Genomic DNA, 57,671 nt, shown 5'->3' on the forward strand with positions numbered 1-57,671 from the left:
CATCGCCCAGTTCGCCGCCCTCGGCGTCGACGTGCAGATCACCGAGCTCGACATCGGCGGCTCCGGCTCCGGCCAGGCCGACTCCTACCGCCGCGTCACCCAGGCCTGCATGGCCGTCCCCCGCTGCACCGGCATCACCGTCTGGGGTATCACCGACAAGTACTCCTGGCGCAGCGGTGACACACCCCTGCTGTTCGACGGCAACTTCAACAAGAAGGCCGCCTACACCGCCGTCCTTGACGCGCTCAACGCCGGCGGCCCGGGTCCCACCACCTCTCCCACCACCTCTCCCTCCCCCTCTCCCTCTCCTTCGGGCACGGGCGCGTTCCGGGGTGCGGGCTCGGGCAGATGCCTGGAGGTCGCCGGTGCCTCGCAGGCCAACGGGGCGCAGGCGCAGATCTGGGACTGCAACGGGCAGAGCAACCAGCAGTGGACGCCGACCAGCTCGAGTGAGCTGCGGGTGTACGGCGGCAAGTGCCTGGACGTCAACGGCGCGGGCACGGCCGACGGCACCTCGGTGATCATCTGGGACTGCAACGGCCAGAACAACCAGAAGTGGCGCCTCAACTCCGACGGCACCATCACCGCCGTCGGCGCGAACAAGTGCCTGGACGTGCCGAACAACGCCACCGCCAACGGCACCAAACTCGCCATCTGGTCCTGCAACGGCGGCGCCAACCAGCGCTGGACCCGCACCTGACCTTTCGAGATCACCCGACCCTGCTCGTCACCTCGTCCCCGGGGGCGCCGGCCTCCGGGACGAGGTGACGAGGTGTCCCACGACCTGGTGACCGCCGAGGGGGACGGTCAGCCTCGGACGGGATGAGCGACCCCGTCGTCCGACTGCGCGGGTCCGCAACCAAGAGAGGAGCGCGGGCGGCGCTGCACGGCCGGACCGTGATCGGTCACCGCCAGCAGCCGCCGGCCGGCCTGCTCCGGCCGGACGTTCGGGCTGTCGGCCGTCAGGCTGCTCGACCGGCGGGTGAACCCCGTGATCGTGTCCTCGCGGATCGTGAGGCCGAGACCGGGCGCGTCACCGAGGACGAACGCGCCGTCCTCGACGTACAGGTCGAGGGACACCCCGAGCGGCGGTTGCAGATCCTGCAGCTCGCTGACTATGTGGTTGGGCACCGACGTCGCGGCGTGCAGCAGGGCGACCGAGGTGTTGCCGATCGGGCTGACCGGTACGTCGTGGGCGTGGGCCAGGGCGGATACCCGGAGGAAATGGGTGACGCCCCAGACCGCCGCCGCCTGGACGATGTCGGCGGCCCCGGCGGCCAGCAGCGGGCGGTACTGCTCGAGCCCGGTGAGGTTCTCCCCGGTGGCGACCGACGCGCGGATCCCCCTGCCGACGACGGCGTGGCCTTCGGCGTCCCATCGCCGGACGGGCTCCTCGATCCAGGTGAGGTCCAGGGTGCGTTCGAGCTCGCAGACGTGCCGGACCGCCTGCTTGCGGGACCAGGCCTCGTTGACGTCGAGCATCAGGCCCGGCCGCGCTCCGTGCCCCGCCTCGGTGAGGACCTCCCGCACCAGGGTCAGGCGGTGCCGGTCTCGTTCGATGTCGAGGCCGCCCTTGAGCTTGGCCGCCCGCAGGCCGTACTGGGCGTAGACCTGGTAGACCGAGACGAGTTCGTCGTCGGTCAGGCCGATGTCCAGGCCCGAGGCGTACGCGGGCACCCGCCGGTCACGCCCGCCCAGCAGCCGCCAGAGGGGTTCACCGGCCGCTTTCGCCTTGATGTCCCAGAGCGCGGTGTCGAGTGCGCCGATGGTCCCGAACACGGCCCCCGCGTGGCCGGCCTTGAAGGTCTGGCGCAGCATGCGGTCGTACAGCGCGGTCACGCCGCGCGGATCCTCGCCCTCGATCGCGGCGAAGACGGTGTCGAGACCACCGTGGGGCCCGAAGCCGACGCCGGTGATCCCCTCGTCGGTGTCGACCATGACGATCGGCACCGTGACCACGCCGTCGGCGAACACGCCGTTGGCGTCACCGACCGGGCGGCCCCATTCCTGAACCGTCGTCAACGTGCGATACCCCGTGATACGCATGTCAGCCCTTCGTGGAACCGGCGGTGACACCGTCGGCGATCTGGCGCTGGAGAAAGAGATAGACCATGAGGACGGGTACGGCGGCGATCAGGACCCCCGAGGCGAAGGTGGGGATGTCGTCGGAATACTGCCCACGCAGCGAGGTGACCCCGACCATGAGGGTGCGGTGGTCGGCCGACGGCATCATCAACAGGGAGATGAGCACGTCGTTCCAGCAGAACAAGGTATCGAGGATGCCCACGGAGAGCAGCGCGGGGGTCCCCATCGGCAGCATGATCCGCCGGTACACGCCGTACACGGTGTTCCCGTCGATCCTGGCCGCGTCGACGATCTCGCGCGGGACGGTCTTGTAGTAGCTGGTCATCAGGAAGACGGTGAACGGGAGGAACTGCGCGACGTAGGCCAGGACCAGCCCGGGGTAGGTGTCGATCAGACCGCTGTCGGCCATGACCCGGGCGAACGGCACCATGATCACTTGGAACGGGATGAACAGCGCCGCCAGACACCCGAGGAAGAGCGCCTTGGAGCCGCGGAACGGGAGCTGACTCAGCGCGAAGCCCGCCATCGACCCCAGCAGCAGCAGTAGGACCACCGACGCCGTCACCACGCCGAGCGAGTTGACGAAGTACCGCGCCATGCCGACGCTGGTCCATGCCGTGACGAGGTTGTCCCAGTTCAGGGAGCCGGTCAGGGAGAACCGGTCGAGAATGTAGTCCCGCCGCGTCTTCATGGCGACGTTGGCGGTGAACACCAGGGGATAGATCGTCGCGAGCGCGAGGACCCCCATCGGAACGGCGATCACCCACCTGCTCAAGCGCCTGCCGGGCATCAGTCCGCCCTCCCCGCGCGCCGGAGCACGCTCATCTGCGCGAGTCCCACCACCAGCATGATGAAGAACAGAACCGTCGAGGCCGCCGAGGCGAGCGCGGGGCGGTTCATCTGTCCCTGCTGGTGCCAGATGTAGTACTCCGGCAGGTAGGTGGACCCTTCCGGGCCACCCGCGGTCATGACGTACAGCAGGCCGAACATGGACGTCAGCATGCCGATCATCGTGGTCACGAAGACGAACTGAATGGTGCGGGACAGCCCGGGGATGACGACGTGCCAGATGACCTGCGGCAGCGTGGCGCCGTCCACCCTGGCGGCGTCCAGGAGCGAGGAGTTCAGGGTGGCGAAGCCCGCGAGGAACACCACCAGGGCCATCCCGAACGTCGCCCAGACGTGCACGCCGACGACCGCGAACATGGCGACGCCCGGATCGCCGAGCCAGTCGACCGGGCCGAGGCCGGCCGTCCCGAGGAGGGCGTTCACCGGGCCCTCGAAGGCGAGCAGCAGGTTGTAGATCGCACCGACGATCACCGGTGACAGCACGGCGGGGAAGAAGTAGACGCTGCGGAACAACCGGTGGCCCGGCACGCGTAGGTAGATGAACGTCGCGAGAAGGCCGGGGATGGCCACCGCGACCGGCAGCAGCAGCACCAGCAACCCGACGTTGCGCAGCGCGCCCTGGAACAACGGATCCTGGAACAGCTCCGCGTAGTTGGCGAGCCCGACCGCCGTCCCGTTGCTCGCACCGTCGCCGGTGAAGGAGAAGTTGATGCCCAGCAGCAGCGGCCACAACCGCAGGATGACGATGATCAGTACGGCTGGGGCCACCAGGACGAACGGCGCGAGGCGCTCGGAACGCTGCATGCGGGGGGCGCGGCGTGAACCGGTACGGGTGACGCCGCCTCGTGCCTGCGACGCGGTTTCCGCACCTCTGGCCCGCCCGGCGGAGTCCGGGCGGACCAGGGGCGACGAACCTCCGACGGGCACGTGATCAACTCGCCTTGTCGGAAGCGGCCAGCTGCTCCACCACCTTGTCGACGGTCGCCGATCCGCTCAGTAACTGCTGGGACAGTCTCCCCATCAGATCGATGGTCTTGGAGGACAGCGCGACGTGCAGCGCGGGCTTGCCCTCCTTGAGGGTGGCCACGATCGCGCCGACGGCGGGGGCGCCCTGCGGCACCTCGATCGTGGTGTCGGACGCGATCGCGCCGGCGTCGGAGGAGAAGGAGGCGAGGGCACCGGTCGAGGTGAGCGACCGCACCAGGTCGGCGGCCAGCGCCGGCTCCTTGGTCCACTTGGCGACCGCGTAGCCGATACCACCGTCGTAGGGCATGTTCGGGCCGGAGCCGGAGGTGACGACCGGGGGCGGCATCACACCGACGTTGTCGGCCCCCAGGAACTCGCCGAAGTCCTTCCAGTGCCCCACATCGGACATCAGCCCGATGATGTGGGCGGCCTTGCCGGCATCGAAGATCGCGAAGGAGTCGTTGAACATCGCGGTCGAGTTGGCGCCGTCGTTGTTCAGACCCGAGTCGCCGGCGTCCTTCCACAACTCGAAGATCTTCTTCACATGGGGCGACTTCCAGTCGCGCTTCCCGGCGATCCAGTCGTCGTATTCCTGGGGGGTCAGGATTCCCGAGCCCAGGCCCGACATCCAGAACTGGATGCCGATGCCTTCCTTGTTGCCGAGCGCGAAGCACTTGGCCCCGGTCGCCTTCTTGATGGCCGCGCAGTCGCTGACCAACTCGTCCCACGTCTTGGGCGGGCTCGCCGGGTCAAGCCCGGCCTTCGTGTACAGCGACTTGTTGTAGTAGATCGGATGGCCCTGCAACGTGACCGGCGCCCCGTAGACCTTGCCGTCCTTGCTGAACGCGTCCCAGCCCGCCAGCCGCTCCTTGTCCCCGGCCACGTACTGGTCCAGCGGAAGCAGCGCGTTCACGCGGTCGCGGATCTGGCCGCCCCCGTTGAACATCATGACATCCGGCCCCGTACTGGACTGGATGGCCGAGCCCAGGAGGGTGTAGTACTGGTCGAACGGCTGGGCCACGAATTCGACGGTGACCCCGGGATGCTTCGCGGCGAAGTCGGCCTTCGCCTTCGCGATGTAGTTCGCCGAGGTCTTCTCGCCGGCCTTCCAGTCCCAGACCACGAGTTTCGCGGCCTTGCTGGATTCGGTCGAGGTGGGCTCGGTTCGTGTGGCGCTACCGCAGCCGGCCAGGGTCAGCCCCGCGAACAGGACGACCGGCCAAATTATTCGTTGCCCCATTGACGTGTTCACTTTCCGGAGGGCGGCCGGCTCGCCCGGCCATCTAGGCCGAAACGTAACTCGTATGACGTCTGACGTCAACACGTATGACATATACTGCGATGAAGATCGGTGACGGCCTGGCAGGCCGGAGGGAACATGACGGCATCGCAGGAATCGCCCGGGAGTGTCGCGCTACCCCCGGCATGGGTGCGGCGGCCGGCCAACCTCGCCAGGGCGGTGACGGCGGAGCTGGTGGAGCGCGTCGTCCGCGGGGTCTATCCGCCGGGCACCCCGCTGCCCCCCGAGCCCGCGCTGTGCGAGGCCTTCTCGGTGAGCCGGACCGTCGTCCGCGAGGCCGTGAAGATCCTCCAGGAGAAGGGCCTCGTGCAGGTCCGCCAGGGCGCCGGGACCATGGTCACCGCGCCGGCGATGTGGAACATGCTCGACGAGCTCGTCCTCGCGGCGACCATCGCGGTGGACGAGAGCCTGGCGATCCTCGACGACCTCGTCGTCACACGGCGTGTGCTGGAGTCCGACATGGCGAACGTCGCCGCTCGCCAGGCCGGTGAGGACACCGTCGATCGGCTGCGTGCTTTCGTGGACCGGATGGACGGGCTCGTGGACGACCAGGTCGCGTACCACGACACCGACCGCGCCTTCCACGACGCGATCATGCAGGCGTCCGGGAACCGCATCGCCCGTGGCGTCGTCCGTTCGCTGGAGAGCCAGGTCGTCAACACGGCGAGGTACATGGGCCGGACCGAACGGGCCCTGTGCGTGGCGTCGAACCTCGGCCATCGCCGCATCTACGAGCGCATCGCCGCCCACGACCCCGGCGGCGCCGCCGAGGCGATGTTCGATCACATCACCGAGGCCTGGCTCGTCCGCCGCACCGGGCCCGGCGCCCCCGTGCGCCTGCGACGCTAGCAAGGGGCCGCGCGGGCGGGCACCGGCGCTGTACAAAGAGATCATGAGGATCGGCGGTGGGCAGCCGCGGCTCGGGGCGGTGGTGCTCGACGGTTTGACGCTGCAGAGCGCGTTGCGGCTGCTCGGGGAGGCCGGCGGCGCCGAGGGGCTCGTGGTCGCGCCGCGCAGGAGCGAGTTCAACTCCGACAAGTGGGACTACGACCTCAATCACGCGCTGCGGGTGGCGATCGACGTCGAGTGCCTGGCGCAGCTCGTGCATGCGATCGTGATGCACGACGAGATCGGGATCAGTCCGGGGTTCGTGCACCGGGACGGGGATCAGGCGGTCTTACGGAACGGGTACGGGGGGTTCGTGCCCGCGGGGGTGGGGCTGGGGGAGGTGGTGACGCCGCTCGCCTATTCGGAGCGCCTGCATCGGCGGATGTTGCTGAGGGCGGGGCAGCGGGCCGTCGAGATATCTCGGACGCCGGAGTTCCGGGGGCATCTGGGGGCGCTGGCGGCGGGGGGGATGACGGGGGTGATCCTCGACATCAGCAACGGGTATTTCGAGACGGGGTACTCCGATCCGTCCTTGCTCGCCTCGTTCGAGCTGGAGGAGGAGAACGAGCGGGAGGCGATCTACGTCGATCTCGCGCTGGACGAGATGAGGCGGGTGGTGCGCAGGCCTGTCGCGGCGCGGGAGCACATGGAGGCGAGCAGGGCGTTCATGGAGCTCGCCGAGGCCATGCGGTCGATCGATCGGGGGGATCACGCCCTCGTCGAGGCGCCGATTCCGTCCGGCTACGGGTACGACAAGATGAGCGCCGCCTATGACGTGGTGCGGAACACCGCCGCGGGGCTGTACTACCAGTACGTGGCGGAGCTGGCCGAGGCTCCTTACCTGCCGCATGCCATCCGGACGCCGCTGGTGGCGTTCGATCCCGGTGGGCCTTTCGCCGCCGACGTCGAAGGGCGCGTGGTCGGGGAGGTGTCGGCGGCGCGCAGGCGGCGGGCCGATGCGGTCGCGGCGGTGGTCGGCGATCCGGGGTTCGACCTGGAGGTGCCGTTGGTGCTGGCACGGGTGTTGCGGGACGCGCGCACGCCCGCCGAGGTGATCCCGCGCGCGCTCGAACTGCGGGAGACGTCCGAGGCGCGGAGGCTGCGTGCGTGGTTCCGCGACCTTCACGGGTGGCTTCGCACGGATCTGCGGTCGGCGGAGCGGGAGCTGGAGGGTCTCCGGCCGCTGATCGCCGGCTGGACGGGGGCGCCCGCGGGTGGTGGCGAGCCGGGGATCACGGTCGGCGTCAATCTGGGTGTGGTGACGGTGGAGGGCCCGGTGCCGATCCGCATGGGCAGGGGGCGTCGCCGCAGGCGGCGGCTGCGGTTCCTGTACGACCTCGCGCGTGCCGGGGACGCGACGCCGCGGCTCGCCCCGGTGCTGGCGAACTCCCTCGGGGAGCCGATCGCCGAGGCGTGGCGGCAGGCGCAGGAGACGGTCAGGCGCTTCACCCGTGAGCGAGGACCCGCCGGTGGCCGGGACAGCCTCCTCGACCTGCGGGGACACCACGAACGGTCCACGAGCTGAACCTCACGCGATCCGGCCCGGGAGACCGGCTGCCGGCCCGGCGCCGAGGGCCAGGACGGTGGCCACGCCGCGGCCGGTCGGCGATCCCGCCGGCCGCCGGCACCGGCACCGGGGCCGCGAGGTCCGCCACCACCGGCACGAACGGCAACGTGGACCGGCCGCGCCGCGCGCCGTGCCCGCCGCTCTCGGACCCCTGCGCCACGATGACGTCGGCGCCCACGTCCACCGCCCGCCTGGCCTCCTCCAGATCGGTGACCTGGACGATCAGCGCCGCGCCCGCCCGGCGGACGCGCGCCGCGAACGGGCCCGGATCCCCGAAGGACAACATCACCGCCCGGGGGCCGTGCTCCAGCGCGCGCTCCACCGCCTCGTCGCCGATCGCCCAGGTCAGGAAACCGACACCCCACGGCTCACCGGCGCCGGCGGCGATCGGCAGCTCGCGGGCCAGCCAGTCCGGATCCCCGGCGCCGCCGCCGACCAGGCCGAGCCCGCCGCCGCGCGAGACGGCCGCCGCCAGCGCGCCGCCGGCGGACCCGCCCATCGGCGCCAGGGCGATGGGGTGCCGCACACCGAGAAGCTTCGTGAACGCCGTCGACAACGCCATGGCCCGCAATCATCCTCGCCGTGGCGGCAGGGGCGTCAGGCAGGGGGCTCCAGGGTGACCAGGCTGAGGACGCTGTCTCCTTCCTTGAGCAGGAGGTCGCGGGCGGTGAGTTCGGCCAGGATCGCGTCCACCCGTCCGGCCGGGAGGCCGAGGTCGGCGGCGAGCCTGTCCGGGCGTACCGGAGAGGCCAGCCGGTGCAGGAGCTTCTCGGTGTCGGGGGTGACCGGGGTCCACCGGGTGATGCCGGACCGGGTGTCGAGGACGGCCGGGTTCCCCTGGTCGTCCACGGTGAGGGCCAGCCGGGGCGGGGTGCCGCCGGTCCAGGCGTCGCGCCAGGCGTCGGTCAGGGACTTCAGCTTGGCCAGCCACTCGATGGACTGGACCTGGTACGCGGCGAGGTTCTCGTCGGCGAAGAAGTAGGCGAGGTCGAAGATCTGCTCCTCGGGCACCACCGGGTAGATGAGCCGGTAGAAGTCCAGGGGGCGCAGATCGAGGCCGTACTCGTGGCGCTTGGTGAAGTAGGGGCTGTACCTGTCGAAGCGCACCAGGAACGTGTCCTCGGGGGGCGGCAGGTGGACCAGGTTGGGGAGGTCCGCCGCGTACTTCTCGTAGACGCTCGCCTCCTCGCCGGGGAAGCCGAGCAGCAGGTTCCACAACGGCTCGATGCCGTACTTCAGGCACTTCTGGAGGAACTGCAGGTTGAGGAAGACCGTGGTGCCCTTGGCCATGAGCTGGAGGGTCGAGGTCGCCAGGGCCTCGATGCCGGGCTGCACCACGGTCACCCCGGCCTCCGCCATCGTCCGCATGTCGCGGTCGGAGATCGGCACCTTGACCTCGTAGAACAGTGAGGCCCCGGCGGGCGGGCTCAGCTTGGGGAAGACGTCGCGCAGGTATTCGCGCGGCATGATGTTGTCGGTTCCGTGGAACGTGCGGCACCACGGCGCGAAGCTGAAAAGCCACTCGAACTGCTCCAGCGCCTTGTCCGGGGACATCGCGCGGTATCCCATGCCGAGGCCGTTGAGCCCGCAGAACGTGCAGTGCGAGCGCTCTCCCCACCAGCATCCGCGTGAGGTCTCGAAATAGAGGATCGGCTCGGCCTCTCCGGCGTCGGCGCGCAGGGCGTCCTGGCACTCGGTGAACTTGCCGACGAAGCTCTCGTAGTCGGGGTGGATGTAGTCGTCGAGATCCCGGTCCTTCCCGATGGCGCGGCGGAAGCGCGGGATCCGCACGTTCCGCTTCGACATGACGCCCGGGATCTCGTCGGCCAGCTCGGGCCTGCCGTCCATCACGCAGCGGACGAAGTCGGGGAACGTGTGCAGCGACGGCCCGGAGAAGACGTAGTCCAGGGCCGCGACGTTCTCGGCCAGCACCGCGCCCATGGGGGCCTCGCAGTTCGCGCCGCCGATGACGGTGACGACGTCCGGGTTGCGCTCCTTGACCAGCCGCGCCAGCGCGACGCTCGGGAGGGTCTGCGCGAACATCGAGGTGAAGCCGACGATGTCGCACTCGGCCAGCCGGTACCTGTCGACGAGCTCGCCGCAGAAATCCTCCAGCCGGTCCCGGACGCGCAGCATGCGCGCCCGGAAACCGGCCGCCCCCTCGTCGCAGAAGTAACGCCGGAAATACTCCTCGGTGTTGTCCGGGCTCTCGGGGAAGGCCATCCGCCGGAACAGCCATTCACCGACACCCGTGGTCAGGTACTCCGAGTTGCTCGCGAACCGCCCGTATTGCTCGGTCCCGATGAGAAGCGCGAAGTCCAGGTTGGCGTACACCACCTCGACGTCGACGGACTCGCCGAACTCCCGCTTCGTATGCGCCGCGAGCTGGCTCAACGCCACCGACGGCCGATCCCAGTCCGCGAACGGCACATTGACGAGGACGACTCGCATCGCACTCCCTTTCTCCACGAGAGGCCTGTTGACGATCAACACGGAAAAGCGGTCAGACGGCCGTGCCGGGGCCGGCGTCCTCGCCGATCACCCCGCACGGGCAGGCGTGGATGGCGTGCCGGACGGCGTCGTGCAGCGCGGGCGGCGGGCTGGCGTCCAGCAGCACCACCCGGCCGTCGGCTGTGTCCTGGTCGAAGACGTCCGGGGCGACCAGCGCGCACATGCCGGAACCGCAACAGCTCTCCTGGTCCACGCGCAGGCGCATCGGCTACGCCTCGTCCCAGGTGACGGGCAGCCGCTGCGCGCTGTAGACGGCGCTGACGTGCACGGGCACCTCGTCGGGGTCGACCGCCAGCCGCAGCGTGGGGAACCTGCTCAGCAGCTCGCGGAACGCGACGCGCATCTCGACGCGGGCCAGCTGCTGGCCGAGGCACTGGTGGATGCCGTGGCCGAAGGTCACGTGCCCGACGGCGCGGCGGCCGAGGTCCAGGGTGTCGGGGTCGGGGAACCGCTCCGGGTCGCGGTTGGCGGCGTGCAGCGAGATGGTGACCGTGTCGCCCGCCTCGATGAGATGGCCGTCCAGCTCGACGTCCTCGAGCGCGGTCTTGGCGTTGGTGTGGACGACGGTCAGGTAGCGCAGCAGTTCCTCGACGGCGCCGTCGACGAGGCCCGGGTCGTCGCGCAGCGCGGCGAGCTGGGCGGGATGGCGCAGCAGGGCGAAGACGCCGATCGCCAGCATGTTCGCGGTGGTGTCGAGGCCCGCGCCCAGCAGGACGGTGCCGATGCCCGCCAGCTCCTCGTCGCTGAGGTCGGTCTTGGTCAGGTCGCTGAGCAGGTCGTCGGTGGGGTCGGCGCGCTTGGCCACCACCAGCTCGCGCACGTACTTGTCCATGGCGACGTACGCCGCGTAGACCTCCTCGGGGGCGACGTCCAGCGCGTTCATCATGCGGGCCTCGTGCTGGAACTTCTCGTGGTCCTCGGCGGGCACGCCGAGCAGCTCGCAGATGGTGAGCGCGGGGATGGAGTACGCGAAGGCCTGGACGAGATCGGCCGGGGGGCCCTGCTTGGCGATGGCGTCGAGGATCTCCCCGGTGAACCGCTCGATCTGGGCGGTGAGCATCCCCATCCGGCGGACGGTGAACCTGCCGGTCAGCATCTGCCGGTAGCGGGTGTGCTCGGGCGGGTCCATCGCGTGCAGGTGCCCGGGCGGGGCGGGGGGCAGCTTCTCGCCGAGCCCGCCGGGGTAGGGGATGTGCAGCAGCTCGCTGCGCGAGCTGAACCGCGGGTCGGCCAGCACCCGCCGGGCGAGCGCGTGGCTCGTCACCAGCCAGCCCACGTGGCCGTCGGGGTACAGGAGCCGGCTGAGGGGGTGACCCTCGCGTGTCTTCGCCAGTTCCGGCGGAGGGTCGAACGGGCGGTCCGCGGGACGCGTCATCGGCAGGGGCGTCGCCTCGGGGAGTGTCTCGGCCATGTCGGGTCCTTTCTGTCGGCGCTTCGAGGGGCCTCAGCCGGTGCGGACCGCGACCGACTTCACTCCGGTGAAGTCCGGCGAGTCGAAGTAGACGGGCGGGACCTCCGGGTCGACGCGCAGCACCGGGAAGCGGTCCATCAGGAGGTCGAACACCACGCGCGTCTCCACCTTGATCATCTGCGCGCCGATGCAGTGGTGGGCGCCGCGGCCGAACCCGAGGTGGGGGTTGGGGCTGCGGGAGACGTCGAAGGAGTCCGGGTCGCGGAACGCGCGCGGATCTCGGTTGGCCGAACCGAGCTCGACGCGGATCATCTGGTCCTTGGGGATCTTCTGGCCCGCGACCTCCACGTCCGCGAGGGTGGCGCGGTAGGTGGCGTTGCCGGGGCTCAGGAAGCGCATGGTCTCGTCGAGCATGGTCGGGACCAGGGAGCGGTCCGCGCGCACGCGCTCGTACTGCTCGGGGAACGACTCCAGGCACAGCATCGTGTTGCCGATGAGCAGCGGGGTCGCGAGGTGCCCGGCGCCAAGGATGCCGATGACGAAGTTGATGATCTGGTCCCGGGTCATCGAGCTGCCGTCGAGCTTCTTCACCCGGCACAGCAGGCTGATCAGGTCCTCGCGGGGGTTGTCCGCGCGGTCGTCGATGTGCCGGCCGAGCATGTCGCGCAGCGGCTGCAACGGCACGGTGAGCTTCTGGAAGTAGTCCTCGCCCTCGACGGTCGTCATCATGGCCGCCTGGTCCATGTTGACGTCCACCATGCGGAACATCGTGCGGTCGTCGGCGGGGATGCCGAGCAACTCGGCGAAGACGATGCCCGACAGGTCGTCCACGAAGTCGGTCAGCAGGTTGAACCTCGTGCGCCCGCCGAGACGGCCGATCAGCTCGTCGCAGAGTTCGACGATGCGCCGCTCCAGGTCGTCCATGAACTTCGGGTTGAACACCCTGATGACCTGCTTGCGCAGGTGGACGTGCTCCGGGCCGTTCATCTGCGCCAGGTCGCCCTCGAAGTACTTCGCCGTCTCCTCGTCGACCTCGAACAGCTTGGTCCCGTCCGGCGTGAAGTTCTCGGTGTCCATCAGGACCTCGGCCGACTCCGGGTGGCCGTAGAGGTGCCAGACGCCGTTCTCCTCGTCGAACGCGACGGCCTCCTTCTTGCGTTCACCGCGCAGCCAGAACTTGTCCGGGCCGAAGCCCCACCGGTCAGCGAAGTCCTGCATCGGATCTCCTTCTTGGTCGGAAAAGCGCGGTGGTCACCGCGTCCGGTCGCCATGGACGGTCAGGGGGGCCCGGCGCCCGGGTGTCATCGCGCGTCCTCGGCGTCGCGGCCGCGGGTTCCGCGCAGGGACGGGCGGTCGTCCCGGACGGGTGTCCGGACGTTGCCCGAGATCTTCGCGACGGTGGTGTGCTCGAAGAGCGTGCGGATGGTCGCCTCCAGCCCGAGCGTCCGCCGGATCCGGCCGGCGATCCTCGTCGCCTTCAGCGAGTCGCCGCCGAGCGCGAAGAAGTCGTCGTCGATGCCCACCCGCTCGACGCCCAGGACGTCCGCGAAGATCGCGCAGAGGGCCTCCTCCTGGGGCGTGCGCGGTTCCCGTGAGGCGCCCGCGACCACCGGTAAGGCGGTCGGCGCGGCTCCGGTGCGGCGGGCCAGGCCGCCGACGTCCCCGAGGGTCTCCTCGAAGGCGCCGAGGGGCCGGTGGGCGTCCTCGATCAGCCATCGCACGGCCGAGCGGAACCCCGTCAGGACGGCCTCGGCTTCCGGGCGGGCGAACGCGTGCTCGTCGTGCTGGAGCACGAGGCGGTCTCCCTCGGCGAGCAGGCTGAGCGGGTAGCTCCCGGTGCCGATCGAGTCGACCCCGGTGAGCCGGACGGCCCCCGGCGCGGGTGCGCCGGTGGGGTAGGACTGGAAGACCGTCAGGGTGTCGAACAACGCGGGCAGACCCATCGCCCGGTGGAGCTCCGCGAGGCCGTGGTGCTCGTGCTCGATGAGCGCGGTCCGCTCCTTCTGCACGGTGGTGAGCAGGTCCGCGGCGGTGTCGCCGGGGGCCCAGCGGATCCGGACCGGGACGGTGTTGATGAACAGGCCCACCGCGGTCTCCACCTCGTCGAGCGGGGCGGAGCGGCCCGACACGGTGGCGCCGAAGACGACGTCGCGGCGGCCGGTCAGCGCGGACACCAGCAGGCCCCAGGCGCACTGCGTCAGGGTGTTCGGGGTCACGCCCAGCGCGGCGCAGGTCTTGGCCTGACGCTCGGACTCCTCCGGCGGCAGCGCGTGGACGATCTCGGCGACGACGCCCGCGGAGGTCCTCGGGCGGGTGGCCGGCGCCAGCAGGGTGGGCTCGGTCACGCCGGCCAGGTGATCGGCCCAGGCCCGCGCGCTCCGGTCCGCGTCCCGCCGCCGCGACCAGGCCAGGAAGTCCCGGAACCCGTGCGACGGCGCGGGCGCGGCGCCGTGGTAGAGGTCGAGCAGGTCGGCCCCCAGCACCTGCTGCGACCAGCCGTCGAGGAGGGCGTGGTGGCAGCTGAGCACCAGCCTGGCGTGCCCGTCGCCGAACCGCGCCAGGGTCATCCGCAGCAGCGGCGGCGCCGCCAGGTCGAACCGCGCGGCCCGGTCCCCGGCCAGGAACCGCCGCCACCGTCGTTCCCGCTCGTCCGGCGCGAGGTGGCCGAGGTCGAGCTCCCGCCAGGGCGGCTCCAGCCGGTCGGGTACGACCTGCCGCGTGGTCCCGTCCGCGCCGGTGACGAATCCGGCGCGCAGCGCGCCGTGCCTGTCCAGCAGGGCCCGCCCCGCCGCACGGAGCCGGGCCGGTTCCACCGGGCCGGACAGGTGATAGACCGTCTGCAGGTGGTAAGGATCGGCCCCGCCGTCGCCGAGCGCCGACTCGAACACCATCCCGGCCTGCAGCGGAGTCAGCGGCCACACCTCGGCCTCATGCGGGTGGTGCCGCCACGGCCGCGGATCCTCGGACGCGCCCTCGGGTTGTCCCGCGGCGGCGCTCCCGGCCGGGGCCGCCTCGCCGTCATCCGCCGTGTCCACCGGGGTTTCCCCGGTCACGCCGGCCGCCGCGCGGGCCAGCTCGGCGGCGGTCCGCTGTTCCAGGACCTGCCACGAGGTGACGGCGATGCCCCGGGTGCGGGCGCGGGTCATCACCTGGATGGCGCGGACGCTGTCCCCGCCGAGCGCCAGGAAGTCGTCGTCGGCGCCGACGCGGTCACGCCCGAGGACGTCGGCGTAGATCTCGGTGAGCGCGCGCTCCAGGTCCGAGCGGGGCGCCCGGTAGGCGGGGCCGGTGGCGGGTGCCGGGAGGGCGCGGCGGTCCAGCTTGCCGTTCGGCGAGAGCGGCAGCCGGTCCAGCGACACGAACTCCGCGGGCACCATGTAGCCGGGCAGCCTGCTCGCGGCGAGGTCGCGCAGCTCCCGGTGGCCGGCGCCGGGCGCGACGTACGCCACCAGTCGCCCGTCCCGCGCGACGACGGCCGCCTCGCGCACCGCCGGGTGGGAGCGCAGGACCGCCTCGATCTCCCCGGGCTCCACCCGCAGGCCGTTGATCTTGAGCTGGAAGTCCGCGCGGCCGAGCAGCTCGATCAGGCCGTCCGGGCGGAAGCGGGCCAGGTCGCCCGTGCGGTAGACGCGCTCGCCGGTCACCTCGCCGCACGACCAGTCGAAGAAGCGCTCGGCGGTCTGCTCGGGCCGGTCCAGATACCCCCGGGCCAGGCCGATCCCGGCCAGGTACAGTTCCCCCGCCACCTCCGGCGGGACGGGCTGGAGCGCGTCGTCGAGGATGTACACCCGCTGGTTGGCCATCGGGCGTCCGTAGGGGATGCTCGTCCACCCCGGGTCGACCGTCCCCACCTCGTAGATCGTCGAGTGGATGGACGCCTCCGTGGCGCCGCCCATGACGACGAGACGCAGGTCCGGCATGAACCGGCGGATCCGGTCCGGCAGCGTCACCGGCACCCAGTCCCCGCCGAGCAGCGCCAGCCGTACGCCGGGCAGCGCGGGGCCTCCCGCCTGCTCCAGGTGGTCGGCAAGCAGGCCGAGCAGCGCCGGAGCGGAGTTCCACACGGTGACGCCCATGGCCGCGATCAGCTCGGCCCAGTGCGCGGGGTCGCCGGCGCGGGCGGGGTCGGGGACGACCACGGTGCCGCCGGCGGCGGTGACGCCGAGGAACTCGTACACGGACATGTCGAAGCTCGGCGACGACAGGGCGAGGACGGCGTCGCCGGGGCCGACCGCGAAGCGGTCGTTGAGGTCGGCGATGTTGTTCATGACCCCGCGATGGCGCAGCGCGATCGGCTTCGGCTCCCCGGTGGAGCCGGAGGTGTGGATGACGTAGCAGAGGTCGTCCGGGCCCGCGACGAGGCCGTCCTCGGGCGGGTCGGCGGGCACGTCCTCCTCGCTGTCGAGGAGCAGCAGGCGCTCGGCGGGGAGGTTCCCGGCCAGAGCCTGGCGGGAGATCACCAGCGCGCACGAGGAGCCCTCGGCCATGGCGGCCAGCCGCCGGGTGGGGTAGCCCGGGTCCAGCGGGACGTACCCGCCACCGGCCTTGAGCACGCCGAGCACCGCGACGAGCAGGAGCGGCGACCGGTCCAGGCAGACCCCGGCCCGCGTGCCGGGGCCGACGCCGGCCGAGCGCAGGCGCCGGGCCAGCCGGTCGGCCGCCGCGTCGATCCGGCGGTACGTCCACCGCTCGCCGGCCCCGGGCCCGGCCTGGACGACCGCCGTCGCCTCGGGATCCCGGGCCGCCGCCGCCTCGAACGCCTCGTGCAGGCACCCGGACGGCAGGTCCCGCCCGGTCCGGTTCCAGTCGACGAGGACCCGCCGCCGCTCGGCGTCCGTCATCATGCTCAGGCGCGCCACGGCCCGGTCCGGGTGCCGCGTCCCGTCCTCGACAAGCGTCCGATAGTGCCCGAGCAGCCGCTCCACCGTGCCCGCGTCGAAGATCCCGGCGTCATAGTGACAGGTCAGCGCGGCGTCCCCCCGCCGCACCACCAGCTCCAGCTCACGGGCCCTGGCCACGCCGACCGACTTGCCCGCCTGAGTGAAGCAGATACCGATCGTGGCGGTCTCGCCCGCCCGAGCGGAGCGAATCTCGGCCGTGGCCGGTTCGCCCGCCTGGGGAGAGCGGATGGTGGTTGTGGCGGGTTCGTTCGCCTTTGGGAAGCGGGTCTCGGTCGTGGCCGGTTCGCCCGCCTGGAGGGAGCGGATGGTGGTTGTGGCGGGTTCGCGCGTGGGTTCACGGGGGGTCGCTAGCGCGGCTTCGAGGTCTGGCAGTGTCGAGCCGGGGGGGACCGTCAGGAGCACGTGTTCGGGACGGCCGTCGGGGCCGGTTCGGTGCAGGGTGATGTGGGTCTGGCCGGTGTAGCGGTGCAGCAGTGCCGCCAGGCCGGCGAGGAGCAGGTCGTCGCGGCCTGTTCCGGCCGCGGGGCGGGGGAGGGGGTACGTCTGGATCGCCATGGGCCCGGCGGGGGCGCCCGGCCGACGGGGGCGGTCCGCGGGCAGCAGCACGGGCGGCGGTGCGGCGTGCGCCCTGCCGGAGGTGGGGTTCACCGGGTCTCCCTCATGGGGTCGGCGGCCCGTCGTCCGCGGGCACCGGGTGCCGTTCGCACAGCGACCGCACGCCCGCGCGGACCTCGGTGGCCGTCACCGGGTCGACGCTGTGGCCGGTGTCGCTCAGCGGGGTCGTGGCGGCGAGCACGGCGTGCAGCAGGCGCGCGCACTCCCGGGTCTCGTCCGGGCCGAGGCCGCGCTGGGCGAGGATGTTGGTGCCGAGCCGCAGGCCGCCGGCGACCTGCGGCGGCTTGGTGTCGCCGGGGACGCGGTTGCGGTTGGCGAGGATCCCGCACTCCTCCAGCGCGCGTTCGGCGACCAGGCCGGTCATCCCGTGTCCCCGCAGGTCCACGACGACCATGTGGTTGTCGGTGCCGCCGGTGAGGATCCGGTACCCGAGGCGGGTCAGCTCGTCGGCGAGCGCCGCGGCGTTCTCCACGACGCGCCGCATCGTCAGCCGGAACCGCGGCTCGGCCGCCAGCGCGAACGCCCTCGCCTTGGCCGCGATCAGCGCCGGGTGCGGGGTGCCCTGGGACTGCGGGAACACCGCGCGCTGCATCAGGCCCTCCAGCGTGCCCTCCCCGCCCGGCCCGGGGGAGCGGTGCTCCGCGCCGCTGAGGATCAGCCCGCCGCGGGGGCCGCCGAGCTGCTTGTACGTGCTCGTCGTCGTGATGTGGGCCGCGTCGATCGGGCTGGGATGGATCCCCGCGGCCACCAGTCCCGCGATGTGCGAGATGTCCGCCACCAGGTACGCCCCGGCGGCGTCCGCTATGGCGCGGAACCGGGTGAAGTCCAGCGTGCGCGAGTAGGCGCTGGCCCCGGCGATCAGCACCGCGGGACGGTGCTCGGCGGCGAGGTCCGCGACCCGCGCGTAGTCGATCCGGCCGGCGGGGTCCAGGCCGTAGTGGACGGCGCGGTAGTGCCGCCCGGTGACGGAGGCCGGGGATCCGTGGCTGAGGTGGCCCCCCGCGTCCAGGCCGAGGCCGAGCAGCGTGCCGCCCGGACGGACGAGCGCCGCGAGCACCGCGAGGTTCGCCGAGGAGCAGGAGTGCGGCTGCGCGTTCGCGTACCGGGCCCCGAACAGCCGCTTGGCCCGCTCGACCGCGAGGTTCTCCACCTGGTCGAAGCGCGCGGCGCCGGGGTGGTAGCGGGCCCCGGGATATCCCTCCGCCGTGACGTTGGACAGCGCCGACCCTCCGGCCGCGAGGACCGACGGGGCGGCGAGGCTCGCCGAGGCGACCATCGCGAGCGTGTCCCGCTGAGCCAGGACCTCGGCGTCGAGCAGATCCGTCAGCCCGGGGTCGTGCTCACGCAGGGACTCCATTCCGGCCCGGAGTATTTCCGCCTGTCCCCGTTCCAGGACGCCGGCGCCCGTACGCGCCGCCGGCGCGGCGCGCGTCTCCATGGTTGACATCCCCACACCTCGTCTCCGCCGGAGCCGCACACGCCGGAACGATCCGGATCGCACACCGGTGAATCCGGAGGTGTGCGGTCTATCGGGCGGTGCCGGCTCGCGGCTCGAAACTGTCGGCGGCACCGTGTTTCATCGCTACGGAATTATGAATTCGGAATTCGGAATCGCCGGGAATGCGGCTCGGGCTCATTTGACGCCTGGCGGGCCGGGGGCGATCGCTAAGGAGAGAATAGTGCCGTTCGCCGGGCTTGAGAATACGCGGAGACCGTCCTTGCTATATCCCGGCCGCGGCGGTCCCCGGCGGCCGGTCGTTTCACCGGAAAGCCTTGACATTCCCGGATTTCACGCGGGCACGGCCGTCCTGTCGACGGGACAGGCGGCGGTGCGGTCAGCGGTGGCCTGATGCGGACACCAGGGCCGACAGCTCCGCGAGGTCGAGTTTCCCGTTCGGGGTGAGCGGGAGCCTGTCGAGCAGGACGAACGCCGCCGGGATCAGATGGACCGGCAGCCGGTCGGCGAGGAAGCGGCGCAGCGCGCGGGGGGAGAGGCCGGCGTCAGGATCGGCGGGGACCACCACCGCGACGAGCTCGGCCTGGCGGCCCTCCCGCACCGGGCGGAGCGTCGTGACCACGCGGGCGACGCCGGGGTGCGTGCCGAGCACCGCGTCCACCTCGGCCGGTTCGACCCGGATGCCGCGGATCTTCACCTGGTGGTCGGTGCGGCCCAGGACCTCCAGGACCCCGTCCCCGTTCCACCGCGCGAGGTCGCCCGTCCGGTACATCCGCTGCCCCGGCGGGCCGAACGGGTCGGCCACGAACCGCTCGGCGGTCAGGCCCGGCCGGGCGTGGTAGCCCCGCGCCACCGCGCCCCCGACGTACAGCTCGCCCGGCACGCCCGGCGGCACGGGGACCAGCCCCGGGCCGAGCACGTAGGTGCGCATGCCGGGCAGCGGCGCCCCGATCGGCACGCCGCCGGTGCCGCCGAAGCGCTCCGGGACGGTGTACGTCGTGGCGTAGAAGCTCTCGGTCTGGCCGTAGGCGTTGACCACCCGCACCCCGGGGACGGCGTCGCGGACCCGCGCGACCAGCGTGGCGGTCAGGCCCTCCCCGGCGAAGAACGCGGTGCCCACGCCGACCTTCCCTCGGGACTGCCCGAGCACCTCGGCGAACACCGAGGGCACGGTGTGCAGCACGTCGCCGGTCCAGCCCCGGGGCCCGGCGAGCGCGAGGACGTCGCGGACGACCTCCACGGTGGCGCCGGTGCTCAGGGCGGCCACGATCTCGAACACCGACACGTCGAAGTTGATCGACGAGCTGGCCAGCATCCGCGACCCGGGACGCAGCCCGGCGACCCTGGCCAGCTCCGCGACGCCGTTGACGACGGTCGCGTGGGTGATGGCCGCGCCCTTCGGCGTCCCCGTCGAGCCCGAGGTGTACATGACGTACGCCAGGTTGCCGGGCCGGAGCCCGGTGCCCGGCGGCTCGCCGTCGCCCGCGCCGGGACCGCCGGGACCGCCGAGGTCGTCGAGCAGGAGGCACCGCGTACCCTCCACCGGCAGGTCCGGCAGCGTCGCGGCGTCGGTGAGGACCAGGGCCGGGGCGGCGTCGGCCAGCAGGTGCCGCAGGCGCGGCGCCGGGTAGCCGGGGTCCAGGGGAAGGAAGGCGGCACCCGAGGCGAGCACCCCGAGCAGCCCGACGACCAGGTCCGCGGTGCGGGGGAGGGCGAGCGCGACGACGGACTCACGGCCCGCGCCCGCACGCGCCAGTGCCCGCGCGACCCGTTCGGCGTGTTCCCGCAGCTCACGGTAGGTCAGCGACCGGCCCTCGTGCACGACGGCCGGCGCGTCGGGCGTCGCCGCCGCCTGCCGCGCCACGAGCTGGGGAATCGTCAGCCGCGGCGGCGGGGCGTCGGCGCCCGCGAGCTCGGTGAGCAGACGGTGCCGCTCGGGCGCGGTCAGCACGTCGACGCGCCGCACGCGGGTTCCGGGGTCGCGCGTCACCTGCTCCACCACCCGGACGAGCCTCACGGCCAGGTCCTCGCGTACGCGCCCGCTGCCGTCCTCGATCCGCAGGCCGCCGGGAGCCTCGGCGAGTGTGAAGCCGGGCGCGGCGGCCGAGGCCCGCACCCGGTCGACCAGGACGGCGAAGGGTGGATCGCCGGACAGGATCGCGCCCGCGTCCGCCGCGCCGCCGAGCTGGTGCGCGAGCACCACGAGCGCCGCCCGCAGCACGGTGCGCGGCGTCGTGTCGTGCTCGCGGGCCAGTCGCGCGACGGCGCGTGTCATGTCGGGGCCGAGCGAGAACCCGGCCGCCGCGGGCGTCATGCCGCCCCGCCCGGGGCGGCGGCCGCCCGCCGGTCCTCCCCGGCCCTGTCCCCTTCCTCGTCCGGCATCCCCTGCATGGGGCGGATGAGCGTGAGCAGGGGCCCGGCCATGACCGTGGTGATCACCGCCATCACCACCATGATCGAGTACAGCGAGCTGTCCAGGATGCCGAGCTGGAGGCCGGCGGTGAGGATGATCAGCTCCGTCAGGCCCCGCGTGTTCATGAGCGTGGCGAGCGCCAGGGACTGCCGGGTCTGCATGCGGTTCAGGCGGGCGGCGAGGAACGCCCCGCCGAACTTGCCGCCGACGGCGACCAGCAGCACCAGCCCCAGCTCGGCGACCCCCATCCAGCCGATGCCGGACAGCTGCACCTTCAGCCCGGCCACGACGAAGAAGATGGGCATCAGGAAGACCCCGTTGAACTCCCCGGCGCGCTCCCGCATGGCCTGGCGAAGCGCCCCGGTACCGGCCCGCGGCACCATGACGCCGAAGATGAACACCCCGAAGATGAAGTGCATCCCCAGCCATTCGGTGATCGCGCCGGACACCAGCGCGCCGCCCAGCAGCATGCCCAGCCTGCGCGTGTCCAACTGCGAGCCGGGGGGGAAGACACGGCGCAGCACGGGACGCACCACGCCGGCCATCACCGCCACGTAGACCGGGAACAGCAGGAGCAGCCACAGGCTGCTGGCCGTCGCGCTGGCCACGACGGCGACCACGGCCAGCAGGGACCAGGCGAGGACGTCGTCGATGGCGGCGCAGGTCAGCGCGATGTTGCCCAGCGAGGTCCTGGCCAGGCCCCGGTCGGTGAGGATCCTCGCCAGCACGGGGAACGCCGTGACCGACATGGCCGCGCCGATGAACAGCACGAACCCGAGCGTGTTCCCCGACGCGTGGTTGCGCGCGAGGAAGAACCCCAGGCAGACACCCAGGCTGAGGGGCAGCACGATCGCGGTCACCGCGACCGAGACCGCGATGCGGCCCCGCCCGCGCAGCAGGTTCTCGTCCATCTCGAGGCCGACGAGCAGCATGAAGACGGCGATCCCGATGTTCGCCAGCGCGGTGAGGAACGGCCGGGCCTCCATCGGGAACAGGAACAGGGACAGATCTTCGCCGAGCAGCGTGGGCCCGGCCAGGATCCCGGCCAGGACCTCCCCGATGACCGCCGGCTGCCCCCAGCGTCTGGCCAGCGCGCCGAAGGTGCGCGCCAGAAGGATGATCAAGGCGAGGTCGAGAAAGACACTGACGACTTGATGAGTGGTCACAATCCCTCTTCTTTCCGCGAGCCACGCACGAAACGGCCCATGGATTACCCCCAGCATTTCCACGCTAAGTCAGCCCGCCGGGCTGTTCAAGACCGCGGCGGGCACTCTTTGTCCCGTGGACGGGACAGGCGGCCCGGCCCGGCCGGGTGCCGCGACCGGATAATGACCGGACCCGGGAGGCGGTGTTATATTCCGCTCGGTTCGGCTGACGGGAAACGCATATCCGGGGGATCCGGAAATCGACCGGCGATGATCCGTCCGCCGATTCACCCACCATTTCCCGACGTGCGGCGCGCCCCGGGTTTCAGGCGTGCCGTCTATTGACGACAGCGGATGGGAGCGTATTCGAATGATGCCTGCGAGCGGCGTCGGGGCCGGCGAGGCCACCCGGGAGGACGTCGAGAAAGCCGTCGTCGAATGGCTGCGGAGCGAGCTCGGCGATCCCGAGATCACCGGCTCGGACAACTTCCTCGACGTCGGCGGCCACTCGCTGACGTTCCTGCGGCTGAACGGATACCTCGGCGCCACCTACGGCGTGAGCCTGGACCAGCGGACGACGTACGACGACGAACTGGCCGCGGCGGTGGCCGCCATGCGGCCCGGCGAGCAGAACGCGACGTGAGGAGCGGTTTCCATGACCATCGGCGCAGAGCGCGTCTCCTACCGGCTCACCGATGAGGAGCGCGCGTTCTTCCACGAGAACGGCTACGTAGGCCCGATCACCATCTATCGGCCGGACGAGATCGCCGCGACGTGGCGGAAGATCCACCGGCAGACGCTCGACCGGTCGCACGCCGCCTACCCCGAGGTCGACGCGAGCATCGGGGCGCCGAACATCTTCAACTACGACCGGCACCTCGACATCGACCTGCTGGCCGAGCACGTCTGCAACTCCAAGATCGTCGACCGGGTCGCCGACATCCTCGGGCCGGACCTGCTGTGCTGGCGCTCGGAGTTCTTCCCCAAGTACCCCGGCGACGAGGGCACCGACTGGCACCAGGCGGACACCTTCGCCAACGCCAGCGGGAAGCCGCAGCTGCTGTGGCCCGGCGAGTCCGAGGACGACTTCGGCGCGGGCACGATCACGGTGTGGACCGCCTTCACCGACTCCACCCGCGAGAACGGCTGCCTGCAGATCATCCCCGGCACGCACCACCAGATGAACTACGACGAGACCAGGCACATGCGCTACGACGACCGGCGCATCAACCAGGAGACGAAGAACGGCGTGCGCCGCGGCTTCTTCGGCTACGACTACCGGGACCTGCAGTTCGACCCGGACTGGAAGCCGAACGAGGAGGACGCGGTCCCGCTGGTGATGGAGAAGGGCCAGTGCGTCATCTTCTGGTCGACCCTGATGCACGCCTCGCTGCCCAACGTCAGCACCGGCAGGGACTACCGGATGGGCTTCGCCAGCCGTTACGTCCCGACGAAGGTGCGGGTCTACCCGGACACCGACCACATCGAGGAGTACGGCGGGGCCATCTCGCTGGAGCGGTGGGGCGCGGCCCTGGTGCGGGGCCGGGACGAGTACGGGCACAACCGGATCGTCACCTCGACGCTGCGCGGCACCCCGTTCCGCACGGTGCGGGACTGACCGGTCACGGGCACGGGGGCCGCGATGGCCGGTGACCGGGACCGTCCGGTGGTCGCGCTCATCCCGCCGTCGTGCTGCGGCGCGGGCTACTTCCGCGGGCTGCGGCGGGCGCTCGGCGACCGGGTGGACGCCCGCGTCGCCGAGCTCCCCGGCCACGGGCGCCGCCACGCCGAGCCGCCGCTCACCGACGCGGCCCTCGCCGTCCGGGACGTCGCCGGGCGCTTGTCCGGCGCGGCGATCGGCATCGAGCGGCCGTCCGGGGCGGCGGTCGGTGAGCGGCCGTCCGGGGTGGCGGTCGACGCCGTCTACGGGGAGAGCCTCGGCGCGTACCTCGGTCTCGCGCTGGCCGGGGTCTTTCCGCGGGTGCCGCTGCTGCTCGTGGCGTCCAACTCACCGCCCTCGGCCAGGCCCCCCGCGCCCGAGGGCGGCGCCGTCACCCTGGAGGCCGCCGTCGCGGCCCTGACCGGCATGGGCGCCGAGATCTCCGGGCAGGTGCTCGCCGACCCGGAGCTGGGCGGGCGGACCCGGGCGATGATCTTCGGGGACCTGCGGCTGTCCTGGTCGGCCATCGAGGCGACGCGCACGGCGAGGGTGGCGGCGGACGTCCACGTCCTCGCCGGCACCGGCGATCGGGCCGCGGTCGCGCTGGAGGGGTGGGCCGCCCACACCACGGGCCGCTGTGAGGTGTCCCGGATCCCCGGCGGCCACCTGCTCTCCGCCGAGAACCCCGAGGGCGTCGCCCGCTGGATGGTCCGGGCGCTGGCCCGGCGCTGACCGGCGGGCCCGACCGGCGAGGACGGGTGCCGCCCGCCGCGGGTCGTGCGCGGACCGCCCGGCGAGGACCGGTGCCGCCCGCCGCGGGTCGTGAGAGGACCGCCCGGCGAGGACGGGTGCCGCCCGCCGTGGTCGTGCGCGGACCGTACGGCGAGGACGGTGCGCCGCCTCGCCGTGATCGCGGACCGCCTACGCGGGGCCCTCCGGACGTTTGTGCCCGTTGAGCCGCGTGAGGTCGTTCAGCCGCTTCTCCAGGCCGTCGAAGATGACCTCGAGCCCGCACACGAAGCTCTGGTCGGGGGCGGTGAGGTAGTCGGCGTCGGTGACCGACGCGAGCCGGGCCCTCAGCCTCGGGAAGTCCTGCGCCATCTTCATCTGGTCGGCCATGGTCTCGCGGAACACGTCGTCGGGGTTGGAGCCCTCCTCGCGCAGCCGCCGCCGCAGCGACACCGCGGCGGACTCGCCGATGGCGTTGCCGAGCACGAACATGAACACCACGGCCATCGCCCGGTCGGCCTCCCCGCCGGCGAAGCCCGCCTTCTCGTACACCGCGAGGCTGTAGTCGTCGTAGCGCGCCTTCCCCGGCCCGCGCAGCAGATGGGAGCCCAGGGCCTGCACGAGCCACGGATGCCGCGACAGCATGCTGAACATGCCCCTGGCCGTCATCGCGCCGGCCGTGCGCCAGTCGTGCGCGTCGAGGTCGGGCAGCTCGATCTCGTGCCACACCTCGTCGCTGGCGAGCATGACGAGGTTGTCCTTGCTCTTGACGTGCCAGTAGACGGCGGTGGCGGCGGAGCCCAGCCGCTCGCCGAGGCCGCGCATGCTCAGACCTTCCAGACCCTCGGCGTCCAGCAACTCGATGGCGGTCTGGACGATCCGCTCCTGGGTCAGGGTGTCGCGCCGCATAGCCGCACGATACCGCACGCTTGAACACGGTTCATATCAGCCTTGTGCATCATTCATCACTCCTTGTCGCGACCGTCGGGGGGCGTCCCGGAGCCTCGGGGGACCCGTCCGGGGCGTTCACTCGTGGGTGAGCAGCGGCAGGGAGGCGGTGCCGATGATGTCGGGCGAGGGGAAGAACCGCGGCGGGTCGTGCGGGTCGGTGCGCAGGACGGGGAAGCGGTCCAGCAGCGCGTTCAGCGCGATCCGGCCCTCCAGCCTGGCCAGCATCGCCCCGACGCAGTAGTGGACGCCGTGGCCGAAGGCGAGGTGCGGGTTCGGGGTGCGCCCGGGGTCGAAGGTCTCCGGGTCGGGGAACACGAGCGGGTCCCGGTTGGCCGCGGCGGGCCAGACGAGGATCAGCGTCTCCTGGGGGATCTTGACGCCGCCGATCTCGACGTCCGTCGTGGTCCGCCGGGACAGGGCCGCGGACGGGGTGAGCGTGCGCAGGGTCTCGTCGAGCGTGCCCGGGATCAGCGAGCGGTCGGCCCGGACCCGTTCGAACGCGGCGGGGCTGGCGTCCAGGCAGGCCACCGCGTTGCCGATGAGCATCGTGGTGGTGATGTGGCCGGCGACGAGCAGGAGGTTGGCGATGGTGACGACCTCGTTGCGGGTCAGCCGGTGGCCGTCGACCTCGGCCGTTACGAGGAGGCTCAGCAGGTCGTCGCCCGGATTCGCCCTGCGCTCGGCGACCTGGCCGCGCATGTACTCGACCATCGGCCGGAACTGGTCCACCGCGGCCTCGATGTTCTGCTGCGCCTGCTCGTCGTCGTAGAGGAACGCGTAGCCGTTGAGCTGCTCGATGATCCGGAACGCCTGCTTCTTGAACATCTCCAGGTCGGCGGTCGGGATGCCGAGCAGCTCGGCGATGACGACGACCGGCAGCGGGTAGGCGAGGTCCTCGACCAGGTCGACGCGCTCCTTGCCCTTCATCGCGTCGAGCAGCTCGGCGGTGATCGCGGCGATCCTCGGCTCCAGGTCGGCGATCATCCGGGGGGTGAAGGCCTTGCTCACCAGCTTGCGGTACCGCGTCTGGTCGGGCGGGTCCATCTGGGCGAAGTCACCCTCGGAGAACTCCTGGTCGATGGTGACCGGCGCCAGGTACGCCGTCGTGGAGGAGAAGGTCTTGGGGTCGTTGAGGATGCGGTGCACCTCGGCGTAGCCGATGACGTTCCACAGCCCGATCTCCTCGACGAAGTGCACGGGCCCGGGCCGGTCGCCGCGCAGCCAGGAATGGAACGGGTGGATGTTCCAGCGCTCTACCACTGTGGCCATGGAAATCTCCTCCCCGCTACCTGGCGTCGGCTTCCATGGCGAGGCGCAGGCTCCTCGGCCGCATGTCGGTCCAGTGCTCCTCGACGTAGTCCAGGCACCGCCTGCGGCCCACCGGCCCGCACACCGGGCGCCAGCCCGCCGGGACGGCGGCGAAGGCGGGCCAGAGCGAGTGCTGGTCCTCGTCGTTGACCAGGACGTAGAAGTCCTCGTTGTCGTCGTCGAACGGATTGGTGCTCATCGCTGTCGTCCCTTCTGGAGTTCACGGGTGATGACCCCGCCGATCTCGGCGGCCGGTCCGGGCAGGTACATGTCCTCGTGCGTGGCCTGGACGCCGATCTCGCGGATCGTCCCGGTGACGTGGGGCCGCCAGAGGGCGGCGAGCGGTCCGGCGGAGCCGGTGTCCGCCCGGAAGACCAGCGCGTCGCCGCGGTAGACGGGCGGGGGGTACGCGGCCATGAGCGCGGCGTGGCCCGTGACGACGGTGACGGCGTTCTCGACGAAGGCCGCGTCGCCGCCCGCCCCGGCGGGGAGGATCCGGCGGAAGTACTCGCGGAAGGCGGCGGCGTCCGGCGGTCCCTGCTCGGCGAGTTTGTCGCTCGGGACGCTGTCGAGCATGGCCAGCAGCGCCACCTCGTGGCCGAGGCGCTGGAGCTCGGCGGCGACGGCGTGCGCGTACGTCCCCCCGATGGAGTACCCGATCAGGTGGAACGGGCCGTCCGGCTGCACGGCGAGGATCTTCGCGGTGTAGTCCTCGACGATCGCGGCGACGGACCGCGGCGGCGGCGCGGCGCCGTCGATGCCCTCCGCCTGGATGCCGTGGACCGGCCGGTCGGTGTCCAGCGCGGCGACCAGGCCGAGGTACGTCCAGCAGAGGCCGCCGCCGGAGTGGAGGAACCACAGCGGCCCGGCGCCGTCTCCGGTGGCGAGGGTGACGACCGGCGCGAACGGGCCGGTCTCCTCCTCCTGACCCCCGGCCGACTCCAGGCGGGCGGCCAGCCGGGCGGGGGTCGGCGCCTCGAACACCCACCGCAGGGGCACCTCGACGGCGAGGACCATCCGGATCCGGGCGATGAGCCGGACGGCCAGCAGCGAGTGCCCGCCCCGGGTGAAGAAGTCGTCGTCGGCGTAAGCGGCGGGCAGGCCGAGGACCTCGGCGTACAGGCCGCAGAGCATGGTCTCCAGGGGTGTGCGCGGCGCCCGGCCGGCCGGGGCCGCCGCGTGGCCGGGAGCGGGGAGCGCCTTCCGGTCCAGCTTGCCGCTCGGGGTCGTGGGGATACCGCCGAGGAGTGTCACGGTGGCGGGCACCATGTGCTCCGGCAGCCGCTCGCGCAGGTACCGGCGCAGCTCTGCGGCCAGGTCCGTCCCGCCGTCGGCCACCGCGTAGGCGGCGAGCCCGCGGTCGTGCGGCGTCCCGCCGGCGACCACCACGGCCCGTTCGACGGCGGGGTGGGCGGCCAGCACCGCCTCGACCTCGCCCGGCTCGACCCGGAACCCGCGGATCTTGACCTGGTCGTCGCTTCGGCCGAGGAACACGAGCTCCCCTTGCGGCGTCCACTCCACCACGTCGCCGGTCCGGTACATCCGCGTCCCGGGCGGCCCGGACGGGCAGGCGACGAAGCGGTCCGCGGTCAGGCCGGGCCGTCCGCCGTACCCCCGGGCCAGGCCCTCGCCGGTGACGTACAGCTCGCCCGCAACGCCGGGCGGCACCGGGCGCAGCGCCCCGTCGAGGACGTGCGCCCCGGCACCGGGCACGGGCCGCCCGATCGGGAAGGCGCCGGGGCCGGGGGTGAGCGGCCCGCTCATGGTGACGGCGACCGTGGCCTCCGTCGGGCCGTACACGTTCACCATCCGCCGCCCGGCCGACCAGGTCGCCACCAGGTCGTGCGGGACCGGCTCCCCGCCGACGACCAGGGACCGCACCGATCCCAGCGTGCCGGGTGGCACGGGCGCCAGCATCGACGGCGGCAGCATCATGTGGGTCACCCGGTGCCGGTCGGCGGTCCGGGCGAGGGGCGGCCCCGGGACCAGGTCGTCCGCGGGGGCCAGCACCACGCTCGCCCCCGACAGCAGCGCGGAGAACAGCTCGCACAGCGAGACGTCGAAGCTCGGCGAGACGAGCTGGAGCATCCGGCTCTCCGGCGTGATCCCCATCCCGGCCACGTGCGCGCCGACGAGCCCGGCCACGCCGCGGTGGGTGACCGTCACGCCCTTCGGGCGGCCCGTCGACCCGGAGGTGTAGACGACGTACGCGGCGCCGTCCGGCAGCGGCGGGCGGCCCGGGTCCCCGCCGCCCTGCCAGGAGCCCGGGTCGTCCATCCGCAGGCACGGGCCGGTGAACGCCGCGGCCGTCGACTCGTCGGCGATCACCAGGCACGCGCCGGAGTCCTCCATGAGGTAGGAGACGCGCCCGGCCGGAAGTCCGGCGTCGACCGGCAGGTACGCCGCGCCCGCCCTGAGCACGGCCAGCAGCGCCACGACCAGCTCCGGCGAGCGCCGCAGCGACACCGCCACCACGGACTCGCGCCCGGCGCCCCGCGCGGCGAGCTCCCGGGCCAGGAGGCCGGCCCGCCGGTCGAGCTCCCGGTAGGTCATTGAGGTGTCCTCGAACCACAGGGCGACGGCGTCCGGCGTCGCGGCGACCTGCCGCGCGAAGAGCTCGGGGACCGTCCGCGCCGGTTCCACGGCGGCGACCGCTCCCCCCGGCGGCGGCCCGGCCGGGTCCGGCAGTTCCAGGGCGCCGACGGGCACGGCGGGGTCGGCCGCCATCCGGCGCAGCACCTCGGCCACCTGGGCGGTGACGCGCCCGGCGGCGGCGGAGTCGAAGAGGTCCTCCTGGTACTGAAGGACGAGCGTGAGGTAGGGGCTGGCCGTGGCGGCGAGCCCCAGCGGGTAGTGCGTGCCGTTGGCCGACCGGACACCGGTGATCGTGAGCCCGTCCGCCGGGTCCGCCGGGCCGCCGTGCTCCATCGGGTACGACTCGTACACGGTCACGGTGTCGAACAGGACGGGCATCCCGGTCGCCCGGTGGATCTCGGCCAGGCTGTGGTGATGGTGGTCCATCAGCGCGTTCTGCGCCTCCTGGAGGCCGGTGAGCACCGTGCGCAGCGAGTCCCAGGGCGACAGCCGCACCCGGATCGGGAGGGTGTTGATGAACAGCCCGACCATGGACTCCACCCCGGGCACCGCCGCCGGGCGCCCGGAGACCGTCGTGCCGAACACCACGTCGTCGCGGCCGGTCAGCCGGGACAGCACCACCGCCCACGCCGCCTGGACGACCGTGTTGAGGGTGACCCCGAGCTCGGCGGCGCGGCGGGCCAGCTCGTGCGCGGTGTCCGCGGGCAGCGGCACCCGGCGCTGCCCGAGCCGCCGGCGGTCCACCTCCGGTCCCGCGTGCGGGGCCACCAGGGTCGGCGCCTCGACGCCGTCCAGCGCGGCCGTCCACGCCGCGGCCGACGCCTCGGTGTCCTGCCCGGCCAGCCAGGACAGGAAGTCCTTGTACTCGCGGACCGGCGGCAGGACCCCGGCGTCCCCGCCGGAACCGTAGAGCCGGAGCAGCTCCTGCGCGAAGACGCCCATCGACCAGCCGTCGAGCAAGGCGTGGTGCGCCGTGAGCACCAGCTCGGCCCGCTTCGGCCCGGTAAGCGCGAGCGACAGCCGCAGCAGCGGCGCCACCGCGGGGTCGAACCGGTCGGCGCGGTCCCGCTCCAGGAACTCCTCGAACGCGGCGGCCCGGCCCGCCTCGTCGTGGCCGCGCAGGTCCAGCTCGCGCCACGGAATCTCCACGCCGTTCAGCACGAGCTGCACCAGGGCGCCGGTCGTGTCGGTGACGAACGCGGTCCGCAGACCGGCGTGCCGGTCCAGCAGGACCTGCGCGGCCACCCGCATCCTGGCCGGGTCGACCGGCCCGGCCAGGTGGTAGATCACCTGGACGTGGTAGGCGTCGAAGCCGTCCCCCGCCATCAGGGACTCGAAGGTCAGGCCCGCCTGGAGCGCGGTCAGCGGCCACACGTCCACCAGGCCGGGGTGGCGCTGCTCCCACTCCTCCAGCTCGGCGCGCCGCACCGGCACCAGCGCCACGTCCGACAGCCGGTTGACGTGCTCGGCGAGCCCGCGCAGCACCGCGCACCACAGCTCGGCCAGCTCCCGGACGTCCTCCTCGGGCAGCAGGCCCTCGGGGGCCCCGAAGACGGCGCTGAGCCGGGGGCCCTCGGCTGAGTCCAGCACCACCGCGTTGATCTCCAGGGTGGACATCGCGGGCATGGCGGCGTCCGGGGCGGCGAGCAGGTCCTCGGTCCCGGCTGCCGGGGTCCAGCCGCCGGGGGTGTCCTGGCCGCCGAGCCTGCCGAGGTAGTTGAAGGCGATCTGGCCGGTGGGGAACCTGGCCAGCTCGGCCGCGGTCTCCTCGTTGAGGTGGCGCAGCAGGCCGTACCCCATGCCCTTGTGCGGGATCACCGCCAGCTGCTCGCGGACCGCCTTGAACGCCGCCGCGATCGCGACCGCGCCGCCGGCCCTGGCCTCCTCCAGGTTGACGCCCCCCACGTCCAGCCGGACGGGGAACATGCTCGTGAACCAGCCCAGCGTCCGGGACAGGTCCGCCCCCGGCGCCGTGTCCTCCTCGCGGCCGTGGCCCTCCAGCCGCAGCAGGACGGATCCCTCGTCGACGCCCCGGTCGCGGCGCCAGGTCGCCACCGCCAGGGCCAGCGCGGTGAGCCAGACGTCGTTCGGGCCGCCGCCGAGGGCGCCGGGGACCCGGGTGAGCAGCGCCTCGGTCACCGGGGCGGGCAGCCGCACCCAGGTGCGCCGCACCGTGGCCGCGAGATCGGCCGCCGGGTCCAGCGGCCGGGACCCGAGCAGCGGGTCGGGGCCCTCCAGCAGGGACCGCCACAGCGGCAGCTCCGCGACCCACTTCGGCGCGCGCGCCGCCTCGGTGAGGGCGTACGACCAGCCGCGCGCGGACGTCCCGACCTCGGGCAGGTCCGGTTTGCGCCCGGCCCGCAGGTCGTCCCAGGCCGTGGCGAGGTCGGCCAGCAGGATCCGCCACGACACGCCGTCCACCACGTGGTGGTGGCCCACGACGAGCAGGCGTCCCGGGCGGACCGGCCCGGCGTCGAACCAGACCCACTGCGTCATGACGCCGCCGGCCGGGTCGAGGCGGCCGGTGGCCGCGTCCAGCTCGGCGGCGGCCAGCGCGTGCCACCGCTCGTCCCAGTCGCCGTCGCAGGGCACCCGGCGGATCAGCGTGGCCGCGTCCACCGCTCCGCGCGGGAGGGCTTCGAGCCCGCCGTCGCGCACGCGGGACCGCAGCACGTCGTGGTGGTCCAGCACCGCCGACACGGTGGCGGCCAGCCCGGCGTGGCCCGCGCCGGGGGGCAGGTCGACGACGAGGGACATCGAGAAGCGGTCGCCGCCGCCGAGCTCGGCGAGGTGGCGCGCCATCGGGAGGGCGGGCATCCAGCCCACGCCGCCGCCCTCCGGCTCGGCGAGCCGCTGCGGGGCCGCCGCGCGGTCGCGCACCAGGCGGGCGAGCGCGGCCACCGTGCGGTGCTCGAAGATCTCCCGGGGGGTGATGTCCAGCCCCTCGCGGCGGGCCTGGGAGACCGCCTGGATGGAGCGGATGCTGTCCCCGCCGATCGCGAAGAAGTCGTCCTCGGTGCCCACCACGTCCAGGTCGAGCAGCTGGGCGAAGACCCCGGCGAGAACGATCTCCTCGGCGTCGCTGGGGGCCCGGTACGCCGTGGTCTGCACGCCCGGCTCCGGGAGGGCGCCCCGGTCCACCTTGCCGTTGGGGTCCAGCGGCAGCCGGTCCAGGACGACGAACGCGGCGGGGACCATGTACTGCGGCAGCCGGGCCGCGGCGAAGCGGCGTAGCGCCCCCGCGGACACGTCCCGGGTGAGGTCGAGCTCGTCGAGGGCGTCCTCACCTGCCGGGACGACGTAGGCGACGAGGCGGGTGTTCCCGGTGCGGCCCGGCCGGGTCTGGACGAGTGCTTGGGCGATGCCGGGGTGGGTGGTGAGGGTGGTTTCGATCTCGCCGGGTTCGATGCGCAGGCCGCGGATCTTGACTTGGGTGTCGGCGCGTCCGGTGTATTCGAGTTGTCCGTCGGTGTTCCACCGGGCGAGGTCTCCGGTGCGGTACATGCGTGATCCGGGCGGGCCGTAGGGGTCGGGGAGGAAGCGTTCTGCTGTCTGGGCGGGTAATCCCAGGTAGCCGCGGCCCACGGTGGTCCCGGCCACGTACAGCTCGCCGATCACGCCGGGCGGGACGGGGACGAGGCCGGGGCCGAGGACGTGGGTGCGGACGTTGCCGAGGGGGCGTCCGATGGGGGCGTTGGCCTTCTGGTCCCAGGGCTGGTCGGGGGGCAGGGTGAAGCAGGTGGCGTAGAAGGTCTCGCTCTGGCCGTAGAAGTTGACCACCCGCACGCCGGGGAACGCCTGGCGCACCTGTGCGACCAACTGCGCGGGCAGCGTGTCGGCGCCGAAGACCACCGTGTCCGGCCGCGATCCGTTGGCGATGAGCCGTTCGGCGATCTGGGTGAACACCGAGGGCACGGTGCTGACGACGCCGCCGTCCAGGGGGAGGGGGCGTTCGGCCAGGGAGGGGACGTCGGGGACGATCTCGACGGTGCCGCCGGTGGAGAGGGTGGTGAGGATCTCGAAGACGGACACGTCGAAGTTGATCGACGTCCCGGCGAGCATCCGCGCACCGGGGGTGCCGACCGCCGCCACCAGCGCGGGCAGGCAGGACATCACGTTGTGGTGGGTGATGCACACGCCTTTGGGGATCCCGGTCGAGCCGGAGGTGTACATCACGAAGGCCGCGCCGTCCGGCACCGCCCCCGCGGCCCGATCCCCGTCCGGGGGCGGGCCGGTCAGGTCCTCCACGCACAGGTAGGGCACGTCCGCGCGGGGCAGGCCGTCCAGCGAGGCACGGTCGGTCAGCACCAGGGCCGGACGCGCGTCGGCCAGGATCAGGCCCAGCCGTGTGCTGGGATAGCCGGGGTCGACCGGCACGTAGGCGGCACCGGCCTCCAGGATGGCCAGCATCGCCACCACCAGGTCCACCGACCGGGACACCGCCAGGCCCACCAGCGACTCGCGGCCGACTCCCCGGTGTGCCAGCCGGGCCGCCATCTCCTCCACCCGGCGTCCCAGCTCCCGGTAGGTCAGCGCGTCGCCGTCGCACGCCACCGCGACCTTGCCGGGAACCGTCGCGGCCATCCGGCGGACCAGGTGCGGCACGGTCGCCTCCTCCACCGCGGCCGACGTCTGGTTCACCGCCGCCAGCAGCTCCCGCTCCCCGGGCAGCAGCACGTCCACCAGCCCGATCGGCTGCTCGGGGTGGGTGGTCAGCGCCTCCACCACCGACAGGAACCGCGCCGCGAACCGCTCCGCGGTCTCCCGGTCGAACAGGTCCGTCGCGTACTCCAGGTACCCGACGAGGCCGAGCCCGGGGATGTCGCCCATGTTGAGCATGAGGTCGAACTTGGAGGTCCTGGTGGAGCCGGGGATCACCTCGATCCGCAACCCCTCCAGGTCGAAGCTCGCCCCGGCCACGTTCTGCCAGGCGAACATCACCTGGAACAGCGGATGGTGGGCGGTGGACCGCTCGGGGTTCAGCACCTCCACCAGGTGCTCGAACGGCGCGTCCTGGTTCTCGTACGCCGCCAGCGCCCGGCTCCGGACCTGCTCCACCACCCGCTCGAACGACGGGTTGCCGGACAGGTCGGCGCGCAGCACCCACGTGTTGACGAAGAAGCCCACCAGGTCGGCCAGCGCGGCGTCGGTACGGCCCGCGATCGGCGCGCCGACGGCGACGTCGTCGCCCGCGCCGAGCCGCCCCAGCAGCACGGCGAGCGCGGCCTGCAGGACCATGGAGACCGTGGCGCCCTGCCTGCCGGCCAGCTCCTCGACCGCCGTCAGCAGCTCCGGCGCCAGCCGGAACTCCACGGTGTCGCCCCGGTGGCTCGCCACGGGCGGCCGGGGCCGGTCCGCGGGGAGCTGGACGGGCTGCGGCACGCCCGCCAGGTGCTCCCGCCAGAACGCCGTCTGCGTGGACAGCACGCTGCCTGGGTCGTGCGGGTCGCCCAGCAGGTCGCGCTGCCACAGCGTGTAGTCGGCGTACCGCACCGCGGGCTCGGGCCAGCCGGGCGCGGCGCCCCGGAGGCGCGCCGCGTACGCCGTGCGCAGGTCGCGGGTCAGCGGTGTCATCGACTCCCCGTCGGTGGCGATGTGGTGGATCACCAGCGCGAGCACGTGCTCCTCGGCGGCGGCCCGCAGCACCGTGGCCCGCACCGGGATCTCGGCCGCCAGGTCGAACGGCAGCGCCAGCGCGGCGTCGACGGCCTCGTCCACGCCGTCCGGCCCGGTCTCGACCACCGGCACGTCGAGCCGCACGTCCGCCGCCGGTACGACGTGCTGGTACGGCATCCCGTCCGCGTCCTCGGCGATCAGCGTGCGCAGCGCCTCGTGCCGCCCGATCACGTCGCGCAGCGCCGCGGCGAGCGCGGGGACGTCGAGCGGGCCGTGCAGCCGCAGCACGTGCCCGTGGTTGTAGGTCGCGGACGGCCCCTCGAACCGGTCGATGAACCACAGGCGCCGCTGGGCGTACGACAGCGGCACGCGTTCCGGCAGCCGCGGCAGGCGGCGCAGCGGGGGCCGGGAGGCGGAGCCGGGCGACAGGTGACGGGCCAGCTCGGCCACCGTGGGGGAGTCGAAGACCTGCCGGATGCGCACCTCGGCGCCGAGCTTCGCCCGGATCTGGTTGACCAGCCGGGTCGCCAGCAGGGAGTGGCCGCCGATCAGGAAGAAGTCGTCGTCGACGCCCACCCGCGACTCGCCGAGGACCTCGGCGAACAGCCGGCACAGCGCCGCCTCGTGCGCGGTGCGCGGCGCCCGGTACCGGCCGCCGCCGAACTGCGGCTCCGGCAGCGCGGCGCGGTCCAGCTTCCCGTTGGGCATCAGCGGGAACGCGTCCAGCGCCACGAACACCGACGGCACCATGACGTCGGGCAGCGTGGCCGCCACGTGCTCGCGCAGCCCCTCGGGCGGGCCGCCCGGCCCGGTCAGGACGTACGCGGCGAGATAGGTGCCCCGGTCGCCCCGCGCCCTGCGGGCCACGACGGCCGCCTCGGCGACCCCGGGGTGCGTGGTCAGTGCCGCCTCCACCTCGGCGGGCTCCACCCGGACACCGCGGATCTTCAGCTGGACGTCGGTCCGGCCGCCGTACTCCAGCTGCCCCGCCGCGTTCCACCGGGCCAGGTCGCCGGTCCGGTACATCCGGGAACCGGGCGGCCCGAACGGGTCGGGGACGTACCGCTCGGCGGTCGGCCCGGGACGGCCGCGGTAGCCGCGGCTGACGGTCGCGCCGGCCACGTAGAGCTCCCCGTACGCGCCCGGCGGCACGGGTTCCAGGCCGGAGCCGAGGACGTACACGCGCACGCCGGCCAGCGGGGTGCCGATGGGCACCTCGGGGCCGCCGTCCCACGGGTCGCCGCCGCCGATCGCGAACGTCGTGGCGTAGAAGGTCTCCGTCTGCCCGTACCCGTTGACCACCCGCGTGCCGGGGAACACCTTGCGCACCCGCCGCACCAGGGAGGCGGGCAGTCCCTCCCCGGCGAACGCCACGGCGGACGGCGCGATGCGGCCCTCCGCGCCGTCCAGCACCTCGGCGAACGCCGACGGCACCGAGCTGACCACACCGGACCAGTCGTCGCGCTCGGCCAGGGCCAGCACGTCGCGCAGCATCTCGACGGCGCCGCCGGTGCACAGCGTCGAGAAGATCTCGAACACCGAGACGTCGAAGCCCGCCGACGCCTGGGCGAGCATCCGCGCCCCGGGGCCGCCCACGCTCTCCACCAGGCCCGGGACGCAGCCGGCGACGTTGCCGTGGGTGACGACGACGCCCTTCGGGATCCCCGTGGACCCCGAGGTGTACATGACGTAGGCCGCCTCGCCCGGCCGCGGCGCCCGCCGCGGGGCGCCGGTCCGGCCGCCCGCCTCCTCGACGAGCCGGGGCACGCCGATCCACTCGGCGCCGCTCGCCGCCAGCGCCTCCGGGGGAGGGGACGCGGCCAGCATGAGCGCGGGCCGCGCGTCGGCGAGCACGTGCCCGAGCCGGTGGCCGGGATGCTCGGGGTCGATCGGGAGGTACGCCGCCCCGGCCTTCCACACGCCGAGCAGCGCGACGACCAGGTCCGGCGAGCGGGGCAGCGCGACCGCGACCACCGACTCGGGCCCCGCGCCGCGCCCGGCCAGGCCGTGCGCCACCGCGTTCGCCCGCTCGTCCAGCTCGCGGTAGGTGAGCGAGCCGCCGTCCCCGGTCACCGCGACGGCCTCCGGGGTAGCCGCGGCCTGCCGCTCGAACAGCTCGGGCACGGTCAGGCCCGGCGCGGGCGCGGCGGTGTCGTTCAGCTCGTGCAGCACACGCCGCCGCTCGGCCTCCGACAGCACTTCGACCTCGCGGGCGGGCACGTCCGGGTCCGCGGCGAACCGGGCCAGCACCCGGTGCAGCCGCTCGGCCATGACCTGGACCTCGTCGCGCTGGAACGCGCCGTGCTGGTACTGCAGGGACAGCCGCAGGACGGGGTCCACGTCGGCCGTCACCACCAGCGGATAGTGGGTGCCCGCGACGGGGGTGAGACCCGAGCAGACCAGGCCGGCCGCCTCCGTCGCGTCGCTCAGGCCGGCGTGGTCGACGGGGAAGGACTCGAAGACGACGAGCGTGTCGAACAGCGTCTCCACGCCGACGGCCCGCAGGATGTCGGGCAGACCGTGGTGGTGGTGGTCCAGCAGCGCGGCCTGCCGCTCCTGCAGGCCGGTCAGCAGCGCGGCCATCGTGGCCCCCGGGGCGCAGTCCATCCGCACCGGCACCGTGTTGATGAACAGCCCCAGCATCTGGTCCACCCCGTCCAGCGCGGCGGGCCGGCCCGAGACGGTGGAGCCGAAGACGACCTCCCGGCGGCCGGTCAGCCTGCCGAGCAGCAGCGCCCACGCCCCCTGGACGACGGTGTTGACCGTGACGCCGAGCTCGGCGGCGCGGGCGGTGACGCGCCGGACGAGTTCCGGCGGCAGCGGCACGTCGACGTTGCCGACGTCGCCGCCCCCGGCGGGCCGCACCCGCACGCCCCGGGCCAGCAGGGTGGCGTCGTCGGTCCCGGCGAACTCGGCGGCCCACGCCGCGGCGGCCGCGTCCCGGTCCTGCCGCGCGAGCCAGTCGAGGAACCCGCGGTAGGCGGGGGCCCTCGGCAGGCCGGAGGCGTCCCCGGCGCCGCCGTAGAGGCGGAACAGGTCCTCGATGAGCAGCGGCACCGACCAGCCGTCGAACAGCACGTGGTGGGTGGTGATGACCAGTTCCGCGCGGCCGGGCCCGGTCTCCAGCAGCGCCATCCGCGTCAGCGGCGGCACCGCGGGGTCGAAGGGCGTGGTGCGCTCCTCGGCCAGCAGCCGCCGCAGCTCCTGCTCGCCGCCGGTGAGCCGCACGTGCCGCCACGGCAGCTCGACCCGGGCCGGCACGACCTGCACCAGGCCGCCGGTGGAGTCGGGAGGGAAGGCGCAGCGCAGGTTGGGGTGCCGGTCGATCAGCGCCTGCCCGGCGGCGCGCATCCGGGCCGGGTCGATCTCCCCGGACAGGTGCAGCACGAACTGCATCTGGTAGGCGTCGTAGGCGGAGGTGTCGAGCAGCGAGTGGAACAGGATGCCCTGCTGCATGGCGGTCAGCGGCCACACGTCCGCCAGCTCGCCGTACCGCTGCCGCCAGGCGTCGAGGTCGCGCTGCGTCACCGGCACCAGCGGCACGTCCGACGGTGTGAGGCCGCCCGCCCCCGGCTCGGCGACGTGCGCGGCGAGGCCCGCCAGCGCGGCCGACCACAGGTCGGCGAGCTCCTGCACGTCGGCGCGGGACAGCACGCCCGCCGGGAAGGCGAACCGCGCGGTCAGCTCACCGGTGTCGGTGACCAGGGAGTTGATCTCCAGGACGGCCATGGCGGGCATGTCCGCGTCCGGCGTGGCGATCAGGTCGCGGGCGCCGGGCACCTCGGTCCAGCCGAGGCCGCGCAGGTTCTCCGGCATGTCCGCGGCCGAGAAACGGCCGACGTAGTTGAAGGCGATCTGGCCGGACGGGTACCCGGCCAGCTCGGCGCCGGTCTCGTCGTTGAGGTACCGCAGCAGGCCGTAGCCGAGGCCGTGGTCGGGGATCGCGCGGAGCTGCTCCTTGACCGCCTTGATGGCGTCGCCCGCCGCGGCGCCGCCCGCGAGGGCCTCGGCCGTGTCGATGTCGCCGAGGTCGAGCCGGACCGGGTACATGCTGGTGAGCCAGCCGACCGTACGGGTGAGGTCCGCGCCGGGCACGACCCGCTCCTCGCGCCCGTGACCCTCCAGGCGGACCAGGAGGGAACGCTCGTCGACGCCGCGGTCGCCGCGCCACCGCCGTACCGCCAGCGCCAGCGCGGCGAGCAGTCCCTCGTCCACGCCGCCCCGGAACGCCGCGGGAAGCTCCGTGACCAGGGCCTGGGTCACCGCGGCGGGGACCCGCAGCCACACGTGGTCCACGGTGTACATCACGTCCACCGCCGGGTCGAGCGGCCTGACACCGAGGTCCGGGTCCGGGCCGGTGACCACGGACCGCCACAGCCGCATCTCGGCGACCCGCTCCGGGCGCCGGGCCTCCTCGGCTAGCGCGTGCGCCCAGCGCCGTGCCGACGTGCCGGCCGCGCGCGGCGCCGGTCTCTTCCCCGCGCGGACCTGTTCCCAGGCCTCGGCGAAGTCGGGCAGCAGGATGCGCCAGGAGACGCTGTCGACGACGAGGTGATGCAGCACCAGCAGCAGCCGCCCGGCGCCCGCCGTCCCCGCGTCGAACCAGACCGCCTGGACCATCACGCCACCGGCCGGGTCCAGGCGGCCCGCGGCCGCGTCCAGCTCGGCGGCGGCCAGCGCCCGCCACCGCGCGTCCCAGCGGCCGTCGCACCCGACCCTGTGCAGCAGCTCGTCCGGATCCACCGAGCCCGGCGGCGCGGCGCGCAGCCCGTCGCGTTCGAGGCGGGTGCGCAGCGCGTCGTGCCGGTTCAGCACCGCCGTCAGCACGTCCAGCAGACCGGCCTCGTCGATGTCTTCGGGCAGCTCGGCGACGGCGGACATCGCGAACCGGCCGTACCCGCCGCCGAGCTCCATCAGGTAGTGCGCGATGGGGGACAGCGGCATCCAGCCGAGGCCGCCGCCCTGCAGCTCGGCCAGCCCCCCGGTCTCGTCGCCCCGGCGGGTCACGGCCGCCGCCAGCTCGGTCACCGTGCGGTGCTGGAAGATCTCCCGCGGGCTGACCCTGACACCCTGCGCGGCGGCCCGGGACGCCACCTGGATCGAGCGGATGCTGTCCCCGCCGATCGAGAAGAAGTCGTCGTCCGTTCCGACCCGCTCCAGGCCCAGCACCTCGGCGTACACCGAGGCCAGGATCCGCTCGGCGGGGGAGGCCGGCGTCCGGTACGTCGCGCCGCGGAACTCCGGCTCCGGGAGGGCGTTGCGGTCCACCTTGCCGTTCGGGTCCAGGGGGAGCCGGTCCAGGACGACGAACGCCGCGGGGACCATGTACTCGGGCAGCCGGGCCGCGGCGAAGCGGCGCAGTTCCGCCGCCGACACGCCGCCGGTGAGGTCGACCTCGGTCTCGCTGATGCTCTCCGCGGTGCTGATCCAGGAGGAGTTCATCCCGGCCGGGACGATGTAGCCGACCAGGTGGGTGTCTCCGGTGCGGCCCGGCCGGGTGAGGACGAGTGCTTGGGCGATGCCGGGGTGGGTGGTGAGGGTGGTTTCGATCTCGCCGGGTTCGATGCGCAGGCCGCGGATCTTGACTTGGGTGTCGGCGCGTCCGGTGTATTCGAGTTGTCCGTCGGTGTTCCACCGGGCGAGGTCTCCGGTGCGGTACATGCGTGATCCGGGCGGGCCGTAGGGGTCGGGGACGAAGCGTTCTGCTGTCTGGGCGGGTAATCCCAGGTAGCCGCGGCCCACGGTGGTCCCGGCCACGTAGAGTTCGCCGATCACGCCGGGCGGGACGGGCGCGAGCCCTTGTCCCAGCACGTAGGTGCGGACGTTGCCGAGCGGGCGTCCGATGGGGGCGTTGGCCTTCCGGTCCCAGGGCTGGTCGGGGGGCAGGGTGAAGCAGGTGGCGTAGAACGTCTCGCTCTGGCCGTAGCAGTTGACCACCCGCACGCCGGGGAAGAGCTCACGCACCCGCGCCACCAGCTGCGCCGTCAGCGTGTCCGCCCCGAAGACCACGGTGTCCGGCCGGGACCCGTTCGCGGCGAGCCGTTCGACGACCTGGGTGAACACCGAGGGCACGGTGCTGACGACGCCGCCGTCCAGCGGGAGGGGGCGTTCGCCGAGGGAGGGGACGTCGGGGACGATCTCGACGGTGCCGCCGGTGGAGAGGGTGGTGAGGATCTCGAAGACCGACACGTCGAAGTTGATCGACGTCCCGGCGAGCATCCGCGACCCCGGCGCGCCCACGGCCGCCACGAGCGCGGGCAGGCAGGACATCACGTTGTGGTGGGTGATGCACACGCCTTTGGGGATCCCGGTCGAGCCGGAGGTGTACATCACGAAGGCCGCGCCGTCGGGCACCGCCCGTGTCCCGCCGAGGGGCGGACCCGACAGGTCCAGGTCCTCCACGCAGACGTACGGGACGTCTCCGCCGGGCAGCGTGTCCACCGACGCCCTGTCGGTCAGCACCAGCACCGGACGCGCGTCCGCCAGGATCCGGCCCAGCCGCGCGCTGGGATAACCCGGATCGATCGGCACGTAGGCGGCACCCGCCTCGAAGACGGCGAGCATCGCCACCACCAGGTCCACCGACCGGGACACCGCCAGGCCCACCAGCGACTCGCGATCGACCCCCCGGCGCACCAGCTCCGCCGCCATCACCTCCACCCGGCGGCCGAGTTCCCGATAGGTCAGCTCGACGTCCGCGCACGCCACCGCCACCGCGCCGGGAACCGCCTCCACCACCCGGCGGACCAGGTGCGGCACGGTCGGCTCCGCCACCGGGGCCGACGTCCGGTTCACCGCGCCCAGCGACTCCCGCTCCGCGGGCAGCAGCACGTCCACCACCCCGACGGGCCGCGCCGGGCAGGCGGTCAGCGCCTCCACCAGCGACAGGAACCGCGCCGCGAACCGCTCCACGGTCTCCCGGTCGAACAGGTCCGTCGCGTACTCCAGGACGCAGCGCAGGTTCCCCGTGCCGGAGTCGTGGGCGAAGTTGAGCTCCATGTCGAACTTCGCGGTCCCGGTCGGCACGGCCTCCAGGGACGCCGACACCCCGGGCAGGTCCAGCGTGATCCGGTCCTCGGACTGCCAGGTGAACATCACCTGGAAGACGGGGTGCCGGGCGGTGGAGCGCTCGGGGTTCAGCGCCTCCACCAGCAGGTCGAACGGCACGTCCTGGTTCTCGTACGCCTCCAGCGCCCGGCCGCGGACCTGCGCCAGCACCTGCTCGAAGGTCGGGGCGCCGGACAGGTCGGCGCGCAGCACCCACGTGTTGACGAAGAAGCCCACCATGTCGGCCAGCGCCTCGTCGGTACGGCCCGCGATGGTGGCGCCGATCAGGACGTCCTCGCCCGCGCCGAGGTGGTGCAGCAGCACGGCGAGCGCCGCCTGCAGGGCCATCGGCGTCGTCGCGCCGTGCGCGCCCGCCACCCGCTCCAGCGCGGCCAGCAGCTCCGGGGGGATCGGGAACGTCACGACGTCACCCCGGTGGCTGGGCGCCGGGGGCCGCGGCCGGTCGGTGGGCAGCGAGATCTGCGGCGGGGCGCCGGCGAGCCGGTCCAGCCAGTACCGCAGCTGGGTGGCCACCCTGCTCCCGGGGTCGCCCGGGTCGCCCAGCAGCTCCCGCTGCCACGCCACGTAGTCGCGGTACCGCACCGGCGACTCCGGCCACCGCGGCGCGGCGGACCGCGCGCGGGCGGTGTACGCCGTCTCCAGGTCACCGGCCAGCGGCAGCATGGACTCGCCGTCCACGGCGATGTGGTGCACGGTGAGCACGAGGTCGTGCTCCTCGGGACCGTGCCGCAGCAGGCACGCGCGCACGGGGATCTCGGCGGACAGGTCGAACCGGTGCCGCGCCACGCGCCCGGCCTCCCCGCCGGCCGCGTCGAGGAGCGGGATGTCGAGGTCGAGCTCGTCGAGCGGCACCACGAGCTGGGCGGGCTCACCCGCGTCGTCGACGATCCGGGTGCGCAGGATCTCGTGCCGGCCGACGACGTCCCGCACCGCCGCGCGCAGCGCCGCGACGTCGAGCGCACCGCGCAGCCGTATCACGAAGGGGACGTTGTAGGTCGCCGAAGGTCCCTCGAACCGGTCGATGAACCACAGGCGCCGCTGCGCATTGGACAGAGGGAACATCTTCGCCTACTCCTCGATCGACATCGCATGGCGCCGCCCGGGGACGTCCGGGTGGAGAAGAGTCGTCGCGGCGCGGGCGCCGCGACGCGATCAGGGCCGCCGCGCCTTCGCGACGGCGTCGGCCATCGCGGCCACGGTGGGGGACGTGTACAGCTGGTGGCTGGTGAGCCGGACCGACAGCCTGCGGTCCACGAGCGTGAGGAGCCGGGTGGCCCGCAGGGAGTCGCCGCCGAGGTCGAAGAACGACTCGTCCCTGCCGACCACCGGCCGGTTGAGGGCTTCGCACCAGATGCGGGCGATCAGGCGTTCCAGGTCGGTCGCGGGCTCGGCGGCCGTGCGGCCCGCCCGGTCGGCGTCCAGCAGCAGCCGCGCGGCGTCCACGCCGCCGTCCTCGCCGCCGGGGATCCGCGGCACCCGCACCACCCGGATCGGCACCGGGCACCGCCGCCCGCTCGGGGCGAGAGCGGTCCGTATCCCCGCGAGCGCGGCCTCCTCGCCGGTGTAGGCGACGAGCAACTCGCTCACGCGCAGCCGGTCGGCGGCCAGCTCGTCGACGATCGCCGGGTTCGCCAGGTCCAGCCCGGCGAGGAGGTAGTGGTGCGGCGCGGTGACGGCCGTCAGGAACAGGCGCAGCCCGTGGGCCGGGTCGATCGGGCGGAACCCTCGGTGCCGCGCCGCCGCGGTCGGCTGCGAGCGGTTCATCCCGGTCCCGGTCCACATGCTCCACCCGACGCAGCGCACCGTCCGGCGGCGCTCGTGGTGCCAGTGGTCGGCGAAGCCGACGAGGAAGCTGTTGGCCGCCGAGTACGCCCCGAAGGAGTGCCCGCCGAACTCGCCGTTGACCGAGCCGAACAGCACCAGGCTCGCGTCCGGCCGGGACTCGAGCACCTTCGCCACGGCCAGCGTGCCCGCCACCTTGGCCCGGTACTGCTCGGCGTACGTCGCCGCGGACTCGCGGGCGATCGTGTGCCGCTCGGTGTCCGCCCACTGCCCGGTCGGGTCCGCCCCGGCCAGGTGCAGGACGCCGTCGATGGGGCGCTGCCAGCGTGCCTCGGCGGTCCGCGCGGCGGCCTCGGCCAGGCCGGGCTTCGCCACGTCGATCAGGTGGTACTCCACCTCGCCGAGGGTGGAGAGCTCCTTGAGCCGCTGTTCGCGTTCCCCGGTGGGCCGCGACCGGCCGGCGATCACCAGCCGGACGCCGTAGGCGGCCAGGAGATGGCCGCAGATCTCGTGCGCGATGCCGCCCAGCCCTCCGGTGACCAGGTACAGCCCGCCGGGGACCACGGGCGGCCCCGCGGCGGCGGCCGTGTCGTCGTCCACGGGCACGAGGCGCGGGCGCCACCGCCCGCTGGGCCGTACCGCGACGACACCGGCGTACCGGCGGTCGGTGAGCTCGGCCAGGACCGCCTCGCGCCACCGGCTCGGCTCGGCGGGCAGGTCGGCCTGCCGGACCACCGCCGGGGCGAGCTCGGTGGCGGCGGTCCTGATCAGCCCCGGCAGCGCGCAGGTGCCGAGGTCGACGGCGTCGCCGTCCTCGACGTGCACGGCTCCGGCGGTCAGCACCAGCAGGAGCGGCCCGCCGAGGTCCCCGGCGGCGAGCGCCCCGGCGAGAGCGGTCACCTCCGCGGTCACCGCCGCCAGCCGCGCCGCGGGGTCGTCGTTCCCGGCCGCCCCGGGCAGCGCGAGGACCACGGAGGAGATCGGGCCGTGCCGTTCGGTCACCGCGGCCAGCAGGCGCCGCACGTCGGCACGCCGGTCCGCCGCGACGCGGTACCGTCCGGGCGCCTCCAGGCTCATCCCGTCTCCGCCGCGGATCGCGACGACGGCGCCGTCCAGGCCCAGCCGCCCGAGGACGGCGTCCTCGCCGATCACCAGCAGTGTCCCCGTCCCGGCGGCGCCCGCGGCGGGGAGGGGGAACGGCGCCCACTGCCGCCGCACGAGCCACGTGTCGGAGCCGCTCTCGGGCCCGGCGCCGATCACGCGGTCGTCGAACGTCCCCGCGCGCAGCTCCCGCACCAGCGCGGCCCGCTGGATCTTCCCGCTGCCGGTCTTGGGGAACTCAGCCTCGGTGACCGGGACCAGCACGTCCGGCACGAGCCCGGCCTCGCGCCCGAGCGTGGCGCGGATCTCGCGGGTGAGGGCCTCCGTCGCGCCGGGGTCCTGCCGCTCCGGCACGTAGAAGATCACCAGCCGGTCGGTGCTCTCGCCCGGGTCGCGCAGGCCGGCGGCGGCCACGAAGGTGACCCGCACGCCGTCCACGCGCTCGACGACGCTCTCGATCTCGTGCGCCAGGTGGTTGACGCCGCGCACGATGATCTGGTCCTTGACCCGCCCGGCGATGACGACCTCGCCGTCGTGGACGAACGCCAGGTCGCCGGTGCGGAACCAGCCGTCCTCGTCGTACGCCTCGCGGGTGGCCTCGTCGTTGCCGAAGTACCCGCTCATCATCGTGCCGCCCGTGATGCGCAGCTCTCCCAGGCGGTCCTCCGGGAGCACCGTCCCGCCGTCCCCGACGACGCGCAGCCGGACCCCGGGGATCGGGCGGCCCACGGTGGACAGCACGACCGCCTTCTCGTCGCGCGGCGGCAGGTGGCGGATGGTGCCGCCGAGCGTCGCGGGGTCGATCGCGACGGTGCCGGCCGCGGGGTCGTCGCGGTTCTGCCGGGTGTAGGTGACCCCGGAGCACGTCTCCGACATCCCCCAGGCCGGGGTCATCACGTCCGCCCGCAGCCCGTGCGGCGCCAGCAGCGAGAGGAAGCGCTGACTGGTCGCGGCGATGACCGGCTCGCCCCCGTTGACCATCTCGCGGACGCAGGACAGGTCCCACGACCGCTCACGGATCTCCGCCGCGTACTCGTTGACCATGGAGAAGGCGAAGTTCGGCGCCCAGGTGTTGGTCACGCGGTAGCGGTCCATCCAGTGCGGCCACAGCAACGGGTCGCCGAGGAAGTGGTCGGTCCTGGCGTTGACGTGCGTGCACCGCAGGACCAGGTCGCGCACGTTGTACATGGCGACCGTGACGTGGTCGAGCGGCATCCAGACGAGGCCGACGTCGTCGGAGGTGAGGCCGCAGTGCTCGGCGACCGCGAACGTCCGGGCCAGCAGGCTCTCGCCGGTGTGCCGCACGCACTTGGGCACGCCGGTGCTGCCCGAGGTGAGCAGGTTGAGCACCGGGTCCCGCGGTGTGGCGGGGAACCAATCGTGGTCCGGCGCATTCTCCAGCAGCTCCTCGACGGTGCGCAGCCGGACACCCGGCTCGCCCCAGAGGGCGCGCACGCCCCCGAGCGCGGCGGCGGTGGCCGTGTCGGTGAGCAGGACCGGCCGTCCCAGCAGGTTCCAGGCGTTGTGCAGCCTGCGGGTCACCTCGTTGTGGGCGTCGTACGTCGTGGCGACGGCGACCGGCGTCGGCACGAACCCGCCGAGGACGCAGGCCCAGAAGGCGGTGATGAAGCCGCGGTTGTCGCCGAAGACGAACAGGGCGGCGTCCCCCGGGCGCAGACCGGCGGCGCGCAGGCCGGCGAGCACCCGCTCGGCGTCGGCGAGCAGCTCGGGGTAGGTCTGGAGCACGTCGTCACGGTCACGCCGGATGTAGACGGTGCCCTTGCCCGGCGCCTGCTCCGCCGCCGCGCGCAGCGCGTCCCGCAGCGTCGCAGGCGCGCCTTCGGGGATCCGCGGGGGGCCGCCGTACAGCTCCGCCGGGGGCCGCCGCGGCGCGCCGGCCGTCGCCGGGACCGCCCCGGCCGCGGGGGCGGGCCCGGTGAACCGGGCGCGGCGCCGCAGGACGGCGGCCGCGTCCGTCACGCCGGGAATCGCCCTGGCCGCCGCGAGAACGTCGTCGACGAATCCCGGAGCGACGAATTCTGGAGATGTCATGCGTTTCTCCGCCCGGTCGTGGCCGCGAGCATCGTGTCCCCGATGAACGACACCACCTCGGCGGCGGCGTCGTGGAAATAGAAATGACCGCCCGGGAACACCCGGATACGGAACTCGCCCGTGGTGGCGCTTTCCCACCCGGTCACCGAGGTGAGCGGCGCCCGGGGATCGGATTCGCCGCACAGCACGGTCACGGGGCACTCCAGCGGGTCTTTCCGCGCCGGGGGGTCGCGTTCCCAGAGGCCGAAATCCGTGCGCAGCAACGGCAACAGCAGGGCGATGGCGTCCGGGTCGCCGGACAGTTCCGGGTCTATACCGCCGAGGGCGAGGACCTCGGCGAGGAACTCGTCGTCCGGCAGGTGGTGCAGCCGCCGGATTCCCGTGGTGCCGGGAGCCGGTTGCGCGGAGAGGAAGAGGTGTTCGGGACCGGGTCGTCCCCGCGCCCGCAACGCGCAGGTCAGCTCGTATGCCAGGGCCGCGCCGCCGGAGTGGCCGAAGAACGAGAACGCGCCGCCGAACTCCGGCCGCAGGGCGTGCAGGAGCGCGGTGACGAGCGGCCCGGACTCGCTGAAAGGCTCCTCGGCGACGCGATTCTGGCGGCCGGGCAACTGCACCGCGACGAGTTCCGTCCCCGGTGGCAGAAGCCCGGCCCAGCCGGCGAACGCGGAGGCGCCGGCACCGGCATGGGGAAAGCAGATCAGCCGGTGCGTGTGCCCCGGATTCCTCGCCCGCCACACATATCGGCTCTCGGGGAGGAGTTCACAGCCCCATGACGAACCCATGCGATTTCACCCCCTGCTCGTGAAGCGTCCGTGGAGTATTCCGCCGGCCCCGCGGGGAGATTCCCCGGCCCGCTACGAAAAGGGGGCCTTACTGCGGATCAGGCGAACCTGGGAATTCGGCCGGCCCCGCTAGGAAGATGCGGGCCGCCGCGACGCCTAATACATTCATCGCCGCGGGCGGAAACGTCAAGCGACACCGGCTGCGCCCGTTTCCGCCCGCCTCCGCTGTCCGGTCGACGGGACGCGGGCCCAACCGGCCACCCCCGACTGCCGTCCGGTGAGAGGTCCCGCCGGGCCGCCCTCAGGTCCCTGGACCGAGGGGCCGTCCGGAGAGGGGTCTCGCCGGGCCGTCCTCGGGTCCCTGGACCGAAGGGGGGCCGGGCCCCGCGGCCGTAAGCGGATCGGGAACCTTGACCGAGGACGGGCAACGCAATTCCTGATTCCGTTGCCCGTCCGGGGATGTGGCCCTCGGACCTGCACACCTCCGGCTCGGCCGGATGGCCGGCCGGAGTCGGGCTCGACGGCCGTAAGCGGATCGGGAACCTTGACCGAGGACGGGCAACGCAATTCCTGATTCCGTTGCCCGTCCGGGGATGTGGCCCTCGGACCTGCACACCTCCGGCTCGGCCGGACGGCCGGCCGGAGTCGGGCTCGACGGCCGTAAGCGGATCGGGAACCTTGACCGAGGACGGGTAACGGAATTCCTGATTTCGTTGCCTGTCCGGGGATGCGGTCGGTGACGTCCCGCCAGGTGGTGTGATTTCCATGACCGTGATCATGAACGCGCCGCCCTAGGCGCGAGGTAGCGGGCCATCGACGCCCTTCACGAAGATCCCCAGGAGTTACACCACTTCAGGGGACGTCACCATGCGGTCCTCGGACCTGCACACCTCCGGTCCGGCCGGATGGCCGGGCGGAGTCGGGCTCGACGGCCGTAAGCGGATCGGGAACCTTGACCGAGGACGGGTAACGGAATTCCTGATTCCTTTGCCTGTCCGGGGATGCGGTCCTGGGACTTGCATACCTCCGGTCCGGCCGGATGGCCGGGCGGAGTCGGGCTCGACGGCCGTAAGCGGATCGGGAACCTTGACCGAGGACGGGTAACGGAATTCCTGATTCCGTTGCCCGTCCGGGGATGCGGTCCTCGGACCTGCACACCTCCGGCTCGGCCGGACGGCTGGCCGGAGTCGGGCTCGACGGCCGTGGGGGGCCTGGTTCCACGGGACTTGCACAGTGTTCGAAAGCCACTTGCACAGCGCTCAAGTTCTACGTAACATCCCGAGTTGAACACTGTTCATGACTACGTCGAACCCAAACCATGGGGTCATCATGACCGTCCCAACCAGCCAGTCAAGCGGTACCAGCACCGCTGTCCGGACCGCGATCGACGTCCGTGGACTCCGCAAGTCCTACGGTGATCAGGTGGTCCTCGACGGAATCGATCTTTCCGTCCCGGAGGGGCAGGTCTTCGCCCTCCTCGGCCCGAACGGCGCGGGCAAGACGACCGCGGTGCGGGTGCTCTCCACGCTGACCTCGCCCGACGACGGCGAGATCCACGTCGCGGGATACGACGTGCGGCGCGAGGCGCTGGCGGTGCGCTCGGTGATCGGTGTCACCGGCCAGTTCTCGGCCGTGGACAACTACCTCAGCGCCGAGGAGAACCTCCTGCTGATGGCGGACCTCTGGCATCTGCCGAGGCGCGAGGGCCGCGAGCGGGCCGCCGAGCTGCTCGGCCTGTTCGACCTGGCCGACACCGGGAGGAAGCCGGTGTTCGCGTTCTCGGGCGGCATGCAGCGCCGCCTGGACCTCGCGATGACCCTGGTGGGACGGCCGCGGATCATCTTCCTCGACGAGCCGACCACCGGCCTGGACCCACGCGGCCGGGTCGGCATGTGGGACCTCATCCGCAACCTGGTCCGCACCGAGGCCACCACGATCCTCCTCACCACGCAGTACCTGGAGGAGGCCGACCAGCTGGCCGACCAGGTCGCCGTGCTCGACGGCGGGAAGATCGTCGCCCTCGGCACCGCGGAGGAGCTCAAGCGGCGCGTCCCCGGCGGTCACCTGGTGCTGAACTTCACGTCCAGGACCGCGTTCGAGGCCGCCGCCGCCCGGTTCGACGGGGCCACCCGCAACGATGAGGACCTCACCCTGCAGGTCCCCAACGACACCAGCGCGCGGTCGGTGCTGGAGGTGCTCAACCGGATCGACGTCGACGAGGTGCCGCACATCTCGCTGCACACGCCCGACCTCAACGACGTCTTCCTCGCCCTCACCGGCCAGCAGCGAAAGGCCTCGTCATGACGACCTCCGCCGCCGTCAGTCCCGCCGCCGCGCCGCAGGTCAGGGTCTACCCGCTGCGCGACCTGTCCACGATGCTGCGGCGCAACATCAAGAACCAGCTCCGCGACAAGGTGGCCGTCGGCGCCATCATCGGCATCCCCGTGCTGTTCCTGCTGCTGTTCAACTACGTCTTCGGCGGCGCGCTCGGAGACACGGTGAAGGCCGGCGGTTCGGGCAGCTACGTCAACTACCTGCTGCCCGGCCTCATCATCATGACCGCCGCGTCGCAGCTGATCGGCACCTCCACGCTGACGAGCGTCGACATGACCGGCGGCATCTTCAACCGCTTCCGGACCATGGCGATCTACACGCCGTCCATCCTGGTGGCCCGCGTCCTGTCCAGCGTGATCCAGGCCCTGCTCAGCATGGCCGTCGTCATCGGGATCGCCTTCCTGATGGGCTTGTCGCCGACCGCCACGTTCCTGGAGTGGCTCGCCATCCTCGGCTTCCTGGCCTACGTCAGCTTCACCCTGTGCTGGCTGGGCCTCGCCTTCGGCCTCGCCGCCAAGTCCGTCGGCTCGGCGAGCAACGGCCCGTTCCCGCTGGTGCTGCTGCCGCTGGTGGGCTCGGGAATCGTGCCGCCCGAGTCGATGTCGGCCGGCGTGCGGTGGTTCGCCGAGTACCAGCCCTTCACCCCGATGATCGACACGCTGCGCGGGCTGATGTTCGGCACCCCCGTCGGCAACAGCGCGATCATCGCCCTTGTCTGGTCCACCGGGTTCGGCGTACTCGGCCTGTTCTGGTCACTCAAGGCGTTCAACCGCGAGCGGCCCGACCGGCCGAGCTGACCGCGGGCCGCGCCCCGCGGCCCCGAGTGGAGGGATAACGTGCCCACCTTCAGGACTCCCGAGCCCATCAAGGCCGAAATCACGCTGGCGGTCGGCGAAGTGGCCATCATCGCCGGCGACCGCGACGACACCGTCGTCACGGTGGCGCCGTACGACCCGGAGCTGCCCCTCGACGTCAAGGCCGCACGCGAGGTCGACGTCAGCTACACCGCGGACGGGCTGCGCATCAGGCAGGGCCACCCGTGGCGCCACAGGTACGGCCGGGACTCGGCTCCCGGGACGGTGTCCATCACCGTCGAGCTGCCGAGCGGCTCCGAGGTCCGGGGGAAGGCCTATCTGGGCACCATCCGGGGCGAGGGCCTGCTCGGCAGGTGCCGGTTCACCGCCTACTCCGGCCAGCTCCAGCTGGCCGCGGTAGGGGGCGACCTCCGGGCCAGGAGCAACAACGGCAGCATCCTCGTCCAGCGCGCGGACGCCAACGTCGACGCCAGGACCAAGGTCGGCAACATCGTGGTCGGCGAGGTCCTGCGCGGCACCGTCGACCTGGTCACCCAGGTCGGCGAGGTCGAGGTGGGAGTGCATCCCGACTCCACCGCCGACCTGAACGCGCGGTCCAGGCTGGGCCGCGTCCGCAACACGCTTCCGGCCGGGCGCCGCCCGGCATCGGCCGCCGCGACCGTGAGGATCCGGGCACGCACCAGTCTCGACGACATCATCATCAGAAGGTCCTGACCCGATCACCATCAGATGGTCCTGATCCGGTGCCCGGCGAAACCCGCATCGCCGGACCCCGAAGGGCTGCCCACGCGGAGACACGATCCCCGCCCGGCCCAGAGAGGTCCGATGTTCGTACCAAGTCACTACCGGCCGCCCGACAGTTCGTGGATGGTCGAGATCATCAAGAACAACCCCCTGGCGCAGCTGACGAGCAACGGCGAGCCAGGGGACGTGCCGTTCGCCACGCACCTTCCCGTCGTCCCGGAGTCCTTGGACGACGAGGCCGCCGATCTGGCGGGCAGCGTGCTGCTCTGCCATCTGAACAGGGCGAATCCCCACTGGTCGGCGCTGGAGGACGGCACGGCCGTGCTCCTGACGTTCACCGGGCCGCACGCGTACGTGACGCCGGCGGTCTACGAGTACACGCCGGCCGCGCCCACCTGGAACTTCACCGCCGTGCACGTCCGCGGGACCGTCGAGAAGATCGACTCGATCGTGGAGACCCTGGGCGTGGTCACGGCCACGGTGCGCGCCTTCGAGAGCAGATTCGGCAGCGACTGGGACATGACCGGGTCGATCGACTATTTCCGCAAGATCGTGCCCGCGGTCGGCGCCTTCCGGGTCCGGGTGACCGGCGCACAGGGAATGTTCAAACTGAGTCAGGAACAGAGCTCTGAGGCCCGCGACCGGGTACGGCGGTCGTTTCTCGGAAATCCGAGCGCACGCCACCGTGAAGTGGCGGGACTAATGGACCGTTTGAAACGCTGAACCGTCATCGCGTTTCGCGGCCGCAGCGCCGCCGCCGCCCGCGCGGGGCGTTGAATCCTATGCTCTCGACCAGGGATCACACCCGTGCGTGCGCATAATGCCCGCATCGGCCAATGGGATATTCTCCGGGCCTTCACGTGTTCTACTACGCATTCTCGGAGACGCTGGCCCCGTGTTTCCGATTACGCCATTGACGAAGTCAGGGGCGGCTTGTAACCGAGTCGCCTTCGAAAGTCAAGTACAGTGTCCCCTGTACATCAACTCTCCGATTGCTAATAATGTTTGCGGGTGATGAGGATGAGTAATGCGAGAGTAATACACCACGCAACTCCTGTGACCGTCCGCAATCGACTTCCCGGCCCACGGTCAGGCCACGCCGACGACGGCGCATTGCAGGGGAAGGTGCTGACCACAAAGGTCGGTCTGCGTCTTCCGCCTACGCTTTCCTTTGACGAATGGGAACTCGCGGGGCGCCGTCTGTCGGGCATCATTGACTCGTCGTGCTGGTGGCTCGGGGACTGGCTGGTCTTCGGCAAGGACAGGTACGCGGACAGGTACCAGCGCGGAATCGTGGCGGCCGGTCTGCAGTACCAGACCTTGAGGAACTACGCCTGGGTGTCGCGGCGTTTCCTGTTCCACCGCCGCCGCGAGTCACTGACCTTCCAGCACCACGCCGAGCTGGCGTCCCTGCCCGTCGAGGTGCAGGACAACTGGCTGGACCAGGCCGAACAGGGAGGCTGGACCACCAAGCAGCTCCGCAACGCCGTCCAGCTCTCCCGCCAGGCGGCGCTGCCGGCCTCGGCCGCGAGCCGGAGCGAGACCGTCGAGAAGCTCGCCCTCCCCGGCGGCCGCGTCGACTGCTGGCGCAAGGCCGCGGAGCAGTCGGGCACCGCACTGGAGCAGTGGGTGCTCGCCACCCTGGACCACGCGGCGGAACAGATCCTGGGCTCGGCCAAGCCGGCGGCTCTCAACGCCGCGGTCAACATCTAGCCCCTCTACCTTTCTTCTCCGCACCGTCGCCGGCCCGCGCCACCGAGCCGGTCGGGAGTCTCCGGCGCGCGACGAACCGTCCCCGGTCGTCGTCCGCGCGGGCGGCGGGCGATCTCCTTGCTCCGGCGGCGGCCGGACCATGTCCAAAGAAAGAAGGTCTTGGCTGTGGAGTCGAGGCAGCTTGCCGTCCAGGCCTACGAGACCGCGGAGCGACTGCTCCGCCATCGCCGCTCCGACCTGGTCAAACGATCAAAGGTGACGCCCCGGTGGCTGGACGGGGGGGAGCGGTTCTGGTACACGGCCGACACCGGGGACGGCAGGAGGTTCGTCCTCGCCGACCCGGAGAAGGGCACCCGCGAGGACGCCTTCGACCACATCCGCCTCGCCGCGCGCCTGGCCGAGGCGTCGGGTCAGGACGTGCACCCGGGAGCGCTGCCGTTCTTCGCGATCGCCCTGGTGGACGACGCCGTGGAGTTCGACGCCTTCGGCGCGCACTGGCGCTGTTCCCTCGCGACCTACGAGTGCGGCAAGTCCGAGGCCGCGCCCCCGGGCGACCCGCTCGCGGTCGTCTCACCCGACGGCCGCCACGCGGTGTACCGCTCGGGCCACGACCTGCGCCTCCGCACGCCGGACGGCGACCGCGCGCTGACCGCGGACGGCACCGAGGAGCAGGACTACGGGGCCAACCCCGACTACCTGATGTACTCGACGCTGCTCGCCAAGCTGGGCCTTCCGCACATGCCGCCCGCCGTGGCGTGGTCGCCCGACTCCACCCGGGTACTGACCCACCGCACCGACATGCGCGGCGTGCGCCGGTCGCACCTGTCCCGCAGCGCGCCCCCCGACGGCGGTCCCCCCGGGACGCTCACCGTGCGCGCGGCCCACCCGGGCGACGACCGGATGCCCATGGCCGAGTTCCTGGTCGTCGACGTCGCCACCGGCTCGGTGGTGCGGGCCGACGCGGAGCCGGTGCCGATGCCGCTGCTGTCGCCGATCTTCAGCCGGTGGGCGTGGTGGTCGCCGGACGGCTCGGCCGTCCACTACCTGAGCACCACCCGGGACGCGCGCACCCTCAGCCTGAACCGGCTCGACCCCGCCTCCGGCGCCGTGCGCACCCTGCTCACCGAGACCGGCGAGACGCGCGTGGAGCCCACGCAGCAGCAGCTCGGGCCGCCGATGGTGCGGATGCTCTCCGGCGGCGAGGAGGTGTTGTGGTACTCCCAGCGCGACGGCTGGGGACACCTGTACCTCTACGCGACCGGCACCGGACGGCTGATCGCGCAGGTCACGTCGGGGGAGTGGGCGGTACAGGAGATCCTGCGCGTCGACGAGGAACAGCGGCTCGTCTGGTTCACCGCCTCGGGCCTCGTCGAGCAGGACCCCTACCGCAGATCGGTGTGCAGGGCAGGGCTGGACGGCTCCGGCCTCACCCGCGTGACCGACGACGACCTGGACCACGTCGTCACCGTCGCGCCCGGCGGGCGGTACTTCGTCGACTCCGCGTCCACCACCGGCACCCCGCCGGTGATCAGCGTGCGCGCCTGGGACGGCCGGGTGCTCGCCGAGCTGGAGCGGGCCGACGTCACCGGCCTGCTCGCCACCGGCTGGGCCCCGCCCGAGCGGATCCGGGTCACCGCCGCCGACGGCGAGACCGAGATCCACGGCCTGCTCTACCGGCCGCACGGCTTCGACCCGGAGCGCCGCTACCCGGTCGTCGACACGCCGTACGGGCTCCCCACCGCGAACCGCGTGAGCCCGTCGTTCGACCCCGGCGCGTACGGCGGCGACGCCGAGGCGCTGGCCGCCCTCGGCTTCGTCGTCGTCGCGATCGACGGACGCGGCTCACCCGGCAGGAGCAAGGCGTTCCACGACGCCTCCTACGGCGACCTCGGCGACGCCGCCGGCCTGTCCGACCACGTGGCGGCGCTGCGCGAACTGGCCGCCACCCGGCCGTGGATGGACCTCGGCCGGGTGGGTGTCACCGGCATGTCCGGCGGCGGCTTCGCGGCCGTCCGGGCGCTGCTGCGGTACCCCGAGGTGTTCTCGGTGGGCGTCGCGGAGTCGGGGATGCACGACTTCCGGCACGTCGACCTCGGCCTGGCCGAGCCCTACCACGGCCCGGTCGCGGAGGCCGACTACGTCGCGGCCTCCAACGTGGAGATGGCCGACCGGCTCCAGGGCAAGCTGCTGCTGGTGCACGGCGGCCTCGACGACCGCGTCTCCCCGCACCTGACCCTGCGGCTCGCCGAGCGCCTGATCCGCGCCGACAAGGACTTCGACCTGCTCATCGTCCCCGACTCCGACCACATCTACTTCGGCTACGAGCACTACGTCACCCGCCGCCGGTGGGATTTCCTGGTCCGCCACCTGCTCGGCCTCGAACCGCCCGCCGGGTACCGCCTCTCCCCGGTCCCGTTCGACATGGAGGCCCTCGCCGAGCTCTTCGGCTGACGGCGACCCGTTCACCCGCTCGCGCGACCCCACGGGGAAACCACGCCGAATTTCACCGGGGCGCATGCCGCCGAGTGAATTCCGTGGCCATCCCCGGGGGCGCGCGGCCGGGGCGGGGCCGCATCCTGTGAACTGGAGCGGCGCCTGTCCTGTCGGCCGGACACCGCGCGCTCCGCGGCCCCGGCGGCCGAATTATTGAGCCCTGCGGCGGACTGTCGTAAATTAATTCCTGAGGCGCATCCGTTTTTCGAGGTCGAGGATCTCTTGGGCGGAATATCCGGCCGATCAGATTAAGTCTCAGATCCGCTCGCAGAGGAGTTCCATGCGCATCCGAGAAGACCAGGTATACGAGATCGCCGGTATCGGCTTCGGCCCGTCCAACCTTTCTCTCGCGATCGCCGTCCGGGAACACCCGTCCAACATTCCGGAACGGCCGGTCACGGCGGTGTTCTTCGAGAGGCAGCCCGAGTTCGGCTGGCACCGCAACATGCTGCTGCCGGACGTGACGATGCAGGTGTCCTTCCTCAAGGATCTCGTCACCTTCCGCAATCCGGTGTCCAGGTTCGGTTTCGTCTCCTACCTCCATCAGGCGGGCCGCCTTCCGCGGTTCGTCAACAACCAGGATTTCTTCCCGACCCGCGCGGAGTTCCACGACTATCTGGAATGGGCGCAGGCGTGCTTCGCCGACCAGGTCTGCTACGGCTCCGAGGTGGTGGCGATCGGGCGGCCGTCCGGCGACGGGCCCGCCGGGTGCCTGCGGCTGGAGGTGCGGGACGCCGCGGGGGCCGTCCGGGTGGTCCACGCCCGCAACGTCGTCATCTCCACGGGCCTGGTGCCCCGGATGCCGGAGGGCGTGAAGCGCGACGACCGCGTCTGGCACAGCTCGGAGTTCCTGGAGAGGTTCAACGGCGCCGACCGGCACGAGCTCAAGAACGTGGCGGTGGTCGGTGGTGGCCAGAGCGCGGCCGAGATGACCCGGTTCCTGTACGACGAGCTGCCGCACGCGCAGATCCACTCGATCGTCCCGTCGTACGGCTACTCGCTGGCCGACGACACGCCGTTCGCCAACCGGGTGTTCGATCCCGAGGCGGTGGACCACTACTACTTCGCGACCCCGCAGACCAGGGACGACTTCTGGCGGTGCCACCGCAACACCAACTACTCGGTGGTGGACAGCGACGTCATCCGCGACCTCTACCGGCGCTGGTACGGCGAGGGCGTGCGCAACACCAGCCGTCTGCGCTTCCTCAACCTCACCAGGCTGACCGGCGTCAAGCGGGCCGGGAGCGAGACCCGCGTCGTGCTGCACTCGCTCCTCGACGACGAGATCCAGGAGCTGTCCGTCGACGCGGTCGCCTGCGGCACCGGCTACGACGCCATGGACCCGGTCCACCTCCTCGGCGACCTCGATCGGCACTGCCTGCGCGACGACTCGGGCCAGCTGCGGGTGTCACGGGACTACCGCGTGCTCACCACCCCCGAGCTCTCCTGCGGCATCTACCTCCAGGGCGGCACCGAGCACAGCCACGGCCTCAGCTCCTCCCTGCTGTCCAACATCGCCCTGCGCAGCGGTGAGATCACCGACTCGATCATTCACGGCCTCCCCGATCCCGGCAGGTGACCTCACCGGCACCCGCCGCGGTCGGGCACGACGGCGTCACGCACGACTTCGCCGGTCAGGACGCGGTCGAGCTGGCTGCGGGACGTGATGTCCAGCTTGGCGAAGATCTTGCGCAGGTGGTACTCGACGGTGCGCGGGCTCACGAACAACCGGCTGCCGATCTCGGAGTTGGTGAGGCCCGTGGTGGCGAGCAGGGCGATCTGTCCCTCCCGGGGGGTGAGGTCGCCACCGGCGGGGCCGCC

33 protein-coding genes (1 of these 33 running past the window's edge) are annotated in these 57,671 nt (G+C 72.6%); 13 read left to right on the forward strand and 20 right to left on the reverse strand.

Annotated elements, in window-relative coordinates:
* The coding region (locus ACFP1K_RS29265; RefSeq protein ID WP_380759259.1) for a lectin at positions 1 to 700 on the forward strand (700 nt) is incomplete at its 5' end.
* Positions 701 to 807: 107 nt separating this feature from the next.
* On the opposite strand, the gene ACFP1K_RS29270 is transcribed toward ACFP1K_RS29265, so the two are convergent.
* The 4 genes from ACFP1K_RS29270 to ACFP1K_RS29285 all read right to left on the reverse strand — a co-directional run bounded on the left by ACFP1K_RS29270 (position 808) and on the right by ACFP1K_RS29285 (position 5,152).
* Positions 808 to 2,022 (reverse strand): mandelate racemase/muconate lactonizing enzyme family protein, encoded by a 1,215-nt coding sequence (locus tag ACFP1K_RS29270; protein WP_380759261.1) that lies wholly within the window; start codon positions 2,020 to 2,022, stop codon positions 808 to 810.
* A 25-nt stretch (positions 2,023 to 2,047) separates the two neighbouring features.
* Positions 2,048 to 2,848 carry a carbohydrate ABC transporter permease gene (locus ACFP1K_RS29275; RefSeq protein WP_380759263.1) on the reverse strand — a complete coding sequence of 267 codons (801 nt, stop codon included), beginning with the start codon at positions 2,846 to 2,848 and terminating at the stop codon, positions 2,048 to 2,050.
* 26 nt (positions 2,849 to 2,874) lie between these two features.
* Positions 2,875 to 3,738, reverse strand: coding sequence for a carbohydrate ABC transporter permease (locus ACFP1K_RS29280; protein WP_380759265.1), 864 nt, complete (start codon positions 3,736 to 3,738; stop codon positions 2,875 to 2,877).
* A gap of 127 nt (positions 3,739 to 3,865) precedes the next feature.
* The gene (locus ACFP1K_RS29285) at positions 3,866 to 5,152 is read right to left on the reverse strand and encodes an ABC transporter substrate-binding protein (protein WP_380759267.1); all 1,287 of its coding nucleotides are present in this window, start codon (positions 5,150 to 5,152) and stop codon (positions 3,866 to 3,868) included.
* Between the two features lie 126 nt (positions 5,153 to 5,278).
* Between ACFP1K_RS29285 and ACFP1K_RS29290 the strand changes: the two genes are divergently transcribed.
* Both ACFP1K_RS29290 and ACFP1K_RS29295 read left to right on the forward strand, forming a co-directional pair.
* Complete coding sequence (locus ACFP1K_RS29290; RefSeq protein ID WP_380759269.1) at positions 5,279 to 6,049, forward strand: FadR/GntR family transcriptional regulator; 771 nt, start codon at positions 5,279 to 5,281, stop codon at positions 6,047 to 6,049.
* A gap of 43 nt (positions 6,050 to 6,092) precedes the next feature.
* Positions 6,093 to 7,613 (forward strand): hypothetical protein, encoded by a 1,521-nt coding sequence (locus ACFP1K_RS29295; RefSeq protein ID WP_380759271.1) that lies wholly within the window; start codon positions 6,093 to 6,095, stop codon positions 7,611 to 7,613.
* On the opposite strand, the gene ACFP1K_RS29300 is transcribed toward ACFP1K_RS29295, so the two are convergent.
* The 9 genes from ACFP1K_RS29300 to ACFP1K_RS29340 all read right to left on the reverse strand — a co-directional run bounded on the left by ACFP1K_RS29300 (position 7,534) and on the right by ACFP1K_RS29340 (position 22,128).
* Positions 7,534 to 8,217: a nitronate monooxygenase gene (locus ACFP1K_RS29300; protein WP_380759273.1), complete on the reverse strand. Its 684-nt coding sequence runs from the start codon at positions 8,215 to 8,217 to the stop codon at positions 7,534 to 7,536. The genes ACFP1K_RS29295 and ACFP1K_RS29300 overlap by 80 nt on opposite strands.
* Before the next feature lie 35 nt (positions 8,218 to 8,252).
* Entirely contained in the window at positions 8,253 to 10,106 is a 1,854-nt protein-coding gene (locus ACFP1K_RS29305) for a RiPP maturation radical SAM C-methyltransferase (RefSeq protein WP_380759275.1), read from the reverse strand.
* 52 nt (positions 10,107 to 10,158) lie between these two features.
* Positions 10,159 to 10,371 (reverse strand): ferredoxin, encoded by a 213-nt coding sequence (locus ACFP1K_RS29310; RefSeq protein WP_380759277.1) that lies wholly within the window; start codon positions 10,369 to 10,371, stop codon positions 10,159 to 10,161.
* 3 nt (positions 10,372 to 10,374) lie between these two features.
* Positions 10,375 to 11,577 carry a cytochrome P450 gene (locus ACFP1K_RS29315; RefSeq protein ID WP_380759279.1) on the reverse strand — a complete coding sequence of 401 codons (1,203 nt, stop codon included), beginning with the start codon at positions 11,575 to 11,577 and terminating at the stop codon, positions 10,375 to 10,377.
* Between the two features lie 33 nt (positions 11,578 to 11,610).
* The gene (locus tag ACFP1K_RS29320) at positions 11,611 to 12,795 is read right to left on the reverse strand and encodes a cytochrome P450 (protein WP_380759281.1); all 1,185 of its coding nucleotides are present in this window, start codon (positions 12,793 to 12,795) and stop codon (positions 11,611 to 11,613) included.
* An 83-nt stretch (positions 12,796 to 12,878) separates the two neighbouring features.
* Positions 12,879 to 17,126 carry an amino acid adenylation domain-containing protein gene (locus tag ACFP1K_RS29325; protein WP_380759283.1) on the reverse strand — a complete coding sequence of 1,416 codons (4,248 nt, stop codon included), beginning with the start codon at positions 17,124 to 17,126 and terminating at the stop codon, positions 12,879 to 12,881.
* A gap of 10 nt (positions 17,127 to 17,136) precedes the next feature.
* Positions 17,137 to 18,540 carry a serine hydroxymethyltransferase gene (locus ACFP1K_RS29330; protein ID WP_380759285.1) on the reverse strand — a complete coding sequence of 468 codons (1,404 nt, stop codon included), beginning with the start codon at positions 18,538 to 18,540 and terminating at the stop codon, positions 17,137 to 17,139.
* Between the two features lie 388 nt (positions 18,541 to 18,928).
* The gene (locus ACFP1K_RS29335; RefSeq protein WP_380759287.1) at positions 18,929 to 20,863 is read right to left on the reverse strand and encodes an amino acid adenylation domain-containing protein; all 1,935 of its coding nucleotides are present in this window, start codon (positions 20,861 to 20,863) and stop codon (positions 18,929 to 18,931) included.
* Positions 20,860 to 22,128: a cation:proton antiporter domain-containing protein gene (locus ACFP1K_RS29340; RefSeq protein WP_380759289.1), complete on the reverse strand. Its 1,269-nt coding sequence runs from the start codon at positions 22,126 to 22,128 to the stop codon at positions 20,860 to 20,862. The genes ACFP1K_RS29335 and ACFP1K_RS29340 overlap by 4 nt, the downstream gene beginning before the upstream one ends.
* 349 nt (positions 22,129 to 22,477) lie before the next feature.
* Between ACFP1K_RS29340 and ACFP1K_RS29345 the strand changes: the two genes are divergently transcribed.
* The 3 genes from ACFP1K_RS29345 to ACFP1K_RS29355 are packed head-to-tail and all read left to right on the forward strand — an operon-like array spanning position 22,478 to position 24,499.
* On the forward strand, positions 22,478 to 22,750 hold the full coding sequence (locus ACFP1K_RS29345) for an acyl carrier protein (RefSeq protein WP_380759291.1): 273 nt from the start codon (positions 22,478 to 22,480) through the stop codon (positions 22,748 to 22,750).
* Between the two features lie 12 nt (positions 22,751 to 22,762).
* Entirely contained in the window at positions 22,763 to 23,725 is a 963-nt protein-coding gene (locus tag ACFP1K_RS29350; protein ID WP_380759293.1) for a chlorinating enzyme, read from the forward strand.
* 24 nt (positions 23,726 to 23,749) lie between these two features.
* Complete coding sequence (locus tag ACFP1K_RS29355) at positions 23,750 to 24,499, forward strand: thioesterase II family protein (protein ID WP_380759295.1); 750 nt, start codon at positions 23,750 to 23,752, stop codon at positions 24,497 to 24,499.
* A 189-nt stretch (positions 24,500 to 24,688) separates the two neighbouring features.
* Here ACFP1K_RS29355 and ACFP1K_RS29360 read toward each other — a convergent pair whose 3' ends face one another.
* From ACFP1K_RS29360 to ACFP1K_RS29385, 6 genes are all read right to left on the reverse strand, one after another.
* Positions 24,689 to 25,405 carry a TetR/AcrR family transcriptional regulator gene (locus ACFP1K_RS29360; protein WP_380759297.1) on the reverse strand — a complete coding sequence of 239 codons (717 nt, stop codon included), beginning with the start codon at positions 25,403 to 25,405 and terminating at the stop codon, positions 24,689 to 24,691.
* Positions 25,406 to 25,522: 117 nt separating this feature from the next.
* Entirely contained in the window at positions 25,523 to 26,716 is a 1,194-nt protein-coding gene (locus tag ACFP1K_RS29365; RefSeq protein ID WP_380759299.1) for a cytochrome P450, read from the reverse strand.
* Positions 26,717 to 26,732: 16 nt separating this feature from the next.
* Entirely contained in the window at positions 26,733 to 26,954 is a 222-nt protein-coding gene (locus ACFP1K_RS29370; protein ID WP_380759301.1) for an MbtH family protein, read from the reverse strand.
* A complete protein-coding gene (locus ACFP1K_RS29375) occupies positions 26,951 to 43,096 on the reverse strand; it encodes an amino acid adenylation domain-containing protein (RefSeq protein WP_380759303.1) in 16,146 nt (5,381 codons plus the stop codon). The genes ACFP1K_RS29370 and ACFP1K_RS29375 overlap by 4 nt, the downstream gene beginning before the upstream one ends.
* A 90-nt stretch (positions 43,097 to 43,186) precedes the next feature.
* On the reverse strand, positions 43,187 to 46,969 hold the full coding sequence (locus ACFP1K_RS29380) for an SDR family NAD(P)-dependent oxidoreductase (protein WP_380759305.1): 3,783 nt from the start codon (positions 46,967 to 46,969) through the stop codon (positions 43,187 to 43,189).
* A complete protein-coding gene (locus ACFP1K_RS29385; protein WP_380759307.1) occupies positions 46,966 to 47,751 on the reverse strand; it encodes a thioesterase II family protein in 786 nt (261 codons plus the stop codon). Before ACFP1K_RS29385 ends, ACFP1K_RS29380 begins: the two co-directional genes overlap by 4 nt.
* Before the next feature lie 1,329 nt (positions 47,752 to 49,080).
* Between ACFP1K_RS29385 and ACFP1K_RS29390 the strand changes: the two genes are divergently transcribed.
* From ACFP1K_RS29390 to ACFP1K_RS29420, 7 genes are all read left to right on the forward strand, one after another.
* A complete protein-coding gene (locus ACFP1K_RS29390) occupies positions 49,081 to 50,055 on the forward strand; it encodes an ATP-binding cassette domain-containing protein (protein ID WP_380759309.1) in 975 nt (324 codons plus the stop codon).
* Positions 50,052 to 50,882 carry an ABC transporter permease gene (locus ACFP1K_RS29395; RefSeq protein ID WP_380759311.1) on the forward strand — a complete coding sequence of 277 codons (831 nt, stop codon included), beginning with the start codon at positions 50,052 to 50,054 and terminating at the stop codon, positions 50,880 to 50,882. Before ACFP1K_RS29390 ends, ACFP1K_RS29395 begins: the two co-directional genes overlap by 4 nt.
* Before the next feature lie 39 nt (positions 50,883 to 50,921).
* Positions 50,922 to 51,614: a hypothetical protein gene (locus ACFP1K_RS29400; RefSeq protein WP_380759313.1), complete on the forward strand. Its 693-nt coding sequence runs from the start codon at positions 50,922 to 50,924 to the stop codon at positions 51,612 to 51,614.
* A gap of 111 nt (positions 51,615 to 51,725) precedes the next feature.
* Positions 51,726 to 52,367 (forward strand): FMN-binding negative transcriptional regulator, encoded by a 642-nt coding sequence (locus tag ACFP1K_RS29405; RefSeq protein ID WP_380759315.1) that lies wholly within the window; start codon positions 51,726 to 51,728, stop codon positions 52,365 to 52,367.
* 402 nt (positions 52,368 to 52,769) lie between these two features.
* The gene (locus ACFP1K_RS29410) at positions 52,770 to 53,357 is read left to right on the forward strand and encodes an LmbU family transcriptional regulator (RefSeq protein ID WP_380759317.1); all 588 of its coding nucleotides are present in this window, start codon (positions 52,770 to 52,772) and stop codon (positions 53,355 to 53,357) included.
* Positions 53,358 to 53,522: 165 nt separating this feature from the next.
* Complete coding sequence (locus ACFP1K_RS29415; protein ID WP_380759319.1) at positions 53,523 to 55,808, forward strand: S9 family peptidase; 2,286 nt, start codon at positions 53,523 to 53,525, stop codon at positions 55,806 to 55,808.
* 322 nt (positions 55,809 to 56,130) lie between these two features.
* On the forward strand, positions 56,131 to 57,429 hold the full coding sequence (locus ACFP1K_RS29420; RefSeq protein ID WP_380759321.1) for a lysine N(6)-hydroxylase/L-ornithine N(5)-oxygenase family protein: 1,299 nt from the start codon (positions 56,131 to 56,133) through the stop codon (positions 57,427 to 57,429).
* Positions 57,430 to 57,431: 2 nt separating this feature from the next.
* Here ACFP1K_RS29420 and ACFP1K_RS29425 read toward each other — a convergent pair.
* Positions 57,432 to 57,671, reverse strand: part of the annotated coding region (locus tag ACFP1K_RS29425; protein ID WP_380759323.1) for a helix-turn-helix transcriptional regulator (this coding region is incomplete at its 5' end). 1,334 nt of the annotated region lie beyond the right edge of the window; 240 of its 1,574 annotated nt are in view.

The organism is Sphaerisporangium aureirubrum (assembly GCF_042658925.1).
Classification (GTDB): domain Bacteria; phylum Actinomycetota; class Actinomycetes; order Streptosporangiales; family Streptosporangiaceae; genus Sphaerisporangium; species Sphaerisporangium aureirubrum.

Bases quoted from the DNA above. Each gene is read 5' to 3' on its own strand.
- ACFP1K_RS29280 (WP_380759265.1), bottom strand. From the start codon at position 3,738: ATGCAGCGTTCCGAGCGCCTCGCGCCGTTCGTCCTGGTGGCCCCAGCC.
- ACFP1K_RS29310 (WP_380759277.1), bottom strand. From the start codon at position 10,371: ATGCGCCTGCGCGTGGACCAGGAGAGCTGTTGCGGTTCCGGCATGTGC.
- ACFP1K_RS29420 (WP_380759321.1), top strand. From the start codon at position 56,131: ATGCGCATCCGAGAAGACCAGGTATACGAGATCGCCGGTATCGGCTTC.
- ACFP1K_RS29335 (WP_380759287.1), bottom strand. From the start codon at position 20,863: ATGACGCCCGCGGCGGCCGGGTTCTCGCTCGGCCCCGACATGACACGC.
- ACFP1K_RS29370 (WP_380759301.1), bottom strand. From the start codon at position 26,954: ATGAGCACCAATCCGTTCGACGACGACAACGAGGACTTCTACGTCCTG.
- ACFP1K_RS29300 (WP_380759273.1), bottom strand. From the start codon at position 8,217: ATGGCGTTGTCGACGGCGTTCACGAAGCTTCTCGGTGTGCGGCACCCC.
- ACFP1K_RS29350 (WP_380759293.1), top strand. From the start codon at position 22,763: ATGACCATCGGCGCAGAGCGCGTCTCCTACCGGCTCACCGATGAGGAG.
- ACFP1K_RS29320 (WP_380759281.1), bottom strand. From the start codon at position 12,795: ATGCAGGACTTCGCTGACCGGTGGGGCTTCGGCCCGGACAAGTTCTGG.
- ACFP1K_RS29380 (WP_380759305.1), bottom strand. From the start codon at position 46,969: ATGACATCTCCAGAATTCGTCGCTCCGGGATTCGTCGACGACGTTCTC.
- ACFP1K_RS29365 (WP_380759299.1), bottom strand. From the start codon at position 26,716: ATGGCCACAGTGGTAGAGCGCTGGAACATCCACCCGTTCCATTCCTGG.
- ACFP1K_RS29395 (WP_380759311.1), top strand. From the start codon at position 50,052: ATGACGACCTCCGCCGCCGTCAGTCCCGCCGCCGCGCCGCAGGTCAGG.
- ACFP1K_RS29345 (WP_380759291.1), top strand. From the start codon at position 22,478: ATGATGCCTGCGAGCGGCGTCGGGGCCGGCGAGGCCACCCGGGAGGAC.
- ACFP1K_RS29375 (WP_380759303.1), bottom strand. From the start codon at position 43,096: ATGTTCCCTCTGTCCAATGCGCAGCGGCGCCTGTGGTTCATCGACCGG.
- ACFP1K_RS29315 (WP_380759279.1), bottom strand. From the start codon at position 11,577: ATGGCCGAGACACTCCCCGAGGCGACGCCCCTGCCGATGACGCGTCCC.
- ACFP1K_RS29305 (WP_380759275.1), bottom strand. From the start codon at position 10,106: ATGCGAGTCGTCCTCGTCAATGTGCCGTTCGCGGACTGGGATCGGCCG.
- ACFP1K_RS29355 (WP_380759295.1), top strand. From the start codon at position 23,750: ATGGCCGGTGACCGGGACCGTCCGGTGGTCGCGCTCATCCCGCCGTCG.
- ACFP1K_RS29360 (WP_380759297.1), bottom strand. From the start codon at position 25,405: ATGCGGCGCGACACCCTGACCCAGGAGCGGATCGTCCAGACCGCCATC.
- ACFP1K_RS29290 (WP_380759269.1), top strand. From the start codon at position 5,279: ATGACGGCATCGCAGGAATCGCCCGGGAGTGTCGCGCTACCCCCGGCA.
- ACFP1K_RS29295 (WP_380759271.1), top strand. From the start codon at position 6,093: ATGAGGATCGGCGGTGGGCAGCCGCGGCTCGGGGCGGTGGTGCTCGAC.
- ACFP1K_RS29330 (WP_380759285.1), bottom strand. From the start codon at position 18,540: ATGTCAACCATGGAGACGCGCGCCGCGCCGGCGGCGCGTACGGGCGCC.
- ACFP1K_RS29405 (WP_380759315.1), top strand. From the start codon at position 51,726: ATGTTCGTACCAAGTCACTACCGGCCGCCCGACAGTTCGTGGATGGTC.
- ACFP1K_RS29390 (WP_380759309.1), top strand. From the start codon at position 49,081: ATGACCGTCCCAACCAGCCAGTCAAGCGGTACCAGCACCGCTGTCCGG.
- ACFP1K_RS29385 (WP_380759307.1), bottom strand. From the start codon at position 47,751: ATGGGTTCGTCATGGGGCTGTGAACTCCTCCCCGAGAGCCGATATGTG.